Below are 56,725 nucleotides of genomic sequence, written 5' to 3' on the forward strand. Positions count from 1 at the left end.
CCGGTCTCCCGGGCCCCCCTTCGCTCGTTCACGGCCGCCCCGCGGGCGCTAGCGGTAGGCGGAGGACTGGAGTCCGTACAGCTCGGCGTACGTTCCGCCGCGTGCCATGAGCTCGTCGTGCGTGCCGGTCTCGGCGACGCGGCCGTCGTCGAGAACGACGATGAGGTCGGCCATGGAGACGGTCGAGAAGCGGTGCGAGACCAGCACGGTGACGGTGCCGCGCCGGCGGCCGGCCTTGACCTCCTCGGCGAACCGCTCGAACAGGGCGTGCTCGGTCTGGGGATCGAGCGCGGCGGTCGGTTCGTCGAAGACGACCAGGAGCGGCTCGGGCCGCATGCGCCCGCGCCCGATGGCGAGCTTCTGCCACTGCCCGCCGGACAGGTCGGTGCCCTCGTCCCAGCGGGTGCCGAGCCGGGTGTCGAGGCCGCCGGGCAGGTCGTCGATCACGTCGTCGGCCCCGGCGCGGGCCATGGCGGCGCGGACGCGTTCGTCGTCGAAGCCTCCGTCGAGGTCGCCGACGCCGACGGTGTCGCGGGCGGTGAACTCGAACCGGGCGAAGTCCTGGAAGGTCGCGCCGATGCGCCGGCGCCAGTCGTCGACGGAGAAATCAGACAGGTTCGCGCCGTCGACCGTGATCGCACCCCGTGTCGGCTGGTAGAAACCGGACAGGAGCTTGACGAGTGTGGTCTTGCCGGCGCCGTTCTCGCCGACCAGGGCGACGACCTTCCCGGCGGGCAGGTGCAGCGAGACGCCGTCGAGGCAGGGCCGCTCGGCGCCCGCGTAGGCGAACGACACGCCGTCGAGCACGATGCCCTCGTCGAGCCGTTCGGGGATCGGAGCCGGCTCGGCCGGTCCCGCGGACGCGGTTGCGTAGTCGCGCAGCCATTCGAGACGGCGCCCGAGGCGGCCGAGCCGCACCAGCAGCGACGTCTGCATCGCCAGGGCGCCGGCCGAGTTGGCGACCATGCCGATGAGGCCGACCAGCAGGATCACGTCGCCGGCGCTCGCCCGGCCGCGCAGCGCCAGGTAGAGGACGAAGCCGATGCCGGCGGCCATGCCGATCGCCGAGAGGACGCCTTCGCCGGTGACGGCGCGGGCGGCGCGCCACTGCTCCCGGTTGCGGTGGTCGACCACTTCGCGGCCGACCTCGGTGTGGAGCCTGCCGATCGCCGCGGCGCTGCCGAAGACCCGCAGCTCCTTGCCGGAGGGGCCCTCGGTGGCGACCTCGAACAGGTGGCGCCGCTTGCGCTCGGTCTCGCTCGTCTCCTTCATGGCGTTGTCCTCGATGCCGCTGGCGCGCTGGGCGATCGCCATGGCGGCGAGGGCCACCGCGGGGAAGAGCAGCAGCAGCGGATGGACCTGCACGAGCAGGGCGCCGCCGACGAGGATGGTGACGACCGCCCTGAGCCATTGGGCGGTCCAGTTGACGCCGCCGCCGAGCAGCCACCGGTCCTCGCGGATGTGCTGGACCTTGTCCAGGTAGTCGGACCGCTCATGGTGGTCGAGGCCGGGCGGGTCCCCCATGAGCTTCATGAGTTCCCGGTCGGCGGTGCGGTTGGCGTGGTAGAACACCGCGAACACGAGCTTGACGTAGGCGAAGACGACGCCCCAGACGAGGGCGACGCCGACGGCCAGCGCGATCGCCGCGCCGATCGCGGCGCGTTCGTCGCCGTTCTGGACGCCGTCGATCATGAGCTTGAGCATGTAGACGATCAGCGGCATGAGCACCGCCTGGAGCACGCCGAGGGCGATCTGCCCGATGACGGCCTTCGGGTTGGCGCGGAAGCCGATGGCCAGGGAGTTCCAGTATCCGAGCCAGCCGGACTTGAGGTTCGCGATCATGGGGCGTGTCCTAAGCGGTTCGGGCCGTCGAGGGCGGTGCGGGCCAGCCGGTCGGCCTGGAGGGTGAAGGCCTCGGCGTAGGTGCCGCCGAGCGCCATGAGTTCGTCGTGGGAACCGTCCTCGACGACCTTGCCGCCGTCGAGGACGACGATGCGGTCGGCGCGGCGGACGGTCGAGAAGCGGTGCGAGATGACGATGGTGGTGAGTCCGGCGGTGATGTCGAGGAACTGCTCGTAGAGCTCGGCCTCGGCGCGGACGTCGAGGGCGGCGGCCGGTTCGTCGAGGACGAGGACCGTGGCGCCGGCCTGCACGGCGAAGAGCGCCCGCGCCAGGGCGATGCGCTGCCACTGCCCGCCGGAGAGGTCGGTGCCGCCTTCGAACTCTCCCGAGAGGACGGTGTCGAGTCCGTCGGGGAGTGATTCGACGAGCTCGCGGATGCCCATGGGTTCGCAGGCCTTCCAGATGCGCTCGGTGTCGTCGGCGAGGTGCGGGGCGCCCAGGGCGATGTTGTCGCGCACGGTCAGCTGGTAGCGGGTGAAGTCCTGGAACAGCGCGGACAGATGCGTGCGCCATTCGGCGGGCGCGACCTCGGCGATGTCGGTGCCGTCGACGGTGATCTGACCGGCCGTGGGGGCGTAGAGGCCGGTGAGGAGCTTGACGAGGCTGGTCTTGCCCGCGCCGTTGCGCCCGACGACGGCCAGTGACGATCCGGCCGTGATCTCCAGGTCGAGGCCGTCGATCACGGGGGTGTGGCCGCCGGGGTAGGCGAAGCCGACGCCTTCGAAGCGGATCGCCGCTTCGGGCGCGGTCGCGCCGAGCTTCGCGGTGGCCCGCCGCTCGCCGGCTTCCAGCCGCTCGTCGAGGTCGAGGACCTTGGGGATCGGGAGTGTGCCGAAGGAGACGAAGGCGGCGACGTCGTCGAAGGCCGAGAAGTGGAACATGCCTTGGAGGGCCACGGCGTAGACGGCGAGGGCGCCGAAGCCGACGAGTCCGGAGAGCCCCGCGTCGACGAGGGCGACGGTCGTGACCACGGTGAGCGCCAGGAGCGTGCCGATGACGCCGACGGCGGTGCGGACGCGGACGCGTTCGCTGCGGTGGTACTGGGCGAGGCGCTCGCCCCATTTGCGGTCGTAGCGCTCGAAGAGCCAGGGCATCATGCCCCAGACGCGGATCTCTTTGGCCGGGGCGGCGGTGATGGCGAGGTCGCGGAGGTATTCGGTCTCGCGCATCTCCGTGGACTGCAGGTAGGTGGTCTTGCCCATGCGCCCGTACTCGCCCTGCATGGCGAAGAAGATCGCGGGCCAGGCCACGAACCAGGCGAGGCCGATCCAGACGTTGAAGGCGGCCAGGACGATCGAGGAGCCGAAGGCGGTGAGGAACTGCGGCGCGATCGTCGCCAGGCCTTGGACGGCACGCTCGGGGCGGATGAAGTCCATGCCGAGCCGGCGGGCGATGCGCAGCAGGGCGAGGACGTCGTCGTCTTCGAGGTGGGTGATGCCGACGGGACGGGCGACGGCGGCGACGAGGCGGTCCTGCAGGAGCAGTTCGAGTTCACGTCCGAGGGTCAGCGCGTTGGCGCGGTGGACGTTGTCGAGGAGTCGGAAGAGCAGCAGGGCGATCGATCCGGCGGCGAGGAGGAGGTAGGCGCTGCGGGCCTCGGCCGAGTCGGGGCCGGCGGCGGTCGCGTCCGGGATGAGGCCGATGAGCAGGCCGGTGGCGACGGTCGTCGCGAGGGGGAGGGCGGCGACAAGGACGGTGGTGGTGGCGAGGAATGCGGTGCGGGGCCGGGAGATGCGGGGAAGCAGGCGCAGTACGGCGAGTACGCCTCGCCATGCCGGGAACCGGGGGGACGTCATGCTGTTCCAATCTTGACATCATTATGACAGTTTCATGACACCATAACAGAATGTGAGCGCGCTCGCAGCCCTCGAAACGGGCGCCGGGCGCCACGCCGAGCCGATCCCCGGCCTGACCGGTAGTCTTGTTCCACGTGTCAGCTGCGCCGAACCTCGTGAACCTCGAAACCGTGTCCAAGGCCTATCCCGATCAGGTCATCCTCGATGCGGTCTCGCTCGGCGTCGCCGCCGGACAGCGGGTCGGCGTCGTCGGCCGCAACGGCGACGGCAAGTCGACGCTGCTGAAGCTCATCGCGAGGGCCGACGAGCCCGATTCGGGCCGCGTCGTCCACACCGGCGGCACCACGGTCGCGAACCTGGGCCAGACCGACACGCTCCCCGACGGCGAATCGGTGCGCGACGCCCTGTTCGGCGGCGCCGACGCCCACGAATGGGCCTCCTCGCCGCGCGTCCGCGAAGTCCTCGGGGGTCTCTTCGGCGGCCTCGAAGCGCCGAACCTGCCCGAGGGGCTCGACACCAGGATCGGCGTGCTCTCCGGCGGCGAGCGCAGGCGCGTCGACCTGGCGCGGGTCCTCGTCGATCCCGCAGATCTGCTGCTGCTGGACGAGCCGACGAACCACCTCGACATCGAGGGCATCGCCTGGCTGGCGTCCTACTTGAACAGCACCAAATCGGCGATCACCGTCGTCACGCACGACCGGTGGTTCCTCGACGAGATCTGCGACCGGATCTGGGACGTCCAGCGCGGCAACGTGTTCGAGTACGATGGTGGGTACACCGCCTACGTCATGGCGCGCGCCGAGCGCGAACGCCAGGCCGCCCTCGCCGAAGAGAAGCGGCAGAACGTGATGCGCAAGGAGCTGGCCTGGCTGCGGCGCGGCCCCAAGGCTCGCACGTCGAAGGCCAAGTTCCGCGTGGACGCGGCGAACGAGCTCATCGCCGACGAGCCCCCGCCGCGCGACACGGCCGAGTTGGTCTCCTTCGCGACCGGGCGGCTGGGCAAGACGGTCTTCGAGGCGCACGACGTGACGGTCAAAGCCGGAGACCAGGTCCTCCTCGACCACCTCGACTGGATCCTCGGCCCGGGCAAGCGGATCGGGCTCGTCGGCGTCAACGGCGCCGGCAAGACCTCGCTGCTGCGGACGCTCGCCGACGCGGTGGACGACAAGCAGCCCGCCGAGGGCCGCATCAAGGTCGGCCGCACGGTGAAGCTGGCCTGGCTCACCCAGCACATGGAGGAACTGGACGCCTCGTGGCGCGTCCTCGAGTCGATCGAGCAGGTCGCCAAGCGGGTCCAGTTGGGCAAGAAGGAGATGACGGCCGGGCAGCTCGCCGAGCGGCTCGGGTTCGTGGGCGGTCGCCAGCGCACGCTCGTGCGCGACCTCTCGGGCGGCCAGCGGCGACGGCTGCAACTGGCGCGGCTGCTGATGGCCGAGCCGAACGTGCTGTTCCTCGACGAGCCGACCAACGACCTCGACATCGAGACGCTGACGCAGTTGGAGGACCTGCTCGACGACTGGGCGGGAACGATGATCGTGGTGAGCCACGACCGCTACTTCACCGAGCGCGTCGCCGACGAGACGTGGGCGCTGCTGGGCGACAAGAACCTCCGGATGCTGCCGCGGGGCATCGAGGAGTACCTGGAGCGCCGGGCCGAGGTCAAGTCGAGCGCACCGGCGAGCTCGGCCGCGCCGACGAAGCCGCCGTCGCAGTCGACGATCGACCGCGCGACGCAGAAGGAACTGTCGAAACTGGAACGGCGCCTGGAGAAGGTCGAGGACAAGATCGCCTCGGTCCACGCCGACATGGCCGACTTCGCGACGGATCCCGAAAAACTCACCGAGTTGCAGGGCCGCCTGAGCGATCTGGAGCGCGAACGCGACGAGATCGAAGAGCGCTGGATGGAACTGGCCGACTTATCCCCAAGGTTGTCCACAGGTGGCGAAGCCGACCGTGACCGATCGGCGTGTCGGCCGCCACCTGGGTGAACGGGCCCGGACTCGTGCGTTGTCCACAGGCGGGAAAAACGTTCCTTGAGTGTGTTGCGGTGCTGTGTAACGCTGGCCGGAGTTTTGGTGTAGGTAGGCGGTCAGTGGGGGGTCAGACCGCGGATCGCCGAAAGTTCGCAGCGCGGGATAGCGTCCCGCGCTGCGGCACCTCCGCCAGACTCCCGGGAGTAAGCGCGAGCGGCCGGGCCCGCAGGGCCCGAGGGCCCGGCCGCAAGCGCCGATGCAGGAACCGGTGGGCAGGACCAGGCTTCGGGGGCTAGCCGGCCGACCCCTGCCCACCACTGATCCCGTGGACCCGACCGGTGCGCGGCCACTCCCGCCGCCGACATATTCGAACGTCGCGCCACTCCACGGTCTGCACGTCCGCCGCGCGGGCACTTGTCGTCGGGCCGGGCGCTGGAGGTGGGGCATTGTACGGCATTCCGGCATGAATCTACTGCTCGGTAACACGATCTTCATTCACTGATTTATCCCCCTCATCCAGGGCCTTCACATTTATCTGTGATTTCCATAACATCAGAGGGAAAGCCCGAAAGGGACTGGTTTTACCAAGCTGGTCCCCCGGAGTCGGATTGCGCCCCATCGTTCCCCCGCGATCAGATCCGGATCGACCGAAAGGGAGTACCCCCCTTATGCCAACCTCCAGAACACCCATGCGCCGGATATCGGCGGCGGCCTTGGCCGGAGCCACCGGACTCGCCTCGGTCGCACTGGGCGCGGCCGGCGCCCATGCAGATCCCGTGGGCACCGTACTCGGCGCCGACGCCGAGCACGCCGTCGAAGGCGAGTACATCGTCGTCATGGAGAACGAGTTCTCCACCATGTCGGCCGAGTACGACGCCGACATCATCGACACGTTCGGCTTCATCAACGGCTACCTCGCCGAGATGACCCCCGACGAGGCCGCGGAAGTCGCCGCCGACGACTCGGTCGCCTTCGTCGAGCAGAACCAGACCGTCACCGTCGCCGACGTGCAGTCCAACCCGCCCTCCTGGGGCCTCGACCGGGTCGACCAGATCGACTTGCCGCTCGACGACTCGTATGAGTACCTCGGAGACGGCTCCGGGGTGACCGCGTACATCATCGACACCGGCATCCTCGCCGGCCACAGCGAGTTCAGCGGGCGCATCGGCGCCGGCTACGACTTCGTCGACGGCGACGCGAATCCGAGCGACTGCCAGGGCCACGGCACGCACGTCGCCGGCACCGTCGGCGGCACCGACTACGGTCTGGCCAAGGAGGCCACGCTCGTGGGCGTGCGCGTCCTGGACTGCTCGGGCTCGGGCACCTTCGCCGGGGTCATCGACGGCATCGAATGGGTGGCCGACAACGCCTCCGGACCGTCGGTGGCGAACATGAGCCTCGGCGGCTCCTACTCGGCCTCGGTGAACTCGGCGGTCAGCGCCGCCGTCTCCTCGGGGGTCACCTTCGCGGTCGCCGCGGGCAACGAGGACCAGAACGCGTGCAACGTCTCGCCGGCCTCCACCGCCTCGGCGATCACCGTCGGGGCGACCGACAGCCGCGACATGCGCGCCTCGTTCTCCAACTACGGGTCGTGTGTGGACGTCTTCGCTCCGGGAGTGAACATCACCTCGGCGTGGATCGGATCCAATTCGGCGTCGAGGACCATCTCCGGGACCTCGATGGCCTCCCCGCACGTGGCCGGCGCGGTCGCGGTCTACCTGTCGCTCAACCCGAGCGCCACGACCTCGCAGGTGGCCTCCTGGGTGACCGGCAATGCCGGATCGGGCAAGGTCGCCGATGTGCAGGGCAGCCCGAACCTGCTGCTCCACACCGGCGAAGGGGACGGCGGCGGCGACCCCGGCGAGCCCAGCGACTGCTCGGAGAGCTTCACGACGGCCACGCGGCTGGCCGACCGCTCCACCACCGAGACGTCGCTGTCGTTCAGCTGCGAGGGCAACGCCGGTTCCTCCAGCTCACTGTCGGTCGACATCACGCACACCTACCGCGGCGACCTGGAGATCTACCTGATCGCCCCGGACGGCTCGAGTTACCAGGTCAAGAGCGCCGGCTTCGATTCGGCCAACGACGTCAGGGCGACGTACAACGTCAACCTGTCCAGCGAGAGCGCTTCCGGCACATGGAAGCTGCGGATCGTCGACGTCTATTCGGGCGACTCGGGGACACTCAACGGCTGGTCGCTCCAGCTCTGATGCCTCCGGCACAACCGCATATCGGATGACGGCGGGGCCGGGGCTATCGCTCCGGCCCCGCTTTCTCGGTACCGGAATGCACCCCGACATACCTCTCTGTGAATGTCCAGATGCGGGGCGTTTGTGGTTTTTGGACTAATCATGTCCTTGGTAGGTCAATGATTTATTTTTCGCTTTCGGGGTCTTTACGAACTTTGCTCTTTCGCATAGCCTCAGAACGTGAAGCCCTTTCGAGGGCTGACAGTTGCATCACTCTTTCCCCCGGGCGACCCCCCAACGCCACCCCGCGTCGCCGTCCCCAGGGGCCGAACAAAAGGAGTTCCCCCGTTATGTCAACGGCAGGAAACAAACGGCGACTCCGCCGAGCAGCAGCGATTGCGGTCGCCGGTGTGGCCGCGGGCGGATCGCTCGTCGCGGTCAACGCGATGGCCAGCGCCGAGCAGACCGCCGCGATCGACCCGGCCGAGGTCATCCTCGGCGCCGACTCGGCCGACGCGATCGCCGGCGAGTACCTCGTCGTCCTGGAAGACGAAGTGCCACAGGGCGTGGCGGCCCTGGTCGACGACGTCGTGGACGAGGTGACCGGCTCGGTCGACGTCATCGACGAACTCGACGTCGTCAACGGCTTCGTCGCGGAGATGAGCCCGGCGGAGGCCGTCGAGCTCGCCGCGGACGACGCGGTCGCCTACGTCGAGCAGAACCAGACGGTCACCATCGCCGACGTCCAGACCGACCCGCCCTCCTGGGGCCTCGACCGGGTCGACCAGTCCGGGCTGCCGCTCGACGCGTCCTACGCCTACGACTACACCGGCGCGGGCACCACGTCGTACATCCTCGACACGGGGATCAACCTGGGGCACAGCGACTTCGCGGGCCGGCTCGGCGAGGGCTTCGACGCGATCGACCTGGGCGGCAACGGCGATGACTGCCACGGTCACGGCACGCACGTCGCCGGCACGGTGGGCGGGTCGGAACACGGTCTGGCCAAGGAGACCACGCTCGTCCCGATCCGCGTCCTCGACTGCGGCGGTTCGGGTTCCTACGCGGGCATCATCGCGGGCATCGACTGGATCGCGGCGAACGCCTCGGGTCCGTCAGTGGCGAACATGAGCCTGGGCGGCGGGTTCAGCCAGGCGCTGAACGACGCGATCGCCGAGGCGGTCGGCGAAGGCATCACGTTCGCGATCGCCGCGGGCAACGAGGGCGAGGACGCCTGCGGCACGTCTCCGGGCTCGGAGCCGACGGCGATCACCGTGGGCGCCACCGATGAGCGCGACGCGGCGACGTCGTGGTCGAACTGGGGCGAGTGCGTCGACATCCTGGCGCCCGGGGCTCAGATCACCTCGGCGTGGATCGACGGCGAGGACGCGACGAACCGGATCTCGGGCACCTCGATGGCGACCCCGCACGTCGCGGGTGTCGCGGCGCTGTTCTTGGAGGCGAACCCGGAAGCGACCCCGGGTGACGTGGCCGAGGCTCTGACCGCGAACGCCGTCCCGGACGTCATCGGCGACACCAACGGCAGCCCGAACCTGCTGCTGAACAGCGAGTTCCTTTCCGCCGCCGAGTAAAGGGCGGAAGGAGGGAAGGGGGTCGCCGCCGAGCGGTGGCCCCCTTTCTTGTGCCCTCGGTCGATCAGATCGAGTTCGCATTTCTCAGGGGGGAAGCGATGACGACACAGGAACCAGGGTCGTGGTGCATCAGGCGAATGATTCGCAGAGGCCGTATCGCGATGGGGCAGTCGCAGCGCGAGATCGGTGAGGAGATCGACCGCTCCACGGATACGGTCCGGGCCTGGGAGCTGGGGCGGCACGAGGTTCCCGCGCACTCCATCGAGCACCAAGCCCTCATCAACGTCGCGGACTAGATCAATCGGCAGAGCGAGGCGGCCCCGCTTCGGGGGCCGCTCTTCTCGCACTCGGAGGACGACACCGTCGTCGCAGCACCGGCGGCCGTTGGCCTGCACTGAAGCGGGCACGATCGGGCTCCTCAGCCGAGTCCGACGAGCCTGGCGGCGCCGCAGCGGGCCACGGCCACCGCCCGCTCCAACTCGCCCACGTCGCTCACCACCACGGCCCCCTCGTGGAGCAGCAACAGCTCCACCGCGAGCTCCTCGACCTCCCCCATCCCTGCCGCCGTCAACAGCTCGGCGAAGCGGACTTGCAGCCACCGCTTCTGGTCGCCGGCCAGCTCGCGTGACGGGTGGTCGGGCTCGGTCAGCTCGGCGCGGGCGTTGATCATGGCGCAGCCCCTGCCGCCCTCGGTGGCGCGCCACTCCCCCAGCGAGTCGAAGACCGCCACGACGGCCTCGCGAGACCCGGGCGCGGCGGCGATGTGCTGCTCGACGACGGCCCTCCAGCGCACGTCCCTGGCCTTGAGGTAGGCGATGACGAGCTTGTCCTTGGAGCCGAATCGGTCGTAGATCGTCTTCTTGGTCACACCGGCCTCGGCGGCGATGAGGTCGACGCCGACCGACGTGATGCCTCGGTGGTAGAACAGCTCGCTCGCGGCGTCCAGTATGCGGTGCGCGGCCCGCGTCATGCGCGGCTCGGCGGTATCGACGGCCATGGCGGTCCCTCCCTCCCGAAAAGTCCACTGGAAGTATACCGACTTGTTTAGCTACGGTGGTATACCGATCTGTTTACTATTGGAGGGGCCATGACGACCACCGACCGGATCTGGGCCGGCGCCTTCGTGGTGCTGTGGAGCTCCGGCTTCATCGGCGCCGAGCTCGCCACGGCCCACGCCTCGGCCCTGACCGTCCTGAACTGGCGGTTCCTCCTGCTTGCCGCCCCCTCGGCCCTCTGGCTCCTGGCCCGGCGCCCCCGCTTCGCCGCCCGGGACGTGGCCGTCCACGCGGCGATCGGCCTGCTCGCCCAGGTCTCCTACCTCTATGGCGTGGTCGCCGCCACCCAGTTCGGGGTCTCCCCGGGCACGACGGCGCTCATCGCGAGCTTCCAGCCGGCGGTCACCGCGATGGTGGCCTACTTCGTGCTCAGCGAGCGGGTCCGCGGTGTGCAGATCGTCGGCCTCGCGATCGGCTTCCTCGGAGTCGCCCTGGTCGTCTCGGCCGACTACTCCGGAACGGACGCCGCCCTGTGGGCGTTCGCGCTGCCGATCGGCGCGATGCTGAGTCTGGTCGCCGGGACGATCCTGGAGCGCCGCACCCGCCCGCAGAGCCTCGGGCCGCTCGACGCACTCGCCGTCCAGTTCCTCATCGCCGCGGCGGCGTTCACCGCCCTCGCGGCGTCGACCGGCGAGTTCGCACCGACGATGACGCCCGGTTTCTGGGGCGCGATGGCGTGGGTGACGATCCTGTCCGGGCTCGGCGGCTACGGCGCGTACTGGGCGGTGGTGCGCCGCAACGGGGCCACCGCCGCGGCGACGCTGCTCTACCTGACGCCGCCGGTGACGATGCTCTGGGCGTGGGCGATGTTCGCGACACCGGTGCACGTTTGGACCTGGTCGGGCCTGGCCGTCACCGGTGTCGGCGTGGCCTTGACGCTCAAGCGAGTCGATCGAGGACGATCGGTCCGCGCCGCCCCGGTTCCGGTCCGGTCGTCCACTGCCCCTTGAGGCTCTCGGCGGCCGAGGCGAACCGCTCGGGGGTGTCGGTGTGGAGTCGGAACACCGGCTCGCCGGCCTTCACCGGTTCGCCGACGGTCTTGAGGATCTCGACGCCTGCCCCCGCCTGCACCGGCTGGCCCTGCCTGGCGCGGCCGGCGCCGAGACGCCATGCGGCGACGCCGACCGCGTAGGCGTCCATGGCGGCGATGAAGCCGTCGCTTTCGGCGCGGACCTCCTCGGTGTGCCGCGCGACGGGCAGCGCCGCGTCGAGGTCGCCGCCTTGGGCGCCGATCATCTTGCGCCAGGAGTCCATCGCCCGGCCGTCGGCGAGGGCGGCGGCCGGGTCGGCGTCGGCTTTGCCCGCGGCGGCGAGCATCTCGCGGGCGAGGGCGACGGTGAGCTCGACGACGTCGGCGGGGCCGCCGCCCTCGAGGATCTCGATCGACTCGCGCACTTCGAGGGCGTTCCCGGCCGTGCGCCCGAGGGGGACGCTCATGTCGGTGAGCAGGGCCCGGGTGTCGACGCCGTGGTCGCCGCCGAGGCGCACCATCGTCTCGGCGAGTTCCCGGGCCTGGTCGAGGCGCTTCATGAACGCGCCGGAACCGACCTTGACGTCGAGGACGATCGCGTCGGCGCCCTCGGCGATCTTCTTGCTCATGATCGAGGAGGCGATGAGCGGAATCGACTCCACGGTCGAGGTGGTGTCGCGGAGGGCGTAGAGCTTCTTGTCGGCCGGCGCGAGGTCGCCGGTCGCGGCGCACACGACGGCGCCGATCTGCTTGAGCTGGGCGACGACGCCGGCCTCGTCGAGGTCGACGTCGAAGCCGGGGATCGACTCGAGCTTGTCGAGCGTGCCGCCGGTGTGGCCGAGGCCCCGGCCCGACAGCTGCGGGACGGCGACGTCGAAGACCGCGACGAGCGGGGCGAGCGGCAGGGTGATCTTGTCGCCGACGCCGCCGGTGGAGTGCTTGTCCACGCACGGCTTGCCGACCTCGGACAGATCGAGGGTGATGCCCGAGCGGATCATCGCCGCGGTCCAGTCCGCGATCTCCCGCGCGCCGGCGCCGTTGAGGAAGATGGCCATGGCCAGCGCCGACATCTGCTCGTCGGCGACCTCGCCTCTGGTGTAGTTGTCGATGACCCAGTCGATCTGGTCGGTCGACAGCTCGCCTCCGTCCCGTTTGGTGCGGATGACGTCGACTGCGGTGATCATTGCGCGTCCCTCATTCGTTCAGGTGGTCCGGTCCGAAGGCGCCCGGGAGCAGCGCGCCCACCGTGGTCGGTGCGGGGTCGGCGTCCACGAGGCATTCGGGGCCGCCGTGCTCGTAGAGCAGCTGGCGGCATCGGCCGCAGGGGGTGAGGGGCCGGCCGTGGCCGTCGACGCAGGCGAGGGCCACGAGGCGTCCGCCGCCGGTGGCGGCGAGCTCGGAGACCATGCCGCATTCGGCGCACAGGGTCAGGCCGAAGGAGGCGTTCTCGACGTTGCAGCCGGCGACGACGCGGCCGTCGTCGACCAGGCCGGCGACGCCGACGGGGTACTTCGAGTAGGGGACGTAGGCGCGGCGCATCATGTCGACGGCCTTGGCGCGCAGTGTTTCCCAGTCGATGTCGGTCACTATTTGTCCCCTGGGTTGTAGGGCACGCCGTCGGCGGCGGGCGCTTTGGCCCGGCCGATGAGTCCGGCGACGACGACGAGGGTGACCGCGTACGGGAGCATCTGGAGGAACGGGCCGGGGATGATGGCGTCGCCGGCGGCGTCGAGGTATTCGGCGATCTGGCTGGCGAAGCCGAAGATGAGCGCGCCGGCGAGGACGCCGAGCGGGTTCCAGCGGCCGACGATCATGACCGCGAGTGCGACGAAGCCGAGCCCGGCGGTCATGTTCTTGTTGAACGCCAGGGAGTTCGCGAGGGTGAAGAACGCGCCGCCGAAGCCGGAGATGAGGCCGGCGGCGGTGACGTTCCAGAAGCGGAGGCGGTTGACGGCCACGCCCATGGAGTCCGCGGCGGCCGGGTGCTCGCCGACGGAGCGGGTGCGCAGGCCCCAGCGGGTGCGGAAGAGCAGGAACCAGACCGCGAACACCAGGACGAGGCCGATGTAGACGAAGATGTTCTGGTTGAACAGGACCGGCCCGAGCACGGGGATGTCGGCGAGGAAGCCCAGACCGATGCCCTCGAGGGCGTTCGAGGGGACGCCGTAGGCGGAGTTGTAGCCCTCGGTCTTCTTGAGCTGGTCGTACATGAAGCTGGTGAAGCCCAGGGCGAGCAGGTTGAGGATGACGCCGACGACGACCTGGTTGACCTGGTACTTGGTGGCCAGGAGCGCGAGCAGCATCGTGGAGAGGGCCCCGGCGAACATGGCGCCGAGCATGCCGGCGTAGACGTTGCCGGTGATGTTGGCGACCAGGACGCCGGTGAAGGCGCCCATGAGGAACTGGCCTTCGATGCCGATGTTGATCACGCCGGAGCGTTCGCACACGACGCCGGAGAGGGCGCCGAAGATGAACGGGAGCGACAGGAACAGCGCCCCGGCGAGGATCGACTCGACGCGGAAGACCATGCCCGGCTGGGAGACCGCCCACGACAGGAGGGCGATGACGATGGCCGTCACGGCGATCGCGGAGGCCAGCTTGAACTGGCGCCGCCGCACGCCGGCGATCATCCAGGCGCCGCAGGCGACGGTGGCCAGGCCCAGGGCCACGACGGTCGCGCGGGTGGGCAGCGTCCAGGAGGCGTCGGTGAGCGTCCGGTCGAGCGTGAAGGTCGTCTCGCGGTCGCCGGCCAGGGCGGCGAGCGCGAGGGCGGCGAGCACGGCGCCGATGACGCCGTAGACCGCGCCCGACCGCGGGTGGCGTGCGGCGGTGCGCTCGTCGACGCGGGCGTCGTCGGCCCGGGTGTCCACTGCCATGCGGCTCACCAGCCTTTCGCTTCGAGGGTGACCAGGCCGCCGCGCGGCGTGCGCAGGCGCAGGATGGCTTTGACCAGGGCCGGGGCGGCGATGAACAGCACGATCGTCGCCTGCAGGAGCGTCGAGATGTCGACCGGGACATCGGGCTGGGCGGACAGGGCGCCGGCCTTGAGCGCGCCGAACAGGACCGCGGCGGCGACGATGCCGCCGGGCTTGGCCCGGCCGAGCAGGGCGACGGTGATGCCATCGAAGCCGTATTCGAGGGCGGTGTTGGTGGTGATGCCGCCGGAGCCGACGCCGAGCGACAGGGCCGCGCCGGCGAGGCCGGCGAGGCCGCCCGCGACGGCCATCGTGGTGGTGTAGGTGCGGCCGATGCTCATGCCGGCGGTGGCCGAGGCGTGCTCGTTGAAGCCGACCGCGCGGATGCGGTATCCGAAGGTCGATTTCGACAGCAGCCACCACACGAACACGGCGGCGGCGACGCCGATGAGGAGCGCGAGGTTGACGCGGAGGCTGTCGCCGAGCCAGCCGAGCAGGCCCGGCAGTTCCGCCGAGTCGTCGACGGGCTTGGAGACCAGTTCCGAGCGCGTCTGCGAATGGAGGAAGTCGGTGCCGATCGCCCACACCAGGAACAGCGCGGCGATGTTGTTGAGCATGATCGAGGAGATGACCTCGTGCGCCCCGGTGGCGGCCTTGAGGACGCCGGGGACGGCGCCGAAGGCCGCGCCGGCGAGCGCACCCGCGGCGACGGCCAGCGGGATGTGGAGCACGGCCGGGAGGTTCAGGGCGAAGCCGATGATGAGCGCGCCGATCATCCCGAAGATGAGCTGCCCTTGGGCGCCGATGTTGAACAGGCCCGCGCGGAAGGCGAGGCCGACGGCGAGACCGGTGAAGATCAGCGGGGTGGCGTAGGTGAGGGTCTCCGAGATCGGGCGGAGCAGGTCGCCGAACTCGGCGGTGCCCGCGGCGAACCGGTCGACGGTGTTGAAGTTGAGGATCGCGCCTTCGAACAGTGACACGTACGCGTTCGAGACGACCTCCCAGGAGGCCTGGAGGGCGTCGGCGGGCCGGGAGAAGAAGTAACTCCAGGTGCCCCGCACCTGCTCGTCGGAGACGATGAGGAGGATCGCGCCGAAGAGGAAGGCCATGACCAGCGAATAGACGGTGACCATGACCGAGTTCGCCTCGACCAGGTACCGCCCGAAGAGGACCATGAACGGCGGGCGCCGCTCCGGCGTCTCGTCCGCTTCCGGCCCGCCGGCGGCCGGCGCTGCGGTGTCAGTGCTCACGGTCGCCTCCATCGGATTCCTCGTCGGTGCTGTCGCTCTCGCCGGCCGTGTCGGCGCCGACCATGAGGCGGCCGATGACGTCCCTGGGCGTGTCCGGGGCGACCACGCCGACGATGCGGCCGTTGTAGATCACGGCGATGCGGTCGGACAGCGCGTAGATCTCGTCGAGCTCCGAGGAGATCAGCAGGACGCCGGTGCCGCTGTCGCGCTCGGTGATGAGCCGCGAGTGGATGAACTCGGTCGCGCCGACGTCGACGCCGCGGGTCGGCTGGGCGGCGACCAGGAGCCGCCGGGGCCTGGAGAACTCGCGCGCGATGACGACCTTCTGCTGGTTGCCGCCCGACAGCGACGAGGCCGGCTCGTTCGGCGACTGGGTGCGGATGTCGAACTCGGCGATGGAGTCGACGGCCCGCTGGCGGATCGCGGCGGCGTCGACGACGCCGCGCTTGGCGAACGGCTCGTCGCGGTACTGGTTGAGGATGAGGTTCTCGGCGACGGTGAACTCGGTGATGAGCCCGTCGCGGCCGCGGTCCTCGGGGATGTAGCCCAGCCCGCGCTCGATGCGCTCGGCCGGACTGGAGCGGCCGACGCCGCTGCCGTCGATGGTGATGGTCCCGGATTCGGGGTGGACCAGGCCGAGGATCGCGCGGGCCAGTTCGGTCTGGCCGTTGCCTTCCACGCCGGCGAGGCCGACGATCTCGCCCGAGCGGACGGTCAGGTCGAGCCTGTCGAGGACCTTGACCCCGGCGTCGTTGACGACGGTGAGGTCCTCGATCTCGAGGCGGGGGTCGCCGGATTCGGCGGGGGTCTTGTCGACGGTGAGGACGACCTCGCGCCCCACCATCGCCGAGGCCATCTCGGTCTCGGTGGCCGTGGGGGGCAGGTCGGCGACGACCTTGCCGCGCCGGATCACCGTGACGGTGTCGGCGACGGCCTGGACCTCTTTGAGCTTGTGGCTGATGAACAGGATCGACGTGCCGGCGTCGGCGAGGGACCGCATGATGTCGAGCAGTTCGCGGATCTCGGCGGGGGTGAGGACGGCGGTGGGCTCGTCGAGGATGAGCAGCTCGGTCCTGGGGCCCGAGAGGGCCTTGACGATCTCGACGCGCTGCTGGACGCCGACGGGCAGGTCCTCGCAGATCGCGTCGGGGTCCAGGCGCAGGCCGTACTGCTCGGAGACGTCGAGCACGGCCTGGCGGGCCGCGCGCGCCGAGAGCACGCCCGCGGCGCGGGTGTGCTCTCGGCCGAGCTGCACGTTGTCGGCGACGCTGAAGGGCCCGACCAGTTTGAAGTGCTGGTGGACCATGCCGATCCCGGCGGCGATGGCGTCGCCGGGACCGGAGAACTCCACTGCTTCACCGTCGATCAGGATCTCACCGCTGGTCGGCTTGAGAATGCCGTAGAGCATGTTCATGAGCGTGGACTTGCCCGCGCCGTTCTCGCCGAGCACGGCGTGGATCTGTCCTGGCTCGACCGTCAAGTCGATGTCGTCGTCGGCGGTGAACGAGCCGAACTTCTTCGTCAGGCCCTTCAGTTCGAGTCGCAATTGGCGTCCTTCGGATCCCGGCTAGGAGGCGGCGGGCGAGGACGGCGACTCGACGGTGATCGAGCCGTCGATGATGCCGGCCTTGATGTCCTCGAGCTCGGTCTTGGTCTCGTCGGAGACCGCGTCCTCGAACTCGTGGAACGGTGCCAGCGAGACGCCGTCGTTCTCGAGGGTGCCGATGTAGGAGCCGCCGGTGGTGCCGTCGTAGGCGGAGGTGACGGCCTCTTCGACGGCCACGGCCAGGTTCTTCTCGGCGCTGGTGAGGATCGTCGAGCAGTAGTCGGGCAGGGACTCGCAGCCGTCGACGTCGACCCAGATGGCCGCGACGCTCTCGTTCTCGCTGGCGGCGGTGACCGCGCCGGTGCCGGCCGGTCCCGCGACCGGGTGGACGATGTCGGCGCCCTGGGAGATGAACGTCTCGGTCAGGCTCTTGCCGCCCGAGGGGTCCTCGAAGCTGTTGAGGAACGAGCCCTCCTGTGCCTCGGCGTCCCAGCCGAGCACCTCGACGTCGGTGTCCTTGTTCTCGTTGTGGTAGGCGACGCCCTCCACGAAGCCGTCCATGAAGATCGTCACCGGCGGGATCTGCATGCCGCCCCAGGTGGCGACGGTGCCGGTCTCCGACTGCGCGGCGGCGACGTAGCCGGCGAGGAACGCCGACTGGGCGGTGTCGAACTGGATCGAGTAGACGTTCTCAAGCTCGGAGGAGCCGTCGACGATCGCGAACGGGGTGTCGGGGTACTCCTCGGCGATCGCGTTGACGTTCTCGGTCATCAGGCCGCCGACGCCGACGATGAAGTCGCAGCCGTCGTCGACCGAGGACTGGAGGTTCGGGGCGTAGTCCGATTCGTTCGAGGACTCCTTGAAGGACGACTCGATGTCGTCGTTGGCCTCGGCGGCGGCCTGCATCCCGGCCCAGGAGGACTCGTTGAAGGATTTGTCGTCGACGCCGCCGGAGTCGGTGACCATGCAGGCCTGGAACGAGGCTTCGGCGTTGTCCCCGGAGTCCTCCTCGGGGGCTTCGCCGCAAGCGGAGAGGGTGAACAGGCCCGTGGCGGCGACGCCGGCCACGGCGAGCTTGTACGGCTTGACAGCCATCGTTAGGTCTCCTTCGACAGTTCAGGTAATCCCAGCGCCTAATCATGGCCGCCGGGATCGTTGATTGACAGTCACTTTGATCAAGTCGTTACCGAAACATCCTATGACTGAGACCACCCGCGAACAGGTGTTTCGCTCGGACTGCATCGGCGCCCGGACTTATTGCCAGAAGACGGCCACCCCCGCGGTCACCAGCACCATGCCGCCGATGGCCCAGAAGTGGCCGACGTGGACGTTCGTGCGCTTCTTCCACCACGGGACGGCGATCATGACCGCCAGCATCAGCGTGAGCAGGAACTTGACGCCGAGCTTGGCGTGGTTCGCGTCGCCGTCGGCGCTGGCGAGTCCGTACAGGACGATACCGGTGGCGAGCTGGGTGGCGATGCCGTAGAACATCGCGGTGTTGATGTTGCGCCGCGCGGAAAGCCAGGCGGCGAACCAGCCGCCGAAGACCGCGGCGAAGCCGAGCAGGTGCAGGTAGCGCAGGACCAGCTGAACGAATTCCATGATCGGAGTATCGCAGAGCGGCGCGGCCGGCGGCGATCGCTAGGCCGCCGGGCGCGCGCACCCGTCACATCGCTACAGGACCCGGTGGGCGCCGGCGGCCGCGCGGGCGAGGAAGATCCGGGGCGCCGGCAGCCCGGCGGCCTTCGCCGCCCCCTTGACCGCGGCCTCGACCCCGGGCACCGCGGCGGTCTCCACCAGGGCGATCGCCGAGCCGCCGAAGCCGCCGCCGGTCATGCGCGCCCCGAGCGCGCCGGCGCCGAGCGCGGCGTCGACGGCGGAGTCGAGCTCGACCGAGGAGATCTCGTAGTCATCCCTCATGGACACGTGGGAGGCGGTGAGCAGCTTCCCGATGTCGGCGACCGACCCGGATCGCAGGACCCGGGCGGTGTCGAGGACCCGCTGGTTCTCGGTGACGATGTGCCGCAGGCGCCGGTTCAGGCGCTCGTCGGGGAGGCTCGCGTCGGCGGGCGCGTCGCGCAGGAACTCGACGCCGAGGAGCCGGGCGGCCTGTTCGCAGTCGGCGCGGCGGGCGGCGTACTCGCCGTCGGCGTGCCGGTGCGGGGCGTTGGTGTCCACCACGAGCATGGCCAGGCCCTCGTCTTCGAGGCGGAACGGGACCTGCTCCCTGGAGAGGTCGCGGCAGTCCATGAACATCGCGTGTCCCTCGGTGCACAGCAGCGAGGCGGACTGGTCGAGGATGCCGGTGGGGGCGCCGACGTATTCGTTCTCGGCGCGGCGCGCGATGCGGGCGGCCTCTGGCCGGGGGATGCGGTGCCCGTAGAGCTCGGCCAGCGCCGGCAGCGCCGCGCATTCGAGCGCGGCCGAGGAGGACAGTCCGGCGCCGTGGGGCACGTCCGAGTGGATGGCGATCCTGGCCGGGCCGACCTCGTAGCCGGCCTCGTTCATCGCCCAGGCGACACCGGCGAGGTAGGCGGCCCAGCCGCCGATGCCCTCGAGGGTGTCGGACCGGACGATCTGGCCGCCGCCGTGGGTCGAGTGGAACGCCCACGCGTCGGCCTTCGACGCCGCGGCGGCGGCGTAGAACGGCAGCGCGAAGGGCATCACGAAGCCCTCGTTGTAGTCGGTGTGCTCGCCGATGAGGTTGACGCGGCCGGGCGCGGCCCACACGCCTTGGGGCGCGGTGCCGAACTGGGTGCGGAAGACCTCTGCGGCGGTGGCGGAGAGCGCGGCCGCGTGCTCGTCAGGAGTGGGCATGCCGGTAGTACTCCCAGGCGTCGGCGACCATGCGGTCGAGGCTGTCTCGGCTGGGCTTCCAGCCCAGTTCGCGCTTGGCCTTCTCGGAGGAGGCCACGAGCGCGGCGGGGTCGCCGGGGCGGCGGCCCTCGACGACGACGGGGAAGTCGACGCCGGTGACGCGCTTGACGGTCGCGACGACCTCCTTGTTGGAGAAGCCGTTGCCGTTGCCGAGGTTGTAGATCTTGTGCTCGCCGGGCTCGGCGGCGCGCAAAGCGAGCAGGTGGGCGTCGGCGAGGTCGGCGACGTGGATGTAGTCGCGGACGCAGGTGCCGTCCGGGGTCGGGTAGTCGTCGCCGAACAGGACCATCCGCTCGCGCTTGCCCGCGGCGGCGTCGAGCGCGATCGGGATGATGTGCGTCTCCGGTTCGTGGTTCTCCCCGTGCCAGGTGCCGCCGCGGTCCTGGTAGGCGCCGACGACGTTGAAGTAGCGCAGGCTCACGGCGGCGAGGCCGTAGGCGGTGACCGCGGACTGGATCGCCATGTCGCTGGAGAGTTTCGTGGCGCCGTAGGTGGAGGTGGGGGCCTTGACGGCGTCCTCGCGGATGGGGACCTCGGTCGGGTTGCCGTAGACGGCCGCGGTCGAGGAGAACACGAGGGTCTTCACGCCCGCCTCGCGCATGGCGCCGAGCAGCCAGAAGGTGCCGGTCGTGTTCGCCTCCCAGTAGATGCCGGGCCGCTGCATGGACTCCCCGGCGGCGATGAGGCCCGCGAAGTGGAGCACCGCGTCGAAGGACGAGTCGAGCACCTCCCCCGCGTCCTGGACGCGCTTTCGGACCAGGACCGCTCCCGCGGGGACGCGCTCGGCGGACCCGGTCGAGCAGTCGTCGAGGACGACCACGTCGTGGCCGTCTTCGAGCAGCATCGTGGCGACGATCGAGCCGATGTAACCGGCGCCGCCGGTGACGAGGTATTTCACAGCGCATCCCTCAATATCTGTGCGGCCTTCTCGGGGCCCAGGTCGTTGACGAAGCCGCCCATGACCGATTCCGAGGAGGCCAGGAACTTGACTTTGCCCGCCGCGCGGCGGATGGAGACGATCTCGAGCCGGAGCCACGCGAGGTCGCGGTGCTCGCCGACCGGGGCCTGGTGCCAGCCGGACATGTAGGGCATCTTCCCGTCCTCGAACGCCCCGTCGAAGCGGCGGAGCACGTCGAGGTAGAGCGGCGCGAACGAGGCGATGTACTCCTGGGGCAGTTCGGCGAGGTCGGCGAACCGCTCGTTGGGGTAGACGTGGACCTCGAACGGCCAGCGCGCGGCGTAGGGCACGAACGCGGTCCAGTGGTCGTTGGCGGCCACGACGCGGGGGCCGGCCTGCTCGGAGGCGAGGATGTCGCCGAACAGGTCGCGGCCGGTGGCCTCCCGGTGGCGGACGGCGGCCTCGAGGTGCCTACGGGTCTGCGGGGTCACGAACGGGTAGCCGTAGATCTGGCCGTGCGGGTGGTGGAGGGTCACGCCGATCTCCACGCCGCGGTTCTCGAAGCAGAACACCTGGGCGACGTCGCCGCGCGAGGACAGGTCGGCGGTGCGCTGGGCGAGGGCGGCCACGACCAGTTCGACGCGTTCGGGCGGCAGGTCCACGAAGGAGGCGTCGTGCTCGGAGGAGAAGCAGACCACTTCGCACCGGCCGGTGGCCGGGACGCTGATCTCCAGGTCCGGGCCGGTGCCATCGGGCGCCGTGGGACCGCTTGTGGCGGTGCCGCCGCTGTGCCGCTCGGTTTCGACGACGACGCCGCCGAAGCTGGGGAAGCGGTTCTCGAACACCGCGACCTCGTAGTCCGGCGCCGGGACCTCGGTGAGCTCGTCGCCTTCGGAGGGGCACAGCGGGCAGGCGACCGGGAGCTGCGGGCGGGCGTTGCGGCCCGCGGAGACGGCGACCCACTCGTCGCGCAGCGGGTCGTAGCGCAGCTGCCCGGCATCGGCGCGCTCGCCCAGCTCGCGCTTGTCGGCGAAGGAGGCGCGCTCGGCGTCGGGGACGGTGTTGAAGTAGAGCACCTGGCGGCCGTCGGCGAGGCTGCCGGTCTCGGTGTACAGGCGGGGTTCGCTCACGCTGTTCTCATCTCGGCTACGGGGGCGAGCACGACCTGGTCGACGTGCTCGGTCAGGGTCTTGCGGGCCTCCTCGTCGAGGCGCGCGTCGGTGACGATGACGTCGGCGTCGGACAGGGCCGCGATGGTGGCGATGCCGACGACGTCGAATTTCGTGTGGTCGGCGACGACGACCATCCTGCGGCCCTTGCCGGCGAGGGTCGCGACGGTCTCGGCTTCGAGCAGGTTCGGGGTGGTGAAGCCGGCGCGGGTGGACATGCCGTGGACGCCGAGGAAGACGGTGTCGACATTCACCCGTTCGAGTGAGGCGACCGCGAACGGGCCGACGAGCGCGTCGGAAGGCGTTCGCACGCCGCCGGTGAGGATGACGGTCTGATCGGTCCTGCCGGAGCGGTAGAACACGTCGGCGACGGGCACCGAGTTCGTGACGACGGTGAGGTCGGGGACGTCGGTGAGGCGGTGGGCGAGGGTCCAGGTGGTCGTCCCGGCGGACAGGGCGATGGCCTGTCCGGGCCCGACGAGGCCGGCGGCGGCCTCGGCGATGGCCTCCTTCTCGGCCTCCTGGCGGACCTGCTTGACCGCGAAGCCGGGTTCGGTGGTGGAGCCGAAGTCCACCGCGGTCGCCCCGCCGTGGACCTTGGCGACCAGGCCGCGGTCGGCCAGGCTCTCGAGGTCGCGCCGGATCGTCATGTCCGACACGCCGAACTCCTCGACCAGTTCGGCCACCCTGACGGCGCCGGTCCGGTGGACGCGTTCGGCGATCCTGCTCTGTCGCTGTTGCGCCAGCATCTTCGATGGCTCCTCGGTCACTCGGAAGGCAGACTGCTCAAGATCAAACACAATTAAACATGACTGTGGCCGCCTCCGCAATACCGGGTGGCCGCTCGCTCCGCCCGGATGTCAGAATCGACCCATGACCACCGCAGATCGCAGGCCCCGGGTCTTCTCGGGGATCCAGCCCACCTCGGACTCATTCCACCTCGGGAACTATCTGGGTGCGCTGCGGCAGTGGGTGACGTTGCAGGAGACCTCCGACGCGTTCTACTGCGTCGTCGATCTCCACGCGATCACGGTCGGTCATGACCCCAAGGTATTGCACGAGCGCTCCCGCGTGTCGGCGGCGCAGCTGCTGGCCCTCGGGATCGACCCCGAGCGCTCCACGCTGTTCATCCAGTCGCAGGTGCCCGAGCACCCGATGCTGACGTGGATCCTCGGCTGCGAGACCGGCATGGGCGAGGCCTCGCGCATGACCCAGTTCAAGGACAAGTCCGCCAAACAAGAACGCACAACGGTGGGCCTGTTCAGCTACCCGATCCTCCAGGCCGCCGACATCCTGCTCTACCAGACCGAGCGGGTCCCGGTCGGCAAGGACCAGCAGCAGCACCTCGAGCTCAGCCGCGACCTGGCGATCCGGTTCAACACCACGTTCGGCAGCACCTTCGCCGTCCCCGAGGCCCACATCGTCAAGAGCACCGCCACCATCAAGGACCTGGCCGAGCCCGGCAAGAAGATGTCGAAGTCCTCCGAGTCTCCGCGCGGGTGCCTGTACCTGCTCGATTCGCCGAGCCAGATGCGCAAGAAGATCAAGAGCGCCGTCACCGACTCCGAGGCCGAGGTCCGCTACGACGAGGAGCACAAGCCCGGAGTGTCGAACCTGCTCAACATCTACTCGGCGCTCAGCGGCACCGCGGTCGACAAGCTCGAGGCCCAGTACGAGGGCAAGGGTTACGGCGACTTCAAGACCGACCTGGCCGAGGTCGCGGTCGAGTCGCTCGAGCCGATCGCCACCGCCACCCGCGAATACCTCGCCGACAAGGCCGAACTCGACCGGATCATCGCGAAGGGCGCCGAGAAGGCCCGCGCCATCGCCGGCCGCACGCTCGCCAAGGCGTACAAGAAGGTCGGCTTCTACCCCCCGGTGACGAATTAGTGGAAGAGGGGGGTATCACGGTCGGCGTGGCCATCCCGGTGCCCGAACCGTGGCGCACTGAGCTCGACGACGCCCGAATCGCCTCGGGCGACCCGCTCGGCGGCGTGGTGCCCGCGCACCTGACCCTCCTCGGCCCCACCGAAATCTGCCCCGAAGCGCTCGAACGGCTCGAAGAGCACCTGGCGGACCTCGCGGCGAACATGCGGCCGTTCGAACTGCACCTGCGCGGCACCGGCTCGTTCCGGCCGGTCACCGAGGTGGTGTTCGTCGCGGTCGTCGACGGCATCGCGGTCTGCGAGCAGCTCGAGTCCGCGATCCGGAACGGCCCGATCCAGCGCCGGGAGCAGCGGTTCCCCTACCACCCGCACGTGACGGTGGCCCAGGACGTCGGCAAGGAGGCCCTGGACCGGACGTTCATGGCGCTCTCGGACTTCGAGGCGAAGTTCGAGGTCGACTCGTTCACGCTGTACACGCACGGCACCATCGACGACCCGATCGGGACGGCGACGCCGTGGACGCCCAGGCAGGTCTTCGCGTTCCTGGCCGACTAGGCGGCTCAGAAGTCGAACAACTCCTCGAAGACGCTCTTGCGCTTGCGCTTCTTGTAATGGCGGTCGCGGTCACCGTAGTGGCGCCGGTCGTCGTAGCGGCGATCGTCGTAGCGCCGGTCGTCGTAGACCGGGGCGGGAGCGGAGCGCGCCGGGGCCATGCGGGCGTTGAAGGCCGCCTCGGCGTCGAGGAGATGGTCCAACTCGCCGCGGTCGAGGAAGATGCCCCGGCATCCGGTGCACTGCTCGACCACGACACCGTTGCGCTCGTACTGCTGCATCAAGCCATGACATTTAGGACAGAGCATTTCCATGGAGCCAAGATACCGCGTCCGCGGCCCCGTCGACCAGCACCGATCCGGCACCTCGGCCATGTGCGAACGAACCGCCCGACGAGGGGATGTATGTAAGAAATACGATGAAAGCCATTCTCGGTATCGACATCGTATCGAGGTTCGTGACACCGTCTTCGTGTTGTGGGCCACGCCCACACGGTGATTCCGAAACGGAGAGAACAGTGAAACGAATCCTGATGGCGCTCATGACTCTCGGAGCCGCGGTGGCGCTCTCCACCGCGCTCGCGAGCCCCGCATCCGCCGCGCCCGATCTCGGCGCGGCGTCGACCTGCTGGGCGACCGCCGAGGAGAACCGGGCGGTCTGGGCCGAGCCGGGGACCTCCGACGGCACGGTCGGCTCGGTCATCGCGAACCAGACCTACGCCACCGAATGCGCCCTCGTCGAGGGCGAGTCCTACAGCGCCTGCGGGTCGACCACCAGCCTGTGGGCGTACGTGAACTACGCCGCCGACCGCTGGGGCTACGTCCCGAGCTCCTGCGTCCGCTCGGCTTCATAGCGGCGTGACGTCGGCCGTGGGGCTAACCCGTGGAGCGGTGGGTCCATGGAGTGGTGGGTCCATGGACCCCGTGGACCAGTGGACCCGTACGCCTGGGGAGACCGGCAATGGAAGGTGGGGCGCTGGCGGGAACGGTGTGGGCGAATGCTGGCGCTGCGCTAAAGGCGTCAGCGACGAAGAGGTGGAGTCTTTTGTGGAGGTTTGGCGGCGGGCTGGCGGGAGGGTGTGCCTCTGCGCGGGCGGGCCGTGTGGTGTCCGGTTTGTCTTGCAGGGCAAGGCTTCTCGTGGTTTCGGGCGGGCAAGCATGAGTGTTTTCCCACCCTAATGGGTGATGACAGAGCGGCTGTGACCTGGGAGAATAGAGGTATAGCACGAACCGGCGGAAACAGCAGGTTCGTACGAGACCTCAAGGACCCAGGGTGGTGTCAGATGGCCAAAGCGAGCATGAAGCCCAGCAGGACCGAGCGGAGCGAGCGCGCCAAGGTCATCCACACTGATCTCGATGAGGCCGCTTCCCTGATCAACTCCGTGCACGCCGGGGTCCTGCGCCGGGTGATCGAGGCGAAGGCATGGAACATCCACCGCGACTGCGACGGCTTCTCCGCCCTCCGGGAGTGGCTGGTCGCCACGTTCGACTTCCACCTCCGCGTCGCCGCCGACCTCGCCGCGATCGCCCGCACTGCAGGGAAGTTCCAGGTGTTGGCCGAGACGGCGACGTCGGCTCGGGCGCGGATCGACCGGGTCGCGGCAGCCGTGCGCCGCCTGGACGCGACCAAGGCCCTGCGGGTGTACGCGCGGACTCCCTACAAGGAGCCGGTGCCTTCCCCGTTCGACGCCGAGACGCTGTGTGCGACCCCTGAGCATTTGATCGCGCAGTACTGCATTCACGCGACGGTGAAGGACGTGCACGCCCAGCTCGACGAACTTCAAGCCGCGCTCGACTCGGGCGAGGAGCTGTTGGACGGGCTGGGGCAGCAGTCGTTGCAGCGCCTGGATTTGGTGGAGACTGAGAACGGCATGTTCGTCCTCTCCGGGCTGCTGTCGGCGGATACCGGGAAGCTGTTCGCGAAGCTGTTGACGACGGCCGTGCCGCCGCCGCGTCAGGATGAGCTCGACGAGGACGGGTGCCTGCCGCCTGCGGCGAACCGGCGGGCCGAGGCGTTCCACCAGGTGCTCGCGGCCCACGGGGCCGACCCGAACGCGGCCAAGCGGCACGGGCACACCGCCATCCTGCACCTGTCGGTCGACATCGAGACCCTGGCCGGGGAAGACACCGGACGAGTGGCCACCTTGGAGGGCGACCCTATCTCCCTGGGGAAGGCCCGCCTGCTCGCCTGCGAAGGCCTGGTCATCCCCAACGTGTTCAACTACCGCACCGGCGAAGCGATCGAACTCGGCCGGGCCCTGCGCCTGCCGAACTCGGCGCTGCGCAGGAAGCTGGAACTCGAGCAGCCCGGCGGGTGCGCCTGGAACGGCTGTCTCGCACCGGTGCAGTGGACCGAAGCCCACCACATCCGCCACTGGGCGAATGGCGGGCCGACAGTGGCGGAGAACCTGATCCTGCTGTGCCGGTTCCACCACGGCCGCATCCACACCCCCGGCTGGACCATTCAGAAGACCGGACCCGGTAAGGCGTTGATCGTGCACCATGAGGGGCACGAGGACACCGACCCCGACCTGAAGTGTGGGTGCTCGGACTGGCGCACCGACACCGACCTGGATCTGGGCTTCGCCGAGGACATCGCGAACGCCTTCCCCACCGGCCTGTACCCCGAAGAATGGTCGGAGACCCTGAAACCCGACCTCGAAGCGGCTGCCGAACAGGCCGAGACCGAGCAGGTCATGGCCGCCGCGAAAGCCGCCCGCGCCAAAGCACGAGCCCGCTTCACTACCCCGACGCCCCAACCCGAGACCGAACCCGAACCGCCTTCAGCACCGACACCCGAACCGGAACCGGAACCGGAACCGGGATACGAGACTTCGACACCACTCCCTGAACCGAGGCGGGCTTGCGACCTCGTCAGCGCCGCACCGGCACCTGACTACGGACCACCGCCGGTCTTAACCCGCCCGCTGCGGGATGTCGTAGCGGGGAAGGCACCTCATAGGTCGCCAGCTCGAAACCGACAACGGCTTCGAGCCCTTCACCATGCCCAGACCCCAAACCGGCACACCAACCACCCGGCTCCCGGCTCCCGGCTCCCGGCTCCCGGCTCCCGGCTCCCGGCTCCCGGCTCCCGGCTCCCGGCTCCCGGCTCCCGGCTCCAAGTCAACGCCAATCCGACCCGACCCGACCCGGCACGGCACGGCACGGCACCACCGGCCACCTCCGCGCCGCCAGACCGCCCCAGCCCAGCCGCCACTTGCTTTTGTCGCTGCCCATAGTGCAGGGCGACCATCACGTCCGCCCGTTCCCGCCAACGCCCCCGCGGCCATTGCCGGACTCAACAGGTCACCCCGCCCGACCACAGCAGCGCCAACTCCAGACACCCGCCCCGGCCACCCCACCACCTCACCATCGCTGCCTCGGTGCAGGGTGGCCATCACGCCCGCCGGTTCCCGCCAGCGCACGGGCGGCCATTGCCGGTCTCCGGACGCGCCGCGCTTGGGCACCTCCAGGCCGGCTCCGGACGCGTACTTCCTTCGTCAGTGCGTGAAGTGCCTGGTGCCGCTGAAGTACATGGTCACACCGGCGCGCTCCGCGGCGGCGATGACCTCATCGTCGCGGACCGATCCGCCCGGCTGGACGACCGCGGTCACTCCGGCTGCGGTGAGGATCTCGAGTCCGTCGGGGAAGGGGAAGAACGCGTCCGAGGCGGCGACGGCGCCCTTGACGCGGTCGCCGGCCCGCTCGACGGCCAGCTTCGCCGAGTCGACGCGGTTGACCTGACCCATGCCGACGCCGATCGAGGCGCCGGAGGCGGCCAGCAGGATCGCGTTCGACTTGACCGACCGCACCGCGCGCCACGCGAACGCCAGGTCGGCGAGGGTCGCCTCGTCGGCGGGTTCGCCGGTGACCAGGCGCCACCGGGCGGCGTCGTCGCCGTCGGCGTCGACGCGGTCGGGCCGCTGGGCGAGCACGCCGCCGGAGATCGGTTTGAGCTCCAGGCCGGTCGGCGTCCACTCGGGGGCGCGCAGCAGACGGATGTTCTTCTTCTTGGTGAGGATCGCGACGGCCTCGTCGGTGAACGATGGGGCGACGACGACTTCGGTGAAGATCTCGGCGATCTGGGCCGCGGCGTCCGCGCCGACCTCGCCGTTCGCGGCAATGACGCCGCCGAACGCGCTGACCGGGTCGCACTCGTGGGCCTTGCGGTGGGCTTCGGCGATCGAGGCACCGACGGCGATGCCGCAGGGGTTGGCGTGCTTGATGATCGCGACGCACGGCTCGGTGAAGTCGTGGGCGGCGCGCCAGGCGGCATCGGCGTCGGTGTAGTTGTTGAACGACATCGCCTTGCCGTGCAGCTGCTCGGACTGGGCGAGGCCGGCAGGAGCGAGCGGGTCGTCGTAGAGCGCCGCGCCCTGGTGCGGGTTCTCGCCGTAGCGCAGGTCGGCGGCCTTGGCCATCGGGATCGCGTAGAAGTCGGGGAGGCCCTCGCCCTCGGTCTGGGCGGCGAGCCAGGTCGCGACCGTGGAGTCGTAGGTCGCCAGGTGCGCGAACGCCTTGGCGGCCAAGCGGAGCCGCTGCTCGGCGGTGGTGCCGCCCTCGCGTGCGGCGGTGCGGACCCATTCGTAGTCGTCGGGGTCGACTACGACGGCGACGTTCGCGTGGTTCTTGGCGGCGCCGCGGACCATCGAGGGCCCGCCGACGTCGATCTTCTCGACGATGTCGTCGAAGCCGGCGCCGGAGGCGACGGTCTGCGCGAACGGGTAGAGGTTGCCGACGAGCAGGTCGAACGCCTCGATGCCGAGCTCGGCGAGCTGCTCGCGGTGCGAGTCCTTGCGGACGTCGGCGAGGAGCCCGGCGTGGACCTTCGGGTGGAGGGTCTTGACGCGGTCGTCGAGGATCTCGGGGAAGCCGGTGAGGTCTTCGACCTTCGTCACCGGGATGCCGGCCTCGGCGATGCGGGCGGCGGTCGAGCCGGTCGAGACGAGCTCGACGCCGGCCTCGGCGAGGTCGCGGGCCAGATCGACGACACCGGTCTTGTCGAAGACCGAGACGAGGGCCCGCCTGATGGATTTGCGTCCGGACACGGATGCGTCACTCACGATTGCACTGCTCCTGATCGTTGAGATGACTGCGGCCCAGGCGTTCGACCGCAGTAACAGGTTCAGCAGTGCCGCTCCCCGGTGGTGCTCCACCTGCGAACGCCTCCAGGGTCCCCCCTCAACAACGAGCTGCCCGGTCCGTGCCACGGGAGACCTCGATAGTCGGCGTCCTCGCCAGTCGCGACAAGCCGAGACTAACACGCCGCGCTCGCCGCTCCGATGACCCTCGAGCCGCGCCTCGGCGGTCTCGAGTTCGGCGCGGAGCCGCTCGACTTCGAGCTCTTTCTCCAAGACGAGCTTGACGCCGGCGAGGTTGAGGCCGGCGTCGAGAAGCTCGCCGATGCGGCGGATCCGCGCCAGATCGTCGTCGGAGTACCGGCGGGTCCCGCCGGAGGTGCGGCTGGGCGCGACGAGGCCGCGGGCCTCGTAGATGCGCAGCTTCTGCGGCGCCATGTCCACCAGGTCGGCTGCCACCGAGATGCTGTACACGGCCTGGTCGGACCGGGGCCGGGCGATGTTCACGAAATCGGACACCACGTTCGCCTCCACGGTTTCGACGTTTCCAGTACTAATTTACCTCCTCACAGTCACTCGACAAAATCTGAAACGCGCGCTATACATTTTGTTACCGAGTCTGTTTCAAGTACTTATCAGGAGGTGACTTCTCGATGCTGATGCGCACTGATCCGTTCCGGGAACTCGACCGCCTGGCCCAGCAGATGCTGGGGCGGACCGACTCCCAGCTCTCGATGCCGATGGACGCATGGAGGGAAGGGCACGACTTCACCATCCAGATCGACCTGCCGGGTGTGAAGGAGGGCGACATCGACCTTGAGGTCGAGCGCAACGTCCTCACCGTGCGGGCGGAGCGTCGCGGCGTCGAAGTGGGCGATCGGGAGATCATCCACGCCGAGCGCCCGAGCGGCTCCTTCGTCCGGCAGTTGTTCCTCAGCGAGGGCCTCGACGCCGACAACGTCCGGGCCTCCTACGACGACGGCGTGCTCACCTTGACCATTCCGATGGCCGAGGAGGCCAAGCCGAAGAAGGTGCTGGTCGGCTCCGGCACCAAGCAGATCGAACAGTGACCGGTGCCGCGTGAGCGGCACACCGAACATCGATGATCGCCGTCCGGCGCGTTCCGCCTTCAGTCGCGCCGGACGGCATGGGACTGCGACCATGAGCAGACACAGTTATTCCTCCATGAACGGCACCACCGAGTACGAACTGCGCTGCGACGGCTGCGGCGAGAACTTCGTATGCGGCGACGACTCCTTCTACTCCTGGCCGGTGCTGTGCGCCGCCGCGGAGGCCGAAGGCTGGAGCCTGCACACCGGCTCCAGCGCGCACCTGTGCTCCGCGTGCATGGGCGGCCGCTCAGACGCCGGGCAGTTCGGCGGCACGCGGGACCTGGTCACGCTGTGACCTGATCCGCCACCAGCGACGGGACGCGAGCGCGGCCAGTACCGCCCCGAGGGTGTTGAGCAGGATGTCGTCGACCGAGGCGACCCTGCCGGTACCGAACAGGTACTGCGCCGCCTCGACGGCCGCGCAGCCGGCCGCCGCGGCGGCGGCGACGGCGCCGAGCCCGATCCGGAAGCGGATCGGAGTGAAGAAGCCGGCGGCGGCGAAGAGCACGAGGTTGCCGACGAGCTGCTCGACGATGACGCGCGGCTCGGCGGAGGCCAGGTCGGCGAGGTCGACCAGCGGCACGAGCTGCACCGCGCCCTCGCCCGCTCGCGGAGTGAGGACGAGCAGCAGCCACGGCAGTGTCCCGGCCACGGCGCCGACTTCGGCCACGGTCTCGCGCCAGGCGTCCCGAGGCGCGCGCCCGGCACGGACGCGGGCCGCGGCGATCGCCCACACCAGGACGGCGACGAGCGGCAGCAGCGCGAAGGAGACGACGACGGTCGCCGATTCGAGGGTGTTGATCGCGAGCGCGGAGGGGGTCATGCCGGTCAGCCGAGGCGGACCCGGCGTCCCTCGACGGTCCACCCGTCGCGGACCATGCGCCCGACCGAGGCGACGAGCTGGGCGCGCTCGGCTTCCTTGATGCGCTCGGTGAGCGTCTCGACGGTGTCGTCGTCTTCGACGGGGACGGCGGTCTGGGCGACGATCGGCCCGGTGTCGACGCCGGAGTCGCAGATGAACAGGGTCGCGCCCGCGAGCTTGACGCCGGCGGCGAGGGCCTCGCCGGGGCCGTTCATGCCGGGGAAGGCCGGCAGCAGCGAATTGTGCGTGTTGATGTAGCGGCCCGGGAAGGTGTCGAGGAACCGCGGGCCGCACAGTTTCAGGAAGCCGGCGGAGACCACCAGGTCCGGTTCGAAGGAGGCGACCGTCTCGGTCAGCGCGGCGTCCCAGGCGTCCCGGTCGGCGTAGTCCTTGACCTTGCGCACGAACGTGGGGATGCCGGCCTCCTCGGCGCGCTTGAGGCCGAGGGCACCGTCGCGGTCGGCGCCGGCGGCGACCACCCGGGCGCCGTATCCGGGGTCGCGGCAGGCGTCGATGAGCGCCTGCAGGTTGGAGCCGGAACCGGAGACGAGCACCACGAGTCTTGAGGTCACGTCAGCACACTAACGCGTCGTCGCGGCACGGCGCGGGCTCGGGGATGACGACCGTGTCTCGACGCACCAGCTCGGACTCGGCGGCACGCCGGTGGACGGCGAACAGGCGCGCGACCAGGGCCGCGCCGACCAGGCCGACGAGGATCTGGAGGCCGCCGAGCGCCGCCACCGACCACGGGTCCGGGCCGATCTCGGCGAGCAGGCCGCGCCCGGCCGCGCCCCTCGAGAACCACGACAGGCCGGCCAGGAGCGCCGCGGCGACTCCGGCGGCGAGGATCGCGGCGGTGGTGACGCGCGGGACGCGCAGGTCCGGGGACCGGTAGGTCAGCAGCACCCCGAATACCGAGGCGAGCATGAGCGGCAGTCCGATGAGGATGGTCGCGGAGGCGGGCAGCGGCTCGACCGGCACGGCGGCGAACAGCGGGAAGGCCGGCAGCGGGTTGAGCTCGACGAGTTCGGCCTGCACGGCGGTGTCGGTTCCGACGGCGAACCCGGGGCCGCAGATGTAGGCGACGGCCCAGACCGCGAGGTTCGGCAGATACAGCAGGCTCAGCAGCGCCACGGCCCAGGCGCCGGGGCCGTAGAGGGCGAAGGTGTCGGCGACGGCCGGGCCGCGCACGGCGAAGGCGACGCCGACGGCGGCGGCGCCGAAGGCGAGGAGCGCGCCGACGACGAGCGAGCCGGTGCGCAGCGCGCGCCGCAGCCACACCGAGGCCCCGTCCCACGGCAGGACGCCGGCCCCGCGGGCGGCACCGAACGCGGTGGCGACGACGGCGAACGGCACCGTGTAGACGAGCGTGCGCGGCACCGAAACCGAGAACGGGCCGGTCGAGACGAGCGCCGCGACCCCGGCCGTGAGCCCTATATAGAAGATGGAGACGGTGCCGGCGGCGGCCCGGACGGCGGCGGCGTCCCTGCCGCCGATCGCCCGCGTGGTCCCGGCGGCGGCTTTGGACAGGCGCCAGGCGAGCACGGCGGTGAGCAGCAGCGGCGTGACCGTCAGGTGCAGCCCCGCGACGTCGACCGCGGCGCCGTGCCCCGCGAGCCAGGCGGCCCCGGCGGCGGCGACCACGGTGGACACGTCCCCTTCGCGGCCGGCGAGCCACCACGCGAGGATGACCAGGACCAGGATCGGGGTGTAGACGACGGTGGCGCACCACAGGGTCGTGGCGATCGCGGAGGCGAACAGGGTGCGCGGCCGTCGCGAGGGGACCGGGCGCTTCGCGGGGTCGACGACCACGGTGTCCCGCTGCCCGGAACCCGCGGGAACGGGTGGCGTGTTCGGTCGCATCTCCACGCCGACCAGTCTGTCATAGGACGTACTCCGCGGAGGGCACCAGCGCTGGTCCGATGTCCGGTCCAAGGCCCCCAAGGCGAATGCGAGGATGGATCGGCACACCGGTCGCGCGGCGCGGCCGGCGAGGACTGGAGGCGAACATGGACGGCCCTGGCGACTTCTTCGCGACGACCGAGGTGTACGACGTGGTGGACGGCGACACCTTCCGCGCCGTCGTCGACGGCCGCAAGACCCGCGTGCGCATCATGGGGATCAACTCCCCCGAGTCGGGCGGGTACCGCGACGAAGAGGACTGGGGCGCCGAGGCGAAGGCCTACGCCGTTCGCAGGCTCGAGGGCCGGACCGTCCACTTGTTCACCGACCCGGGCGATGAGATCTGGGACCAGTACGACCGGCTGCTGGCCCACGTGGTCATGGAGAACGGCATGAACTACGCCGTGCTGGCGGTCGCCGAGGGTATGGCGCACACCTACATCCTGCGCCACCAGGAGCTCGTCATCGGCGACACGCTGCGCAAGGCCGAGCGGCTCGCGAAGGCCGAGAAGCGCGGCATGTGGGCCTCACTGGCACTGGACTAGGCACAGTCAGGCGAGGCCGGACCCACAGGGCCTAGGCGCTTTCGAGGTAGCGCAGGACGGCGGCGACGCGGCGGTCGGTGTGGTCGTCGGGCGGCAGCTCGAGCTTGAAGAAGATGTTGCGGATGTGCTTGTGGACGGCGTTCTCGGTGATGAACAGCCGCTGGGCGATCGCGGCGTTGCCCAGTCCCTCGGCCATGACCGACAGGACCTCCTTCTCGCGGGGCGTGAGCTTCTCCAGCGGGTCGTCGGCGCGGCGCTGCGCGAACAACTGCGCCACGACCTCGGGATCGATCGCGGTCCCGCCGTCGGCGACGCGCCCCAGCGCCTCCACGAACGCGTCGACGCGGCCGACGCGCTCCTTGAGCAGGTAGCCGACGCGTTTGGCGCCGCCGGCGAGCAGGTCGGTGGCGAAACTCTGCTCGACGTAGGCGGACAGGACGAGGACGGCCAGCTCGGGGTGAGCGCGGCGCGCCTCCACGGCGGCCTTGATGCCCTCGTCGGTGTGCGTGGGCGGCATGCGCACGTCGACGACGGCGACATCGGGCCGGTGCTCCTCCACGGCGGCGAGGAAGTCCTCGGGCCCGCCGACGGAGGCGACCACGTCGAAACCCTCGCCCCGCAGGACGAGGTTGAGGCCCTCGCGCAGGAGGGTGTCGTCCTCGGCGATCACGATCCGCATGGCAGCTCCGCTCTGATCTCGGTCGGCCCGCCCGGCGGGCTGGCCACGGTCACGTCGCCGTCGTGGGCCTCGACGCGGCGGCCGATCCCGGCGAGGCCGGAGCCGCCGGCGGGATCGGCGCCGCCGCGGCCGTCGTCGGTGACGGTCACGACCAGCCGGCCGCCTTCGAGCCGCACGTCGACTTCGGCGCGTTTCGCCTCGCTGTGCTTGGCGACGTTCGTCAACGACTCTGCCACAACGAAGTAGGCGGTCGCCTCCACACTGACCGGGCAGCGCACCGGCACGGCGACGGTGACGTTGCAGGGGACGGCGCAGTCCGAGGCCAGCGCGCTCAGCGCGCCTTCGAGCCCGCGATGCTCCAGGACCGGCGGGAGGATCGACCGGACGACGGCGCGCAGTTCGGCGAGCGCCTGCTCGACGGAGTCCTGGGCGCGAGCGAGGATCGCGTCGGCCTGCGCGGGGTCGCGGTGCACCTCGCGGCGGGCGGCGCCGACGAGCACCGCGACGCCGACCATGCGGTTCTGGGAGCCGTCGTGGAGCGCCCGCTCGATGCGGCGCAGCTCGACGGCGTGGGCGTCGAGCGCGGCGGCGCGCGTGGCGGTGAGCTGGGCGACGCGCTGGGACAGGTCGGCGTCAGGGTCGGGCCCGAGGAGGTTGACGCCGGGCCGGCTCTGGAGTTCGAGGAGCTTCGGGGCGAACAGCACCCACAGCGCGGCCATGGCGAAACCGGTGGCGATGCCGAACGGCGCCAGGTTCCAGTTGTCGGCCGCGGCGAGGCCGTTGAGGAGGGTCTGGTCCGCCTCGGGCACCAGGGTCCACCACAGCGGGTAGGTGAAGTCGCGGACGGCGTTGACCGGCAGCTGCAGGACGAAGCCGCCGAGGATCAGGCCCCAGGTGCCGTGCAGGAACAGCCAGCCGAGGTCCCGGCGGACGTGGGGGGTCGTGAGCAGGGCCCGCAGCGAACGGTCCGGATCCTCGTCGTCGCGGGGGTAGGGCGAATCGACCCGGTGGCCGAAGCGGCGCAGGCGCCGGCGCTCCAACTCGGCCAGGACCCGAATCCAGCGCGTCGCCGGCCTGGCCAGGGGCCGGCCGACGGTGACGAGGCACAGCACGCCGATGAGCAGCAGGAAGGGGATCGTGTAGAGCGCGAGGACGCCGATGCCCGCGCCCGCGGCGGCATAGCCGGTCGCGCGCAGCGACTCGCGGAACATCTTCCGCTCCTCGTCGTCCAGCGCTTGTCTCCTGCTCACGGCACCCCCTCCGGCTCGTCCGAAACGCTACCCCGATCGCGGCCTCGCGCCAGTACAGCTGGCTGCACCACGGCCGCTACCTCTGGCCCCACCGCGATTCGGGGGCTTGCTGCATTGGGGGACAACGGCAATCGCCATAGCGTCGAGGCATAGCGAAACGACCTCTCGAAAGGTGCCGACCCATGACCGACAAGTACCGCATCACCGACGCGCGGCCCCCCGAGGCCGAGGAGCGGCCGAATTCCAGCGGGACCGACATGCTGCTGTGGATCGTCCTCGTCGCCGCGCTCGCCGGGAACGGCATCCTCTCGGTCATCGGGCTCGACCTGCTGGCGATCCCGCTGGGGGCGGTCGTCGTCCTCACCGGCATCACACTCGCCGTCCGCTTCTTCCAGCGGAGGGCGTGACGATGCGGACGCTGCGGAAATCCCGGACCGAGCTGAGCGAGGACCCGAACAGGCCCAACGCCCTGCTCATGCGGGAGGTCACCAAGACCTACGACGGCACCGTGACCGCGCTCGACCGCGTCTCGCTCCAGGTGCCTCGCGGTTCGTTCCTGGCGGTGATGGGCCCCTCGGGGTCCGGCAAGTCGACGCTGCTGCACTGCGCCGCCGGGCTGGACTCGCCCACCTCCGGCGAGGTCTACATCGGCGGCACCGAGATCTCGCGGCTGAGCGAGACGAAGCGGACGATGCTGCGACGCGGCCGCATCGGCTTCGTCTTCCAGGCGTACAACCTGCTGCCGTCGCTGACGGTCGAGGAGAACATCACGCTGCCGCTGCGACTGTCGGGCGCGGCGGCCGACCGGAAGTGGCTCTCGGCCCTGGTCGACCGCGTCGGGCTGGGCGCTCTGCTGCACCGCAGGCCCGGCGAGCTGTCCGGCGGCCAGCAGCAGCGCGCGGCGATCGCGCGCTCGCTCGCGGCCCGGCCCGAGGTGGTCTTCGCCGACGAGCCGACCGGCGCGCTCGACCTCGACACCGCGGCGGAGGTCCTCGACCTCCTGCGAGACCTGGTCGACGAGTTCGGCCAGACCGTCGTCATGGTCACGCACGATCCGAACGCCGCCGCGCGGGCGCACGCGACCGCGGTCGTGGCGGACGGCAGGATCGACCAGTACTTCTCGCGGCCGAGCGCCGACGAGCTCGCGCGGCGCCTGACGCACTTGAGGAAGCAGTAGCCGTGGGCTCCATGCTGGGACCGTCGATCGCGATGGCGCGCCGTCAGCTCGGCGGCCTCGTCGCGGTGGCGTGTGCGGTGCTGGGCGGGGCGGCGATGGTGACCGCGAGCGCGGTGCTCGGCGAGACCGGCCTCGCCTCGCACCTGCCGCCGGAGCGGCTCGCCGACGCCGACGTCCTGGTCTCGGCGAAGCAGTCCTATCCGGTGGTCGAGGACCTCGACCTGCCGTTGCGCGAACGCGTGACGATCCCGGCGAGCCTGGTCGAGGACGTCCGGGGCGTCGACGGCGTGGAGTCGGCGGCGGCCGACCTGACGTTCCCGGTCTCGATCCCGGCACTCGGCGCTCCGGCCGAGGGGCACAGCTGGGCGACCGCGGCGCTGTCCGATCCCGCGCTGGAGGGCGCACCGCCGAACGGCGCCGACCAGACGGTCCTCGACCGTGCGATCGCCGACGCCGCGGGCCTGACCGCGGGTGACAGGGTCGAGATCGCCCATGCCGGCGGGAGGGACGAATATGTCGTCGCGGGGGTCGTGGACGCCCCGGGCACGGGGGCGTACTTCGAGGCGTCGGCCGCGGCGGCCTTGGCGGCCCACCCGGAGGCCGAAGTGGACCTCATCGCGGTGACGATCGAGCCGGGCGCCTCGGTCGAGTCCGTCGCCGCCGGCATCGGCCGGGAACTGGCGTCCGAGGACCTGCTCGTGACGACCGGCGAGGCCAGGGGCGACGTCGAGTCGCTCGAAGGCGGGGCGGCGCGCGGCGAGCTGATCGCGATGGTCGGCTCCCTGTCGGGGACGCTGCTGATCCTGGTCGGCTTCATCGTCGCGGGCGCGCTGTCGGTCGCGGTCGCGAGCCAGCGCCGCGATCTGGCGCTCCTGCGCGCGGTCGGGGCGACGCCGCGGCAGGTGCGGCGGCTCATCGCCGCGCAGGCGAGCGTCGCCGCGGTCGTCGGGATCGTCCCGGGCGTCGCGCTCGGCTACGCGCTCGCGGGCGGCTTCGCCGAGGCGCTCACCGGCGCCGGGATGCTGCCCGAGGCGCTGCCGCTCGCGCGCGGCCCCGTCGCCGGGATCATCGCGGTCGTGCTGCTGCTGGTGACGGTGCAGCTGGCGGCGCGCGGCGCGGCCATGCGCGCCTCGCGGATGAGCGCGACCGAGGCCGTCGCCGAATCGAGGGTGGAGCCGAAGGAGCCCTCGCGGGTGCGGACCGTCATCGGCCTGGTGCTGCTGGTGCTGGCGTTGACGCAGTCGGCGCTGCCGCTGTTCGTCAGGAGCGAGGCGGCGTTCATCTCTTCGAGCACCGGCACGCTCGTGGCCGTCATAGGTCTGGCGATGGCCGGACCGGCGCTGGTCAGGGCGATCACGGGCCGGGCGGCGCGGCGGCTGAACGACCGGACGAGCGCGCCGGCGTGGCTGGCGGTCAACAACAGCCGGGCCTACGCCCTGCGCATGGCCGGCTCGGTGACGGTGCTGGCGCTCGCGATCGGGCTGACGGTGACGCAGGTGTTCACGCAGACGACCCTGGAGCGCACGTCGCTCGATCAGTTGGAGGAGGGCACTGCGGCGGACGCGGTAGTGACCGGTGAGAGCGGGGTCTCCCCGGCCGACGCGAGCGAGCTGGCCACTGCCGAGGGGATCGACGCGGTGGTGCCGCTGGCGCCGACCTCGGTGATCCGTGCCAACGAGGTCGTCGACGGGAGCACCGAGGTGGCGTCGTACCCGGCGCTGGCGGTGGGCGAGGGCGCCGGTCGCGTGCTCGATCTCGGCGTCGAGTCCGGCGACCTGGCCGATTTGGAGGGCGAGACGGTGGCGATCAGCGCTTCGACGGCGTGGATGTGGCGCCTCGACGTCGGCGACCGGATCGACCTGGTGCTGGACAACGGCGCCGCGGTATCGCCGACCGTAGTGGCGACGTACGAGCGGGGCTTCGGTTTCGGGGACGTCGTGCTCGCGGCCGATCTGCTCGCGGCCCACCACGCGCCCCGCTTCTTCGACGCCGCGCTGGTCGACGGCGACGCGGCGGCGGTGGCCGCCTGGACCGGGGACCACCCGGGGCTTGCGGCATTGGACCCCTCGTCGGTGTTCGCGCCGCAGGAGGGCGTCTCGCCGGACCGGTGGATCGGTCTGATGGTGACCTTGGCGCTGATGGGCTACGTGCTGCTCGGCGTGGCCAACAGCCTGGTGGCCTCGACGGCGCGGCGGCGCGGCGAGTTCGCGGCGCTGCGGATGGTCGGGGCGACGCCGCGCCAGATCAAGGCGATGGTGCGCCGGGAGGCGCTGGTCATGTCCGCGCTGGCGATCGGCGCGGGGGCGGTGGTGTCGGTGCTGCCGATGTCGCTGCTCGGCCTCGGCTTCACGGGCGTGCCGTGGCCGCAGGGGCCGCTGTGGGTGATCCCGGCGATCGCGGCGGTGACCGCGGCGATCGCCTATGCGGCGACGATGGCGCCGACGAGGAGGGCCTTGGCCGAGTCGCCGACGGCGGTGCTGGCGACGGCCGGCTGAGCACGACGGGAGGGGCCGCCGCACGGCGGCCCCTCCTCGGGTGTTCGGTTGCTTGCGCTGTCAGGCGACCTCGGGGATCGCCTGGCGGCGGACCAGCAGCGCGCTGGCGGAGGCCACGAGGCCGACCGCCGCGACCGCGATGACGAAGTACAGGCCGGGCCGGTACTCGGCGAGGCCGGTGGCGACCGGGCCGCTGATGAGGCCGGTGACGACGGCGAGGACGACCGCCCCGCCGATCTGGCCGGAGGTCTGGACCAGGCCGGACGCCAGGCCCTGCTCGTCGTCGTGGATGCCCTCGGTGGCCTGGACCATGACCGAGGAGAAGCCGAGCGCGAATCCGAGGCCGAGCAGCAGGAAGCTGGGCAGGAAGTCGAGGAAGTAGGCCGGTTCGGGGTCGCCGCCGCGGACGATGAACCACGAGTAGCCGAGGACGAACGCGCCCATCGAGGCGATGATCATCGGCGTGGTGCCGAAGCGGTCGATGAACCTGCCGGCGAACGGCGACAGGAAGGCCACGATGATGCCGGCCGGGGCGAGCGCGAGCGCCATCTGCAGCGGTCCCCACTGGAGGGTGTTCTGCAGGTAGAGCGACACGATCGTCTGGAAGCTGATGTAGGAGCCGAAGATGGCCAGCGCGGCGAGGTTGGCCCGCACGATCGAGGAGACCTTGAAGATGCTCAGGCGGACCAGCGGGTGGCGGATCTTGTTCTCGGCGATGAAGAAGGCGGTGAGCAGGACGACGGCGGCGGCGGTCGTGCCGATGACCAGCGGCGTGAAGCCGGTCTCGGGTGCGGTGACGATCGTGTAGACGGCGGCGAGCATGCCGCCGGTCAGGGTCACGGCGCCGGTGAAGTCGATGGTCCCGCGCTCGCGTTCGGCGTTGCGGGGCACCACGAAGAAGGCGGCGATGATGACGGCCGCGACGACCACGACGGGGGCGAAGAAGGTCAGCCGCCAGTCGATGCCGGTGAGCAGGCCCGAGACGATCAGGCCGGAGGCGTAGCCGGTGGCGCCGAAGACCGTGAAGATCGACAGGGCCTTGTTGCGGTCGTGGCCTTCCTTGAAGGTGGTGGTGATGATCGACAGCGCCGCCGGGGCGGTGAACGCGGCCGCGACGCCCTTGACGATGCGGGAGGCGATGAGCAGGGCCTCGTTGTCGACCAGGCCGCCGACGAGGGAGGCGACGCCGAAGACGACCAGGGCGGTCAGGAAGACCTGGCGCCGGCCGAGGAGGTCGGCCATGCGGCCTCCCAGGAGCAGCAGGCCGCCATAGCCGAGGATGTAGCCGTTGACGATCCATTGGAGGCTCGAGGTCTCGAGGCCGAGTTCGGCGCCGATGGAGGGCAGTGCCACGCCGACCATGGAGACGTCGAGGGCGTCGAGGAACATCGCCAGTCCGGCGACGAACAGGACCGCCCAAAGCTTTGGGCCCCAGCGGCTCGGGGCGTGTGCGGGTGATGCGGTGCGCTGCGGGGTGTCGGGTTGGGTTTCCGTGAGTGTCACGCGGAAGAAGTTACATGACCATGCATTGAATGTCAACGCATATAATGAGTGGACATAAAATGTCTTGACATGGTAATCTGCTGGTCATGGAGCCTGAGGCGGAGCAAACCGTATGCCACAAGTGGTCTGAGACCATGCGTGTGTACCACGACACATCGTGTGAACTCGAGAACGAGCTGCAGTCGCGACACGAGTTGGGGCTCAGCGAGTTCGAGGTGCTCCAGGTCCTCAGCGGGCACTGCCGCGAGTGCGGCGACAAGGTCAAGATGAAGGACCTCGAGGCCGAGATGCACCTCAGCCAGAGCGCCCTCTCGCGCACCGTCACGCGCCTGGAACGGGCCGGGCTCGTGACGCGCGCCGCCTGCGACTTCGACCGCCGCGCCAACTTCCTCATGCTCACGCCCGCCGGACGCGACCGCTGGGAGACCGCCCGGCCGACCCATTACGCGGTCCTCGTCAAGCATCTGGCCTGAGCGCAGGTCACCTCGGATCTTGCAGAGGTCGGTAAGGTGAGTCCCAGAGAAGTCACGACCGGATCCGGCATGGAGAGTAGACCTCATGGCTCACCCTGAGAACCAACAGCCAGACGACGACGACGGCGGCACCTTCAAACTCAAACCGAGCTCGCAGCCGGGGTCCGAGAACGAGCAGCCCGAAGGCGTCGACTCGACGATGAAGCTGCGCAAAGGCGGGGGAAGCCACTCGGCGCCCCCGCCCCCGCCGCCCTCGCCCCTCGGCAACCCGACCGGGCCGGCCAACCCGCCCTCGCCGTTCAACGAGACCTCCGTGATGCCGCAGTCCGGTGGCTCGCAGACCGGTTTCCAGCCCTCGACACCGACCCCCGGCCAGCAGCCTCCGCTCGGCGGCGCCCCGCCCACACCGCCTCCCGGCCAGCCCTACGGCCAGCAGCCCTATGGCCAGCAGCCGCCCGGCGGGCAGTACCCGCCCCAGCAGCTCGGGCAGCAGTACGGCCGGCCCGGCCCGACGCCGGGCCAGGTCCCGGAGGGCGTCAAGCGCATCGGCCTGGTGGCGATGATCGGCGCCGGCATCGGCCTCGTGGGCAGCATCGCCTCCCTCGCGATCATCGGCGGGCTCGCGGTGTTCTCCGCGTCCGTGAGCATTCTGCTCTCCCTCGCGTTCGGCTGGTACGGCTTCTCCCTGCCGCGCGGGCAGATCCATTCCAGCGGCCTGCGCATGACCGGCATCATCCTCATGATGATCGGCGCCGGGCTCTCCCTGCTCGGGGTCCTCGGCGGACTCGGCTCGATGGCGATCATCGGCGGCGCCGCCGTCCTCCCGCTCCTGCTCAACCTCATCGGCGCCGGCATCTACGGCTACGCCTCCTTCATCTACATCAAGGACGAGCAGGTGAAGGCGTACATCAAGGGCACGCCGGCCCAGGCCGGGCCGCAGCAGCCGGGCTACCCGCCGCAGCAGGGCCAGCCCGGCGGCTACCCGCCGCCGCCCCCCGGATACCAGCAGGGGCAGCAGCCCCAGCAGCCGCCGTACGGCCGCTAGACCTACACACTCCGGCCGGTCGCGACTAAGCTCACTCGTATGAATGGCCGCGGCACCCACGGGCGATCCTCGTGGAGCCATACATTGGCACTGCTGCCGCGGCCGCACACGAGGAGGTCTGTATGTCTGCATCGCGCGCATCCAACGGTGATGTGCCCGTCCGGGTGGTCGTGGCGAAGGTCGGGCTCGACGGCCACGACCGCGGCGCGAAGGTGGTCGCGCGAGCCTTGCGCGACGCCGGCATGGAAGTGATCTACACCGGCCTGCACAATTCGCCGGAGCAGGTCGTGGCGACGGCGTTGGCAGAGGACGCCGACGCCATCGGATTGAGCATTCTCTCGGGCGCGCATATGACGCTCTTCCCTCGAGTGCTGCGACTACTCGACGAGGCCGATGCGCGCGACATCGTCGTATTCGGCGGCGGCATCATTCCCGAGGAGGACGCGGCGGCGCTGCGCGAAGCGGGAGTGGCCGCGACTTTCGGTCCCGGCGCCTCGACACAGACGATCGCCCAATGGGTCGCCGAGAACGTCGGCCGCGAGAAGGCCGGCGGTACCGCCGAAGCGAGCACAGCCTCTACCAGCTGATACGCCGCCGACAAAAATTTCTTTGGCATAGCCGTAACTGCCCGCGATCGGCCTCGTTCTTATTAGTGTCGGACGCAGTGAAAACCGCGCGAGACGCATCGGGAAGCGAGGCGAGAGCCATCGCCAATCGGTATCGCATCGCTCATTGAGCTATGCCACATACTGCCGATGCCCTGTCGATTGAGGGGTGGCGATAGGGCATCGTGCCTAAAGGGGATCAAGCCTTTGAGGGGTGGGCTTGATTCCCGACTAAAAGGGGACCGGACGCCTGAGGGGTGCGTCCGGTCCCCGCTTATGTTCGCTGCGCTCACCGCTCCCCGTCCAGTAATCCCCAGGGGCACTCGGCCCCCGCTCATATCCGCTCCGCTCACCGGACACCGTCCAGTAATCCCCAGGGCCGCCCGGCCCCGCTCACATCCGCTCCGCCGGTCCCCGCACATGTGCGCTCCGCTCACGGCTGCCGACGCCGCTTGCGCCCAGTGCCACCGGCTCACGGACCCGTCCGAACGCCGTGAGACCTTCGATCTCGTCACACCGATGCACGGCCAGGCTGCCGCCGGGCCGCCTCGCGCGTTACGCTGCGCTAACGGGCACCTGACCAGTTTTCCGGCCCGCGGGCCCAGGCCCGCCGGCCCAGGCCAGGCGACCCGGTCAAAGAAGACTAGCTAGTGGAGCGGACTCTACAGTGGATCTGTACGAATACCAGGGCCGCGCACTGTTCGCCCGGCACAGTGTGCCGGTACTGGACGGCGGCGTCGCCACCACCCCGCATGAGGCAGTGGAGCTCGCTGAGCGCCTCGGCGAGCGGGTGGTCGTCAAAGCGCAAGTAAAGGTCGGCGGCCGCGGCAAGGCCGGGGGCGTCAAGCTCGCCGACAACGTCGACGAGGCCCGGACCCACGCCACGAACATCCTCGGCATGGACATCAAGGGCCACACGGTCGAGAAGGTCATGCTGACCGTCACCGCCGACATCGACGAGGAGTACTACTTCTCCTACCTCCTCGACCGGGCGAACCGCACCTTCCTGTGCATCGCCTCCACCGCGGGCGGCATCGAGATCGAAGAGGTCGCCAAGACGGACCCCGAGAAGGTCGTCCGGTACCCCATTGACGCCGGCGTCGGCGTCACCGCCGACATCGCCGGCGAGATCGCCGACCAGGCCGGCTTCCCGGTCGACCTGCGTGACCAGCTCGTCGACGTCTTCGTCAAGCTGTGGGACGCCTTCGTCGCCGAAGACGCCACCCTCGTCGAGGTCAACCCGCTGGTCCGCACCCCCGAAGGCAAGGTCCTCGCGCTCGACGCGAAGGTCACCCTCGACGAGAACGCGGACTTCCGCCACCCCGAGAACGCCGAGTTCGAGGACAAGTCCGCCGTCGACCCGCTCGAGCAGCGCGCGAAAGAGGCCGGACTCAACTACGTCAAGCTCGACGGCGCGGTCGGCATCATCGGCAACGGCGCGGGCCTGGTCATGTCGACCCTCGACGTCGTCGCCTACGCCGGCGAGAAGCACGGCGGCGTCAAGCCCGCCAACTTCCTCGACATCGGCGGCGGCGCCTCCGCCGCCGTCATGGCCAACGGCCTCGAGGTCGTCCTGTCCGACCCGCAGGTCAAGAGCGTCTTCGTGAACGTCTTCGGCGGCATCACCGCCTGCGACGAGGTCGCCAACGGCATCATCGGGGCCCTCCAGATGCTCCACGAGCGCGGCGAGGACGTCGACAAGCCGCTCGTGGTCCGCCTCGACGGCAACAACGCCGAGGTCGGCCGCAAGATCCTCGCCGACGCGAACCACCCGCTCGTGACCGAGGTCGACACCATGGACGCCGCAGCCGACAAGGCCGCCGAGCTCGCGAACAAGGAGGCCTGAGGCAATGGCTATCTTCCTCAACGAGAACAGCAAGGTCATCGTCCAGGGCATGACCGGCTCCGAGGGCATGAAGCACACCCGCCGCATGCTCAAGGCCGGCACCGACGTCGTCGGCGGCGTCAACCCTCGCAAGGCCGGGCAGAAGGTCGACTTCGACGGGCAGAGCCTGCCGGTGTTCGCCTCCGTGCAGGAGGCGATGGCCGAGACCGGCGCCGACACCTCCGTCGTGTTCGTGCCCCCGGCGTTCTGCAAGTCCGCCGTCATCGAGGCCGTCGACGCCGCCATCGGCCTGGTCGTGGTCATCACCGAGGGCATCCCGGTGCACGACTCCGTGTCCTTCTGGAACTACGCCGAGTCCAAGGGCGGCAAGACCCGCATCGTGGGCCCGAACTGCCCCGGCATCGCCAGCCCCGACAAGTCGAACGCGGGCATCACCCCCGCCGACATCACCGGGTCCGGCCCCATCGGCCTCGTCTCCAAGTCCGGGACCCTGACCTACCAGCTCATGTACGAGCTGCGCGACATCGGCTTCTCGACCTCCGTCGGCATCGGCGGCGACCCGGTCATCGGGACGACCCACATCGACTGCCTCAAGGCGTTCGAGGCCGACCCCGAGACCAAGGCGATCGTCATGATCGGCGAGATCGGCGGCGACGCCGAAGAGCGCGCGGCCGAGTTCATCAAGACCGACGTGACCAAGCCGGTCGTCGCCTACATCGCCGGCTTCACCGCGCCCGTCGGCAAGACGATGGGCCACGCCGGCGCCATCATCTCCGGCTCCGCCGGCACCGCCGACGCCAAGAAGCAGGCCCTCGAGGCCGCTGGGGTCAAGGTCGGCAAGACCCCGAGCGAGACCGCGAACCTCATGCGCGAGATCGTCCAGGGCCTCTAAGGCACCCTGAACGCCTCCAAGGCCGGGCGGCCCTCGACGCAGCTTGCGAACCGTGCATCCGCACCGAGGGCCGCCCGGCCTTCGCCGTGCCCGGGCAACCCCGCCGCCCGCGCGGGCGTATCCCTCTGCATGAAGCACACGATTATGCGATCGGCGGCCCTCGGGATCGCCGGGGCCGTGCTCGCGAGCGGCTGCGCCGACGGTGACGGAGGCGCTGCGCGCGAGGCCGAGTTCGGCCCCGAGGAAGCCGCGGTCGAGGCCGACCGGCTCTACCAGATCGTCAACGAGAGCATGCAGATCGAATCCCAACTCCAGGCGCTGGAGCAGCGGGTCGCCCGCAAGTGCATGGAGGACCAGGGCTTCGTGGTGCACGCACCGGTACTCGAGCAGGAGCCGTTCCAGCCGAGGCCTTACACCGACTACATGGTCTACGGACCCGACTTCGCCGTGCCGGCCGTCGAGGACGCCGAGCGGTGGGGCTTCGGCCAGTGGATCCCATCGGTCTGGGCCACCGGGGACGAGGACCTCATCGCGGAGCTCATCACCCCCGACGTCGAGTCGCGCTTCGACGTCAGCGCCGAACCGTCCGGCCAAGCCGAATACGAGTGGGACACCCAGGACCAGGCGTACCAGGCCGAGTGGGTCGAGGCCTACACCGGTTCCCCGGCGTTCGTGAGCGACGTCAAGGGCGTCGAGATCGACGGCTCCGCCGAACTCGGCGGCTGCCGGCTCGAAATGATCGAGACGATGTACGGCGAACCGGTCAAGCACCAGTCCGGCGGGGACGGCGAAGCGGAGTCCTGGGCGTCCCACCCGGCGAGCCCGGCGCTCGGCCTCGAACTCGACCCCGGCGGCGAGGCGGCCGGCTGGAGGGACGTCCTCGACGGCGAGGACACGGCCTTCCTCGACTGCATCGCCGGACGCGGCTACGAAGCATGGGACTTCACCGACGCGGCGCTCAACATGCCGCTGTGGGAGTACTTCGGCAGGATGTACGAGCCCGACAGCCCGAACTGGACCGGAGAAGGCGACGGCACCGCGGCCCCCGAGGCGCCCGAGGACGCGCCGAGCGAGTTCGGGGGCATCATGGCGCTCGAGATCGCGATGGCGACCGACTTCGCCGAATGCGGCCAGGAGAGCGGACTGCGCGCCGCCATCGAATACGGCTGGGCACTCGAGCTGATCGACGCCTACCGGCCCATCGAGACCGAGATGGCGGGCTGGCAAAGCGACATGCACGGCCACCTCGACAACGCCCAGGACTACCTCGGCGGTTAAGGCGTTCGGCGGCGGTCCGGGGGCGAGCCCCGGACCGCCGCCTCGATCACAGATCGAAGTGGCACGCGACCCGGTGGCCGTCGCCCACCTCGCGCCACACCGGCACCTCCTCGGCGCAGATCTCCTGCGCCCACGGGCACCGGGTGCGGAAGCGGCAGCCCGACGGCGGGTCCGCCGGAGACGGCAGGTCGCCCTTGAGGATGATCCGCTCCCGGTCGGCCTCGATCTCCGGGTTCGGCTGCGGCACCGCCGAGAGCAGCGCCTTCGTGTACGGGTGGCGCGGGTTCTCGTAGATCGCCTCGGAATCGGCCTCCTCGACGATCTTCCCCAGATACATCACGCCGACCCGGTCGGACAGGTGCCGGACGACCGCCAAGTCGTGCGCGATCACCAGGTACGTCAGCCCGAACTCGCCCTGGAGCTCGTCGAGCAGGTTCATCACCTGGGCCTGAATCGACACGTCCAGGGCGCTCACCGGCTCGTCGCACACGATGAGGTCCGGGCGCAGCATGAGCGCGCGGGCGATCCCGAGCCGCTGGCGCTGGCCTCCGGAGAACTCGTGCGGATAGCGCTCCAGCACCGACGACGGCAGGCCCACGGCGTCGAGGGTCTCGACGGCGAGCTTGCGCTGCTCGTCGCGGCTCCCGACCCCGTGGACCTTGAGCGGTTCGGCCAGGAGCATCTCGACGTTGTGCCTCGGGTTGAGCGAGCCGAGCGGGTCCTGGAACACCATCTGCATCTTCGAGCGGAACTTCCGCAGCCGCTCCGAACGCAGCTGCGTCACCTCGGTGCCGCCGAGGAAGACCTTGCCGGCGGTCGGCTCCTCGATGCGCAGGACCGCCCGCCCGAGCGTGGTCTTGCCGCACCCGGACTCCCCCACCAAGCCGTAGGTCTGGCCGGCGTCGATGCTCAGGCTCACTCCGTCGACCGCCCTGACATGGCCGACGGTGCGCTCGACGACGACGCCCCTGCGGATCGGGAAGTGGACCTCGAGGTCCTCAATCGACAACAAACTCATCAGTGTTCACTCCGGTTCGGGCGGTGGTGGGAGGCGGGTGGCCTCATGCGATCTCCTCGGCCCTGACGCAGCGGTGAGCGTGGGCGTCACCGTACAGCGGCGGCTCGCCCTCGACGCACTTCTCGGCGACGTGATCGCACCGTGGCGCGAATGCGCAGCCGTCCTTCCAGCGGATCACGTCCGCGATCGAGCCGCGGATCGGCTTGAGCGGCTCGTGGATCGGCAGATCCAGCCGCGGGATCGAATTGAGCAGGCCGACCGTGTACGGGTGCGTCGGCTTCGCGAACAGCTCCCGGGCCTGCGCCGACTCGACCACGCGCCCGGAGTACAGGACGTTGACCTCGTTGCACAGCCCCGCCACGACACCGAGGTCGTGGGTGATCATGAGCAGCGCCGTGCCCTCGGTGTCGACGAGGTCCTTGAGCAGCTCCAGGATCTGGGCCTGGATCGTCACGTCCAGGGCCGTGGTCGGCTCGTCGGCGATGAGGAGCCTCGGCGCGCACGCGACCGCGATCGCGATGAGGACCCGCTGGCGCATGCCGCCGGAGAGCTGGTGCGGGTACTCCCCCAGCCTGCGCCTCGGGTCGGGGATGCCGACCCGGTCGAGCAGGTGCTCGGCCTCCTTCCTGGCGCCCTCCCCGCGCAGGCCGCGGTGGCGTTCGAGCACCTCGGTGATCTGCCGTCCGATCTGGACGACCGGGTTGAGGCTGGAGAGCGGGTCCTGGAAGACCATCGCCAGGTCCGGGCCGCGGCGCTTGCGCATCTCCGGGCGCGGCAGGGACAGCAGGTCGACGCCGTCGAACCGGGCCTCGCCCGAGACGCTCACGCCTCTCGGCGGGAGCAGGCCCATGACCGCCAGGCTCGTCACCGACTTGCCGCAGCCGGACTCGCCGACCAGGCCGACGACCTCGCCCTCGTCGACGTGGAAGTCGACGCCGTCGACGGCGGTGGAGCCGCCGAATGCCACCCGAAGGTGCTCCACTTCAAGCAGTGCCACTACTGCTGCCTCCTCAGCCTCGGGTCGAGCGATTCGCGCATGGCCTCGCCCAGCAGGGTGAAGCCGAGCGCGGTGACGATGATGCCCACGGCGGGGTAGATCGCCAGTTGCGGGGCGCCCGAGAGGAAGCGCTGCGCGTCGGCGAGCATCGTCCCCCACTCGGGGGTGCCCGGGTCGGGGTTCCCCAGGCCCAGGTACGACAGCGCCGCCGCTTCGATGATCGCCGTGGCCAGCACGAGCGTGGCCTGGACGATCACCGGCCCCAGCGAGTTCGGGAAGATGTGCGAGATGACGATGCGGCGCTTCGGGACGCCCAGTGAGACCGCCGCCAGGACGTAGTCCGAGTGCGCCTGTGCGAGCATCGAGCCGCGCAGCAGCCGCGCGAAGATGGGGATCTGCGCGACGCCGACGGCGATCATGACCGTCGTCAGGCTCGGCCCCAGGAGCGCGGCGACGCTCAGGGCCAGCAGCAGCATCGGGATGGACAGGGCGATGTCGACCGCGCGCATGATGACCGCCTCGATCCGCTCGCCCCACCGGCCGCCGAAGGTGCCCGCGGCGGCGGCCACGCCGCCGACCAGGGCCCCGGCGGCGAAGCCGATGAGCGTGGCGACGACGCCGACGAGCATGGTCTGGCGCGCCCCGACGATCATGCGCGAGAACATGTCGCGGCCCAGGTGGTCGAGCCCGAACCAGTTCTCGGCTCGCGGGCCCGGGAAGATGTTCCGGTTGAGGAACACCTCGTCGCCCCAGGTCTGCGCCGTCGGGCTGTAGGGGGCGATGAAGGGCCCGAGGATGGCCACGAGCAGGAACAGCGCGACGATGACGGCGCCGCTGATGGCCATCGGCGAGCGCTTCATGCGCCGCAGCGACTGGCGCCACAGCGAGCCCGACTCGGCCTGCCTCGCTTGGACGCCGGCCTCGATGAGCCGGTCGAGCTTCTCGATCTTGGCGAGCGTCACGATCGCACCCTCACTCTCGGGTCGAGGAGGCCGTAGGACAGGTCCACGATCAGGTTCAGCGCCACATAGGACACGGCGATGACGAGGATGAAGCCCATCAGCGCCGGGTAGTCCCGCTCGGTCGTCGCCTGGTAGACGAACGAGCCGACCCCGCCGAAGGAGAAGACGCTCTCGGTGAGCACCGCGCCGGCGAACAGGCTGCCGAGCAGCAGGCCGATCACGGTGACGACCGGGAGCATCGCGTTCTTCATGACGTGGCGGCCGCGGATGGTCTGCGGCTTGAGGCCCTTGGCGTCGGCGGTGCGCACGTAGTCCTCGCCGACCACTTCGAGCACGCTGGCTCTGGTGATGCGGACGATGACGGCCAGCGGGATCGACGAGAGCGCGAGCGCGGGCAGCACGAGGTGCTGCGCCGCGTCGAGCGCGACGTCGAACTCGCCGGTGACGAGGCCGTCGAGCACGCGCAGGCCGGTGATCTCGGTGTAGTCCATGCCGGAGGAGAGTCGGAAGGTGGTCGGCAGCCAGCCCAGGTTCTGGGCGAAGACGACCTTGAGCATCGCCGCCAGGAAGAACACGGGCGTGCAGATCCCGATGAGCGAGCCGGAGACGGCGGCGAAGTCGATCCACGAGCCGCGCTTGCGCGCGGCCAGGTAGCCGAGCGGGATGCCGACGCCGACGGCGATGGCGATGGCCCACAGGGACAGTTCGATGGTGGCGGGCAGGCGGTCGGCGAGTTCGGTCGAGATGGGCCGCCCGCTCGACAGGGACGAGCCGAAGTCGAGGCGGACGGCCCTCTGCAGGAATTCGCCGTACTGGATCCAGATCGGTTCGTCCAGGCCCAGTGCCTGCCGCAGCGCCTCCCGCTGCTGAGCGGTGGCGTTCTCGGGAAGGAGCTGGTTCTCGGGTCCGCCCGGGAGGGCCTTGAACCACGCGAACAGCAGCAATGTCAGTCCCAACAACGCCACCACCAGCTGCAGGAGGCGTTTGACGGTGTAGCGCAGCATATTCTGCTATCTACTCGTTGTCGTCACTCGGCGGTTTTGAAATGGACCTGCGCGAAGTTCTCCGCGGTGAGCGGTGAGACGTCGGGCGGGTACACGTTCGGCGCGAACGCGATCGACGGCGGCGAGTGCGAGATCGGCAGGCCCGGAAGCTCTTCCATGATCAGCTCGTTGGCGTTCGTCCACAGGTCGACGCGCGCCTCGGGGTCGGGTTCGGACGCGGCCTCCGCGAGGGCGTCGAAGATCGCCTGGTTCTCCAGGCCCCACTCGGTGGACTCGGTGGCGAACCAGGTGCCCAGGAAGTTGTACGGGTCGGCGAAGTCGCCGGTCCAGCCGAGCAGGTACAGCGGGCAGTCGCCGTTGCGGGTGGCCGGGATGTACTCGACCCAGGTGATCGGCGTGGCCTCGACGGTGACGCCCACGGCCTCGAGGTCGGAGGCGATGATGTCGAAGATGTCCTTCGGCGCCGGCATGTAGGGCCGGGTGACGTCGGTCGGGTAGCAGAACTCGAGGGTGAGGTCGTCGGCCCCGGCCTCGCTCAGCAGCTCTTCGGCCTGATCGGGGTCGTACTCGTAGGTGACGACGTCCTCGGACCAGCCTTCGAGGCTCGGCGGCATGAACTGGGTGGCGACGGTGCCGCCCGGCGGGAGCACCGAGTCGACGATGCGCTGCCGGTTGACCGCGTAGGTGAGCGCCTCGCGGACCTGGTGGTCGGCGAGTTCCTCGTAGGTCTGGTTGTAGGCCATGTAGAGGATGTTGAACACGCCTCGGATGGGCACCTGGAATCCGGCGTCGATCAAGGGCTGGACGTCGGCCGGGGCGGCGAGGTCGTAGCCGTGGATGTCGCCGGCCTCCAGGGCCTGGCGGCGGGCGTTCTCGTCGGAGATGGTGCGGAAGATCAGGGTCTTGACCTTCGCGGCGTCGCCCCAGTAGTCGTCGTAGCGCTCAAGGGTGACCGACTGCTCGCCGTGGTCCCACTCCGCGAGGGTGTACGGGCCGGTGCCCGCGACGGTGCCGGCTTCCTGGGTGTAGTCCGGGAGCGGGTCCTCGGCCCCGGAGATCTCGATGTCGGAGACGGCCTCGATCGTGGCGGGGCTCATGATCGCCATCGAGTCGAGGGTGAACGCCCCCGGGAAACTCGAGGTGTACTGGCTCAGGTTGATCGTCGCGGTGAGGCCGTCGGCCTCGCAGCCTTCGTAGAGGGGCTCGGATTCGATGCCCATCTCGGGGTCGTTCTCGGCGAAGCCGCCGAAGACCGACGAGTAGTAGTACGTGAAGTTCGGGGACTGCGCGGCGCCGGTGAAGTTGAACCAGCGGTCGAAGTTGGCGCAGACCGCGGCGGCGTCGAGCGGGGCGCCGTCGTGGAAGGTCACGCCTTCGCGCAGGTCGAACGTCCACTGCGTGCCCTCGGAGTTCTGCTCCCACGACTCGGCGAGGCCGGGCGAGGGCGTGGTGCAGTCGTTCTCGAGGAGGGTCTCGAAGACCTGGCGGGTGACGCGGAAGGTCTCGCCGTCGGAGGCGAAGATCGGGTCCACGCTGGCCGGGTTGCCGGGCGTACCGAAGACGAACGGGGTCTCCTCGTTCGCCGCCTCGTCGGGCGTGCCGGCATCGTCGGTCCGCTCGGGGCAGGAGAAGTCGAAGTCCTCGGCGGTCTGGGCGTCCTCTCCGGAGTCGCCCTCGCTGCCGCAGGCGGCGAGCAGGCCGAGTGCCAGCGCCGCGCTGGCCGCCGCGCCCAGGGCGCGTCTGGCTGGGAATGGTCGAGACGTGCGCATAAGGTGTTCACCCGTCGTTCGTTGAGTATTCGGAGGTATCCAACAGACTACGACCCCGTGAGTTACGCCACTGTTAAGCGTTATGCAACCGTGATCGATTCGGCAACTATTGTTACCTATGGTGCGCACCCTTGCGTGCCATCGACATCAGTTGCGGCGCAAAGAATCCGGAATTTCCTCCGCATTTGCGGGCGGTCCCGGGGCAGGCCCGGCGCATACGACGGCGCCGCCCGGACGAAGCCGGACGGCACCGTATCGATTCGGTCGCACCGCGATCGGCGGGGACGGGGCGTGAGCGTCAGTCGACGTCGCGGCGGCCGGAGAAGGCCCGCCCGAGCGTCACCTCGTCGGCGTACTCGAGATCGCCGCCGACGGGCAGGCCGCTGGCCAGCCGAGTCACCTTGAATCCCATGGGCTTGACCAGCATCGCCAGGTACGTCGCGGTGGCCTCGCCCTCGGTGTTCGGGTCGGTGGCGAGGATGAGCTCCTTGGTCTCGCCGCTCTGGAGCCGCGTCATGAGCGAGCGGATGCGCAGATCGTCGGGGCCGATCCCTTCGAGCGGATTGATCGCGCCGCCGAGGACGTGATAGCGGCCCCGGAACTCGCCGGTGCGCTCGACGGCCAGGATGTCCTTGGGCTCCTCGACCACGCAGATGAGTTCCTCGGTGCGGCGCACGTCGCGGCAGATGCCGCAGCGCTCGGACTCCGAGACGTTGCCGCACACGTCGCAGAACCGCACCTGCTCCTTGACGCGGTGCAGCGCCGAGGTGAGCCGCTCGACGTCGACCTTCTCGGCGGCGAGCAGGTGGAAGGCGAGCCGCTGCGCGCTCTTCGGGCCGATGCCCGGCAACTGCCCCAGCTCCTCGATGAGGTCGCCGAGTGCCCCGTCGTACAACGCCGCTCCCTACATGCCGGGGAGGCCGAGGCCTCCCCCGAGCCCGCCGAGGGCGTCGCCGAGCGGGCCCATCTTCTCCGCCGCGAGGCGCTTGGCGTCCTCGGTGGCCGCCTGGACGGCCGCGAGGACGAGGTCTTCGAGGGTCTCGACGTCGTCGGGGTCGACGGCCTTCGGGTCGATCTTCACGCCCTTGAGCTCGCCGTCGCCCGTGACCGTCGCGGACACCAGGCCGCCGCCCGCCGAGGCGGTGACCTCGGCCGAGGCGAGCTCCTCCTGGGCCTGCATGTAGTCGGCCTGCATCTGCTGGGCCTGCTGCATCAGTTTCTGCATGTCTCCGCCACCGGGGAACATGTGCATCACTTCCTTGAAGTCGTGTGGTGGTGCCTCAAGCCTAATGGCTGCCTATCGGCTTCGCCCCGAACGCGTCGGCGAGCAGCTTGACCGCCTGTTCCTCACTGGTGCCGAACGAGCCGGGGGCGACCGGGTCGTCGGCCGAGGGCTCGTCGTAGTCGTCCGGCGGCGGCTCCTCGTATGCCTCGGTCTGTGGCTGCGGCCGCTGCCTAGGAGGCGGGGCCGCCTGCGCTTTTGGGGGCGACTTGGGTATCTCCGCCGCCTCCCCGACCTCGCAGCGGACCTTCCAGGTGCCGCCGAGGACCTCGCCGAAGACCTCGACGACGGCGCCGTAGGCGGGCTCCTTCTGCAGCGCCCCGGCGTGGAAGGCGTGCTTGAAGACGAGGACGACCTCGCCGTCGGAGGCGTCGGCGACGGTGGCCTCGGACAGGATCGCGGCGGTGGTGCGCTTGCGGTCCTTCATGGCCATCATGATCCGGTCCCACTGGCGGCGGATCGAGGCGGCGGTGACGCCGACGGCGGTCGCCTCGGGCGCGGGGGGCGGCGGGGAGGCCGGTGCGGCGGCCTCGACTCCGGGTGTCGCGGCGGGGACCGGCTCCGGCTCGGGATCCGGCACGGGTTCGGGGGCCGGCTCGGGTTCGGGGGCCGCGGCCGGAACCGGATCCGGCACGGGCTCGGGGGCCGCGGCGGCGGGCCGCTCGGGCGGGCGCTGGGCCTGTCGCGCCACCGGGGCAGGCGCGACCGCGCCGGCGCCGCGCTGCTCGAGGGACTCCAGGCGCTGCAGGAGTCCGGCCATCGACTCCTCGGAGCCGGGCAGGATCGCCCGGACGCACGCGAGCTCGAGCAGGAGCCGCGGCGCGGTGGCGCCGCGCATCCCGGCGAGGCCGTCGGCGATGACCTCGGCCATCCTCGTGAGCGTCGAGGTGCCCATGCGGGTGGCCTGGCTGGTCATCTTCGAGAGCTGGTCGGCCGGGGCGTCGATGAGGCCCGAGGAGGTGGCGTCCGGCACCTGCGTGATGACGATGAGGTCCCGCAGGCGCTCGAGCAGGTCCCCGGCGAAGCGACGGGGGTCGTGTCCGCCCTCGACGACGCGTTCGACGACCTCCATGACGGCCGCGCCGTCGGCGGCGGCGAACGCCTCGCACATCTCGTCGAGCAGGCCGGCGTCGGTGACGCCGAGCAGCGCCGCGGCCCGCTCGTAGGTGACGCCTTCGGGACCGGCGCCGGCGATGAGCTGATCGAGGACCGAGAGCGTGTCGCGCGCCGAGCCGCCACCCGCCCGCACCACGAGCGGGTAGACGTCCTCGGCGACCTTCGCGTCCTCCTCCTCGCACAGTTGCTTGCACAGCTCGCGCATCGCGGGCGGCGGGATGAGCCGGAACGGGTAGTGATGGGTGCGCGATCGGATCGTCGGCAGCACCTTGTCCGGCTCGGTGGTCGCGAAGATGAACAGGACGTAGCTCGGCGGCTCCTCGACCAGCTTGAGCAGGGCGTTGAAGCCCTGCGCGGTGACCATGTGGGCCTCGTCGATGATGTAGATCTTGTAGCGCGACTCCACCGGTGCGAACACGGCGCGTTCGCGCAGTTCGCGGGCGTCGTCGACGCCGCCGTGGCTGGCCGCGTCGATCTCGATGACGTCGACCGAGCCGTGCCCGTCGGCGGCGAGGGACCGGCACGAGTTGCACTCGCCGCACGGCTCGGCCGTGGGGCCCTGGGCGCAGTTCAGCGAGCGCGCGAGGATGCGCGCCGAGGAGGTCTTGCCGCAGCCGCGCGGCCCCGAGAAGAGGTAGGCGTGGTTGAGCCGGCCGGCTCGGATCGCGTTGATGAGCGGCTCGGTGACGTGCTCTTGGCCGACGACTTCGGCGAAGGTCTGCGGCCGGTATTTGCGGTATAGCGCGAGTGCCACGTGTTCCTCCAGCTCTGCCCTCACGGCTCGCCTGATGTACGCCTCGCCTTCGGCGAGGGCATACGAAGCCGTGTGTTCAGCTTCGTTCGGCTCTGGAGCCAGGGTACGGCCCCGGGCCGACATCTCGCGGTCCGACCGGCCCGGTTGCCGACGATCGCACACTCGTGGAGGGGCGCGCCGTTCACTCGTCCGTCTGGAGCTTCGCGACCTCGGCCTGGAGACCCTCGCGGGTCAACCGCAGCTGCTCCTCGGCGACCTCGACCGCCTCCAGGAAGCTGTGGGCCCGCACCAGCTGCCGGATGCGGTCCTCGGCCTCGGTGTCGCGCTGGCCGTCGTTGTAGCGCCGGTACTCGGCCACGGCCCGATCGGCCTCGGCCTTCGCGCGCTCCTGGGTGCGCTGCATGAGCTCGGCGGCCTGGCTGCGCGCCTGCGCGATGATCTGCCGGGAGTAGTGCTGCGCCTGGTTGACGTAGCTCTCGGCCTGCTGCTGCGCTTGCGAGACCAGGTTGACC

The 56,725-nt window shown here is 70.2% G+C and carries 51 protein-coding genes, 2 pseudogenes and 1 riboswitch (1 of these 54 running past the window's edge); of the genes and pseudogenes, 21 read left to right on the forward strand and 32 right to left on the reverse strand.

All coding sequences use genetic code 11. The features are described from left to right. Positions 1–48 precede the first annotated feature (48 nt). Positions 49–1,842, reverse strand: coding sequence for an ABC transporter ATP-binding protein (locus ACYVK3_RS03325; protein ID WP_460495830.1), 1,794 nt, complete (start codon positions 1,840–1,842; stop codon positions 49–51). Further along, positions 1,839–3,698: an ABC transporter ATP-binding protein gene (locus tag ACYVK3_RS03330; protein ID WP_460495831.1), complete on the reverse strand. Its 1,860-nt coding sequence runs from the start codon at positions 3,696–3,698 to the stop codon at positions 1,839–1,841. The genes ACYVK3_RS03325 and ACYVK3_RS03330 overlap by 4 nt, the downstream gene beginning before the upstream one ends. A 134-nt stretch (positions 3,699–3,832) precedes the next feature. Between ACYVK3_RS03330 and ACYVK3_RS03335 the strand changes: the two genes are divergently transcribed. From ACYVK3_RS03335 to ACYVK3_RS03350, 4 genes are all read left to right on the forward strand, one after another. Beyond that, positions 3,833–5,686 (forward strand): ABC-F family ATP-binding cassette domain-containing protein, encoded by a 1,854-nt coding sequence (locus ACYVK3_RS03335; RefSeq protein WP_460495832.1) that lies wholly within the window; start codon positions 3,833–3,835, stop codon positions 5,684–5,686. Between the two features lie 674 nt (positions 5,687–6,360). Then, complete coding sequence (locus ACYVK3_RS03340) at positions 6,361–7,881, forward strand: S8 family serine peptidase (protein ID WP_460495833.1); 1,521 nt, start codon at positions 6,361–6,363, stop codon at positions 7,879–7,881. A gap of 329 nt (positions 7,882–8,210) precedes the next feature. Then, positions 8,211–9,452 (forward strand): S8 family peptidase, encoded by a 1,242-nt coding sequence (locus tag ACYVK3_RS03345; protein ID WP_460495834.1) that lies wholly within the window; start codon positions 8,211–8,213, stop codon positions 9,450–9,452. 161 nt (positions 9,453–9,613) lie between these two features. Continuing rightward, positions 9,614–9,748 (forward strand): hypothetical protein, encoded by a 135-nt coding sequence (locus ACYVK3_RS03350; RefSeq protein WP_460495835.1) that lies wholly within the window; start codon positions 9,614–9,616, stop codon positions 9,746–9,748. A gap of 122 nt (positions 9,749–9,870) precedes the next feature. On the opposite strand, the gene ACYVK3_RS03355 is transcribed toward ACYVK3_RS03350, so the two are convergent. Then, positions 9,871–10,449, reverse strand: coding sequence for a TetR/AcrR family transcriptional regulator (locus ACYVK3_RS03355; RefSeq protein ID WP_460495836.1), 579 nt, complete (start codon positions 10,447–10,449; stop codon positions 9,871–9,873). Positions 10,450–10,539: 90 nt separating this feature from the next. On the opposite strand from ACYVK3_RS03355, the gene ACYVK3_RS03360 reads away from it, so the two are divergent. Continuing rightward, entirely contained in the window at positions 10,540–11,457 is a 918-nt protein-coding gene (locus tag ACYVK3_RS03360) for a DMT family transporter (RefSeq protein ID WP_460495837.1), read from the forward strand. Here the strand turns inward: ACYVK3_RS03360 and ACYVK3_RS03365 are convergent. From ACYVK3_RS03365 to ACYVK3_RS03415, 11 genes are all read right to left on the reverse strand, one after another. Beyond that, positions 11,387–12,661: a thymidine phosphorylase gene (locus tag ACYVK3_RS03365; RefSeq protein WP_460495838.1), complete on the reverse strand. Its 1,275-nt coding sequence runs from the start codon at positions 12,659–12,661 to the stop codon at positions 11,387–11,389. The genes ACYVK3_RS03360 and ACYVK3_RS03365 overlap by 71 nt on opposite strands. Before the next feature lie 10 nt (positions 12,662–12,671). Further along, positions 12,672–13,064 carry a cytidine deaminase gene (locus ACYVK3_RS03370; RefSeq protein ID WP_460495839.1) on the reverse strand — a complete coding sequence of 131 codons (393 nt, stop codon included), beginning with the start codon at positions 13,062–13,064 and terminating at the stop codon, positions 12,672–12,674. Continuing rightward, positions 13,064–14,353: an ABC transporter permease gene (locus ACYVK3_RS03375; RefSeq protein WP_460495840.1), complete on the reverse strand. Its 1,290-nt coding sequence runs from the start codon at positions 14,351–14,353 to the stop codon at positions 13,064–13,066. Before ACYVK3_RS03375 ends, ACYVK3_RS03370 begins: the two co-directional genes overlap by 1 nt. A gap of 5 nt (positions 14,354–14,358) precedes the next feature. Then, positions 14,359–15,654, reverse strand: a complete 1,296-nt coding sequence (locus tag ACYVK3_RS03380; protein ID WP_460495841.1) for an ABC transporter permease — start codon at positions 15,652–15,654, stop codon at positions 14,359–14,361. Beyond that, entirely contained in the window at positions 15,632–17,188 is a 1,557-nt protein-coding gene (locus tag ACYVK3_RS03385; protein ID WP_460495842.1) for an ABC transporter ATP-binding protein, read from the reverse strand. Before ACYVK3_RS03385 ends, ACYVK3_RS03380 begins: the two co-directional genes overlap by 23 nt. Before the next feature lie 21 nt (positions 17,189–17,209). Further along, positions 17,210–18,283 (reverse strand): BMP family lipoprotein, encoded by a 1,074-nt coding sequence (locus ACYVK3_RS03390; RefSeq protein WP_460495843.1) that lies wholly within the window; start codon positions 18,281–18,283, stop codon positions 17,210–17,212. Positions 18,284–18,442: 159 nt separating this feature from the next. Then, positions 18,443–18,790 carry a hypothetical protein gene (locus tag ACYVK3_RS03395; protein ID WP_460495844.1) on the reverse strand — a complete coding sequence of 116 codons (348 nt, stop codon included), beginning with the start codon at positions 18,788–18,790 and terminating at the stop codon, positions 18,443–18,445. 72 nt (positions 18,791–18,862) lie between these two features. After that, positions 18,863–20,005, reverse strand: a complete 1,143-nt coding sequence (gene galK, locus ACYVK3_RS03400; RefSeq protein ID WP_460495845.1) for a galactokinase — start codon at positions 20,003–20,005, stop codon at positions 18,863–18,865. Then, positions 19,992–20,963 (reverse strand): NAD-dependent epimerase/dehydratase family protein, encoded by a 972-nt coding sequence (gene galE, locus ACYVK3_RS03405; protein ID WP_460495846.1) that lies wholly within the window; start codon positions 20,961–20,963, stop codon positions 19,992–19,994. Before galE ends, galK begins: the two co-directional genes overlap by 14 nt. Further along, the gene (gene galT / locus ACYVK3_RS03410) at positions 20,960–22,093 is read right to left on the reverse strand and encodes a galactose-1-phosphate uridylyltransferase (protein ID WP_460495847.1); all 1,134 of its coding nucleotides are present in this window, start codon (positions 22,091–22,093) and stop codon (positions 20,960–20,962) included. The genes galE and galT overlap by 4 nt, the downstream gene beginning before the upstream one ends. After that, on the reverse strand, positions 22,090–22,881 hold the full coding sequence (locus ACYVK3_RS03415; protein ID WP_460495848.1) for a DeoR/GlpR family DNA-binding transcription regulator: 792 nt from the start codon (positions 22,879–22,881) through the stop codon (positions 22,090–22,092). The genes galT and ACYVK3_RS03415 overlap by 4 nt, the downstream gene beginning before the upstream one ends. A 124-nt stretch (positions 22,882–23,005) precedes the next feature. On the opposite strand from ACYVK3_RS03415, the gene trpS reads away from it, so the two are divergent. Together trpS and ACYVK3_RS03425 are read left to right on the forward strand one after the other, a co-directional pair. Next, positions 23,006–24,022: a tryptophan--tRNA ligase gene (gene trpS, locus ACYVK3_RS03420; RefSeq protein WP_460495849.1), complete on the forward strand. Its 1,017-nt coding sequence runs from the start codon at positions 23,006–23,008 to the stop codon at positions 24,020–24,022. A 26-nt stretch (positions 24,023–24,048) separates the two neighbouring features. After that, positions 24,049–24,573, forward strand: a complete 525-nt coding sequence (locus ACYVK3_RS03425) for a 2'-5' RNA ligase family protein (RefSeq protein WP_460495850.1) — start codon at positions 24,049–24,051, stop codon at positions 24,571–24,573. 5 nt (positions 24,574–24,578) lie between these two features. Here the strand turns inward: ACYVK3_RS03425 and ACYVK3_RS03430 are convergent, their stop codons facing one another. Further along, a complete protein-coding gene (locus ACYVK3_RS03430; protein ID WP_460495851.1) occupies positions 24,579–24,884 on the reverse strand; it encodes a TFIIB-type zinc ribbon-containing protein in 306 nt (101 codons plus the stop codon). A 203-nt stretch (positions 24,885–25,087) separates the two neighbouring features. On the opposite strand from ACYVK3_RS03430, the gene ACYVK3_RS03435 reads away from it, so the two are divergent. Together ACYVK3_RS03435 and ACYVK3_RS03440 are read left to right on the forward strand one after the other, a co-directional pair. Then, the gene (locus ACYVK3_RS03435; RefSeq protein ID WP_460495852.1) at positions 25,088–25,423 is read left to right on the forward strand and encodes a hypothetical protein; all 336 of its coding nucleotides are present in this window, start codon (positions 25,088–25,090) and stop codon (positions 25,421–25,423) included. Between the two features lie 429 nt (positions 25,424–25,852). After that, entirely contained in the window at positions 25,853–27,808 is a 1,956-nt protein-coding gene (locus ACYVK3_RS03440) for an HNH endonuclease signature motif containing protein (protein WP_460495853.1), read from the forward strand. A 261-nt stretch (positions 27,809–28,069) separates the two neighbouring features. On the opposite strand, the gene purH is transcribed toward ACYVK3_RS03440, so the two are convergent. Both purH and ACYVK3_RS03450 read right to left on the reverse strand, forming a co-directional pair. Next, on the reverse strand, positions 28,070–29,617 hold the full coding sequence (gene purH / locus ACYVK3_RS03445) for a bifunctional phosphoribosylaminoimidazolecarboxamide formyltransferase/IMP cyclohydrolase (RefSeq protein ID WP_460495929.1): 1,548 nt from the start codon (positions 29,615–29,617) through the stop codon (positions 28,070–28,072). A 42-nt stretch (positions 29,618–29,659) separates the two neighbouring features. Then, a riboswitch (ZMP/ZTP riboswitch) is annotated at positions 29,660–29,824 on the reverse strand. A 102-nt stretch (positions 29,825–29,926) separates the two neighbouring features. Next, positions 29,927–30,181, reverse strand: a pseudogene (locus ACYVK3_RS03450) (MerR family transcriptional regulator); the annotation flags it as partial. 119 nt (positions 30,182–30,300) lie between these two features. Here ACYVK3_RS03450 and ACYVK3_RS03455 point away from each other — a divergent pair. Both ACYVK3_RS03455 and ACYVK3_RS03460 read left to right on the forward strand, forming a co-directional pair. Next, complete coding sequence (locus ACYVK3_RS03455) at positions 30,301–30,717, forward strand: Hsp20/alpha crystallin family protein (protein ID WP_460495854.1); 417 nt, start codon at positions 30,301–30,303, stop codon at positions 30,715–30,717. Between the two features lie 91 nt (positions 30,718–30,808). Continuing rightward, on the forward strand, positions 30,809–31,054 hold the full coding sequence (locus tag ACYVK3_RS03460; protein ID WP_460495855.1) for a hypothetical protein: 246 nt from the start codon (positions 30,809–30,811) through the stop codon (positions 31,052–31,054). Here ACYVK3_RS03460 and ACYVK3_RS03465 read toward each other — a convergent pair. The 3 genes from ACYVK3_RS03465 to ACYVK3_RS03475 are packed head-to-tail and all read right to left on the reverse strand — an operon-like array spanning position 31,007 to position 33,484. Further along, positions 31,007–31,582, reverse strand: a complete 576-nt coding sequence (locus ACYVK3_RS03465; protein ID WP_460495856.1) for a VanZ family protein — start codon at positions 31,580–31,582, stop codon at positions 31,007–31,009. The genes ACYVK3_RS03460 and ACYVK3_RS03465 overlap by 48 nt on opposite strands. A gap of 5 nt (positions 31,583–31,587) precedes the next feature. Then, positions 31,588–32,193 carry a phosphoribosylglycinamide formyltransferase gene (gene purN / locus ACYVK3_RS03470; protein ID WP_460495857.1) on the reverse strand — a complete coding sequence of 202 codons (606 nt, stop codon included), beginning with the start codon at positions 32,191–32,193 and terminating at the stop codon, positions 31,588–31,590. 1 nt (position 32,194) lies between these two features. Further along, positions 32,195–33,484 carry a cell division protein PerM gene (locus tag ACYVK3_RS03475; RefSeq protein WP_460495930.1) on the reverse strand — a complete coding sequence of 430 codons (1,290 nt, stop codon included), beginning with the start codon at positions 33,482–33,484 and terminating at the stop codon, positions 32,195–32,197. 146 nt (positions 33,485–33,630) lie between these two features. Between ACYVK3_RS03475 and ACYVK3_RS03480 the strand changes: the two genes are divergently transcribed. Continuing rightward, positions 33,631–34,068 (forward strand): thermonuclease family protein, encoded by a 438-nt coding sequence (locus ACYVK3_RS03480; RefSeq protein WP_460495858.1) that lies wholly within the window; start codon positions 33,631–33,633, stop codon positions 34,066–34,068. Between the two features lie 31 nt (positions 34,069–34,099). Here ACYVK3_RS03480 and ACYVK3_RS03485 read toward each other — a convergent pair whose 3' ends face one another. Together ACYVK3_RS03485 and ACYVK3_RS03490 are read right to left on the reverse strand one after the other, a co-directional pair. Further along, complete coding sequence (locus tag ACYVK3_RS03485) at positions 34,100–34,747, reverse strand: response regulator (RefSeq protein WP_460495859.1); 648 nt, start codon at positions 34,745–34,747, stop codon at positions 34,100–34,102. After that, positions 34,735–35,997, reverse strand: coding sequence for a sensor histidine kinase (locus ACYVK3_RS03490; protein WP_460495860.1), 1,263 nt, complete (start codon positions 35,995–35,997; stop codon positions 34,735–34,737). Before ACYVK3_RS03490 ends, ACYVK3_RS03485 begins: the two co-directional genes overlap by 13 nt. A gap of 182 nt (positions 35,998–36,179) precedes the next feature. On the opposite strand from ACYVK3_RS03490, the gene ACYVK3_RS03495 reads away from it, so the two are divergent. The 3 genes from ACYVK3_RS03495 to ACYVK3_RS03505 all read left to right on the forward strand — a co-directional run bounded on the left by ACYVK3_RS03495 (position 36,180) and on the right by ACYVK3_RS03505 (position 39,669). Continuing rightward, positions 36,180–36,404, forward strand: a complete 225-nt coding sequence (locus tag ACYVK3_RS03495; RefSeq protein ID WP_460495861.1) for a hypothetical protein — start codon at positions 36,180–36,182, stop codon at positions 36,402–36,404. A 68-nt stretch (positions 36,405–36,472) separates the two neighbouring features. Then, a complete protein-coding gene (locus tag ACYVK3_RS03500; RefSeq protein ID WP_460495931.1) occupies positions 36,473–37,174 on the forward strand; it encodes an ABC transporter ATP-binding protein in 702 nt (233 codons plus the stop codon). An 11-nt stretch (positions 37,175–37,185) separates the two neighbouring features. After that, positions 37,186–39,669, forward strand: a complete 2,484-nt coding sequence (locus ACYVK3_RS03505) for an ABC transporter permease (protein WP_460495932.1) — start codon at positions 37,186–37,188, stop codon at positions 39,667–39,669. A 60-nt stretch (positions 39,670–39,729) separates the two neighbouring features. Here the strand turns inward: ACYVK3_RS03505 and ACYVK3_RS03510 are convergent, their stop codons facing one another. After that, positions 39,730–41,172, reverse strand: a complete 1,443-nt coding sequence (locus ACYVK3_RS03510) for an MFS transporter (RefSeq protein ID WP_460495862.1) — start codon at positions 41,170–41,172, stop codon at positions 39,730–39,732. 134 nt (positions 41,173–41,306) lie between these two features. Here ACYVK3_RS03510 and ACYVK3_RS03515 point away from each other — a divergent pair, with 134 nt between their 5' ends. From ACYVK3_RS03515 to ACYVK3_RS03540, 6 genes are all read left to right on the forward strand, one after another. Next, positions 41,307–41,645, forward strand: a complete 339-nt coding sequence (locus ACYVK3_RS03515; protein WP_460495863.1) for a MarR family winged helix-turn-helix transcriptional regulator — start codon at positions 41,307–41,309, stop codon at positions 41,643–41,645. An 85-nt stretch (positions 41,646–41,730) separates the two neighbouring features. Beyond that, positions 41,731–42,690 carry a hypothetical protein gene (locus tag ACYVK3_RS03520; RefSeq protein WP_460495864.1) on the forward strand — a complete coding sequence of 320 codons (960 nt, stop codon included), beginning with the start codon at positions 41,731–41,733 and terminating at the stop codon, positions 42,688–42,690. A gap of 122 nt (positions 42,691–42,812) precedes the next feature. Then, complete coding sequence (locus ACYVK3_RS03525) at positions 42,813–43,277, forward strand: cobalamin B12-binding domain-containing protein (protein ID WP_460495865.1); 465 nt, start codon at positions 42,813–42,815, stop codon at positions 43,275–43,277. 685 nt (positions 43,278–43,962) lie between these two features. Then, entirely contained in the window at positions 43,963–45,141 is a 1,179-nt protein-coding gene (sucC, locus tag ACYVK3_RS03530; RefSeq protein WP_460495866.1) for a succinate--CoA ligase subunit beta, read from the forward strand. A 4-nt stretch (positions 45,142–45,145) separates the two neighbouring features. After that, on the forward strand, positions 45,146–46,033 hold the full coding sequence (gene sucD / locus ACYVK3_RS03535) for a succinate--CoA ligase subunit alpha (protein WP_460495867.1): 888 nt from the start codon (positions 45,146–45,148) through the stop codon (positions 46,031–46,033). Between the two features lie 129 nt (positions 46,034–46,162). Then, positions 46,163–47,311, forward strand: a complete 1,149-nt coding sequence (locus ACYVK3_RS03540) for a hypothetical protein (RefSeq protein WP_460495868.1) — start codon at positions 46,163–46,165, stop codon at positions 47,309–47,311. A gap of 46 nt (positions 47,312–47,357) precedes the next feature. On the opposite strand, the gene ACYVK3_RS03545 is transcribed toward ACYVK3_RS03540, so the two are convergent. The 9 genes and pseudogenes from ACYVK3_RS03545 to ACYVK3_RS03585 form a co-directional block, all read right to left on the reverse strand. Further along, positions 47,358–48,329 carry an ABC transporter ATP-binding protein gene (locus tag ACYVK3_RS03545; RefSeq protein ID WP_460495869.1) on the reverse strand — a complete coding sequence of 324 codons (972 nt, stop codon included), beginning with the start codon at positions 48,327–48,329 and terminating at the stop codon, positions 47,358–47,360. Between the two features lie 43 nt (positions 48,330–48,372). After that, positions 48,373–49,326, reverse strand: a complete 954-nt coding sequence (locus tag ACYVK3_RS03550; protein ID WP_460495870.1) for an ABC transporter ATP-binding protein — start codon at positions 49,324–49,326, stop codon at positions 48,373–48,375. Further along, positions 49,326–50,291, reverse strand: coding sequence for an ABC transporter permease (locus ACYVK3_RS03555; protein WP_460495933.1), 966 nt, complete (start codon positions 50,289–50,291; stop codon positions 49,326–49,328). Before ACYVK3_RS03555 ends, ACYVK3_RS03550 begins: the two co-directional genes overlap by 1 nt. After that, a complete protein-coding gene (locus ACYVK3_RS03560) occupies positions 50,285–51,292 on the reverse strand; it encodes an ABC transporter permease (RefSeq protein WP_460495871.1) in 1,008 nt (335 codons plus the stop codon). The genes ACYVK3_RS03555 and ACYVK3_RS03560 overlap by 7 nt, the downstream gene beginning before the upstream one ends. 23 nt (positions 51,293–51,315) lie before the next feature. Continuing rightward, on the reverse strand, positions 51,316–53,061 hold the full coding sequence (locus ACYVK3_RS03565) for an ABC transporter substrate-binding protein (RefSeq protein ID WP_460495872.1): 1,746 nt from the start codon (positions 53,059–53,061) through the stop codon (positions 51,316–51,318). Positions 53,062–53,359: 298 nt separating this feature from the next. Then, positions 53,360–53,956: a recombination mediator RecR gene (gene recR / locus ACYVK3_RS03570; RefSeq protein ID WP_460495873.1), complete on the reverse strand. Its 597-nt coding sequence runs from the start codon at positions 53,954–53,956 to the stop codon at positions 53,360–53,362. 9 nt (positions 53,957–53,965) lie between these two features. Beyond that, the gene (locus ACYVK3_RS03575; RefSeq protein WP_460495874.1) at positions 53,966–54,307 is read right to left on the reverse strand and encodes a YbaB/EbfC family nucleoid-associated protein; all 342 of its coding nucleotides are present in this window, start codon (positions 54,305–54,307) and stop codon (positions 53,966–53,968) included. 46 nt (positions 54,308–54,353) lie between these two features. Continuing rightward, positions 54,354–56,213: pseudogene (locus ACYVK3_RS03580) on the reverse strand (DNA polymerase III subunit gamma and tau); the annotation flags it as partial. A gap of 181 nt (positions 56,214–56,394) precedes the next feature. Beyond that, positions 56,395–56,725, reverse strand: the 3' portion of a protein-coding gene (locus ACYVK3_RS03585; protein WP_460495875.1) for a DivIVA domain-containing protein. It continues 275 nt past the right edge of the window; only the last 331 of its 606 coding nucleotides appear in the window; the start codon falls outside the window, past its right edge; it ends in the stop codon at positions 56,395–56,397.

It is taken from the genome of Glycomyces tarimensis (genome assembly GCF_054776215.1).

Coding starts and splice junctions, on each gene's coding strand:
- ACYVK3_RS03325 (WP_460495830.1), bottom strand. CDS start 1,842: ATGATCGCGAACCTCAAGTCCGGCTGGCTCGGATACTGGAACTCCCTG.
- ACYVK3_RS03330 (WP_460495831.1), bottom strand. CDS start 3,698: ATGACGTCCCCCCGGTTCCCGGCATGGCGAGGCGTACTCGCCGTACTG.
- ACYVK3_RS03340 (WP_460495833.1), top strand. CDS start 6,361: ATGCGCCGGATATCGGCGGCGGCCTTGGCCGGAGCCACCGGACTCGCC.
- ACYVK3_RS03345 (WP_460495834.1), top strand. CDS start 8,211: ATGTCAACGGCAGGAAACAAACGGCGACTCCGCCGAGCAGCAGCGATT.
- ACYVK3_RS03350 (WP_460495835.1), top strand. CDS start 9,614: ATGGGGCAGTCGCAGCGCGAGATCGGTGAGGAGATCGACCGCTCCACG.
- ACYVK3_RS03355 (WP_460495836.1), bottom strand. CDS start 10,449: ATGGCCGTCGATACCGCCGAGCCGCGCATGACGCGGGCCGCGCACCGC.
- ACYVK3_RS03360 (WP_460495837.1), top strand. CDS start 10,540: ATGACGACCACCGACCGGATCTGGGCCGGCGCCTTCGTGGTGCTGTGG.
- ACYVK3_RS03365 (WP_460495838.1), bottom strand. CDS start 12,661: ATGATCACCGCAGTCGACGTCATCCGCACCAAACGGGACGGAGGCGAG.
- ACYVK3_RS03375 (WP_460495840.1), bottom strand. CDS start 14,353: ATGGCAGTGGACACCCGGGCCGACGACGCCCGCGTCGACGAGCGCACC.
- ACYVK3_RS03380 (WP_460495841.1), bottom strand. CDS start 15,654: ATGGAGGCGACCGTGAGCACTGACACCGCAGCGCCGGCCGCCGGCGGG.
- ACYVK3_RS03390 (WP_460495843.1), bottom strand. CDS start 18,283: ATGGCTGTCAAGCCGTACAAGCTCGCCGTGGCCGGCGTCGCCGCCACG.
- ACYVK3_RS03395 (WP_460495844.1), bottom strand. CDS start 18,790: ATGGAATTCGTTCAGCTGGTCCTGCGCTACCTGCACCTGCTCGGCTTC.
- galK (WP_460495845.1), bottom strand. CDS start 20,005: ATGCCCACTCCTGACGAGCACGCGGCCGCGCTCTCCGCCACCGCCGCA.
- ACYVK3_RS03415 (WP_460495848.1), bottom strand. CDS start 22,881: ATGCTGGCGCAACAGCGACAGAGCAGGATCGCCGAACGCGTCCACCGG.
- trpS (WP_460495849.1), top strand. CDS start 23,006: ATGACCACCGCAGATCGCAGGCCCCGGGTCTTCTCGGGGATCCAGCCC.
- ACYVK3_RS03430 (WP_460495851.1), bottom strand. CDS start 24,884: ATGGAAATGCTCTGTCCTAAATGTCATGGCTTGATGCAGCAGTACGAG.
- ACYVK3_RS03440 (WP_460495853.1), top strand. CDS start 25,853: ATGGCCAAAGCGAGCATGAAGCCCAGCAGGACCGAGCGGAGCGAGCGC.
- ACYVK3_RS03455 (WP_460495854.1), top strand. CDS start 30,301: ATGCTGATGCGCACTGATCCGTTCCGGGAACTCGACCGCCTGGCCCAG.
- ACYVK3_RS03460 (WP_460495855.1), top strand. CDS start 30,809: ATGAGCAGACACAGTTATTCCTCCATGAACGGCACCACCGAGTACGAA.
- ACYVK3_RS03465 (WP_460495856.1), bottom strand. CDS start 31,582: ATGACCCCCTCCGCGCTCGCGATCAACACCCTCGAATCGGCGACCGTC.
- ACYVK3_RS03475 (WP_460495930.1), bottom strand. CDS start 33,484: ATGCGACCGAACACGCCACCCGTTCCCGCGGGTTCCGGGCAGCGGGAC.
- ACYVK3_RS03480 (WP_460495858.1), top strand. CDS start 33,631: ATGGACGGCCCTGGCGACTTCTTCGCGACGACCGAGGTGTACGACGTG.
- ACYVK3_RS03485 (WP_460495859.1), bottom strand. CDS start 34,747: ATGCGGATCGTGATCGCCGAGGACGACACCCTCCTGCGCGAGGGCCTC.
- ACYVK3_RS03495 (WP_460495861.1), top strand. CDS start 36,180: ATGACCGACAAGTACCGCATCACCGACGCGCGGCCCCCCGAGGCCGAG.
- ACYVK3_RS03500 (WP_460495931.1), top strand. CDS start 36,473: ATGCGGGAGGTCACCAAGACCTACGACGGCACCGTGACCGCGCTCGAC.
- ACYVK3_RS03505 (WP_460495932.1), top strand. CDS start 37,186: ATGCTGGGACCGTCGATCGCGATGGCGCGCCGTCAGCTCGGCGGCCTC.
- ACYVK3_RS03515 (WP_460495863.1), top strand. CDS start 41,307: ATGCGTGTGTACCACGACACATCGTGTGAACTCGAGAACGAGCTGCAG.
- ACYVK3_RS03520 (WP_460495864.1), top strand. CDS start 41,731: ATGGCTCACCCTGAGAACCAACAGCCAGACGACGACGACGGCGGCACC.
- ACYVK3_RS03525 (WP_460495865.1), top strand. CDS start 42,813: ATGTCTGCATCGCGCGCATCCAACGGTGATGTGCCCGTCCGGGTGGTC.
- sucD (WP_460495867.1), top strand. CDS start 45,146: ATGGCTATCTTCCTCAACGAGAACAGCAAGGTCATCGTCCAGGGCATG.
- ACYVK3_RS03540 (WP_460495868.1), top strand. CDS start 46,163: ATGAAGCACACGATTATGCGATCGGCGGCCCTCGGGATCGCCGGGGCC.
- ACYVK3_RS03545 (WP_460495869.1), bottom strand. CDS start 48,329: ATGAGTTTGTTGTCGATTGAGGACCTCGAGGTCCACTTCCCGATCCGC.
- ACYVK3_RS03560 (WP_460495871.1), bottom strand. CDS start 51,292: ATGCTGCGCTACACCGTCAAACGCCTCCTGCAGCTGGTGGTGGCGTTG.
- ACYVK3_RS03565 (WP_460495872.1), bottom strand. CDS start 53,061: ATGCGCACGTCTCGACCATTCCCAGCCAGACGCGCCCTGGGCGCGGCG.
- ACYVK3_RS03575 (WP_460495874.1), bottom strand. CDS start 54,307: ATGTTCCCCGGTGGCGGAGACATGCAGAAACTGATGCAGCAGGCCCAG.